This is a genomic window from Denitromonas iodatirespirans, from assembly GCF_018524365.1.
Taxonomy (GTDB): Bacteria; Pseudomonadota; Gammaproteobacteria; order Burkholderiales; family Rhodocyclaceae; genus Nitrogeniibacter; species Nitrogeniibacter iodatirespirans.
The window spans coordinates 1-43,862 of record NZ_JAEKFT010000035.1; the positions used below are offsets into that span (position 1 = coordinate 1).

Annotated in this window: 41 protein-coding genes, 2 pseudogenes and 1 riboswitch; of the genes and pseudogenes, 16 read left to right on the plus strand and 27 right to left on the minus strand. The window is 68.7% G+C overall.

What is annotated here, in order from left to right; all coding sequences use genetic code 11:
- From I8J34_RS20975 to I8J34_RS21000, 6 genes and pseudogenes are all read right to left on the minus strand, one after another.
- Positions 1–326, minus strand: a pseudogene (locus I8J34_RS20975) (DDE-type integrase/transposase/recombinase); the annotation flags it as partial.
- A 205-nt stretch (positions 327–531) separates the two neighbouring features.
- Entirely contained in the window at positions 532–1,740 is a 1,209-nt protein-coding gene (gene hemW, locus I8J34_RS20980; RefSeq protein ID WP_214363591.1) for a radical SAM family heme chaperone HemW, read from the minus strand.
- Entirely contained in the window at positions 1,737–2,339 is a 603-nt protein-coding gene (rdgB, locus tag I8J34_RS20985; RefSeq protein WP_214363592.1) for an RdgB/HAM1 family non-canonical purine NTP pyrophosphatase, read from the minus strand. The genes hemW and rdgB overlap by 4 nt, the downstream gene beginning before the upstream one ends.
- 4 nt (positions 2,340–2,343) lie before the next feature.
- Positions 2,344–3,063: a ribonuclease PH gene (gene rph, locus I8J34_RS20990; protein ID WP_214363593.1), complete on the minus strand. Its 720-nt coding sequence runs from the start codon at positions 3,061–3,063 to the stop codon at positions 2,344–2,346.
- 40 nt (positions 3,064–3,103) lie between these two features.
- On the minus strand, positions 3,104–4,024 hold the full coding sequence (locus I8J34_RS20995; RefSeq protein WP_214363594.1) for a PP2C family protein-serine/threonine phosphatase: 921 nt from the start codon (positions 4,022–4,024) through the stop codon (positions 3,104–3,106).
- Complete coding sequence (locus tag I8J34_RS21000) at positions 4,021–4,968, minus strand: serine/threonine protein kinase (RefSeq protein ID WP_214363595.1); 948 nt, start codon at positions 4,966–4,968, stop codon at positions 4,021–4,023. Before I8J34_RS21000 ends, I8J34_RS20995 begins: the two co-directional genes overlap by 4 nt.
- A 90-nt stretch (positions 4,969–5,058) precedes the next feature.
- Between I8J34_RS21000 and I8J34_RS21005 the strand changes: the two genes are divergently transcribed.
- Complete coding sequence (locus tag I8J34_RS21005; protein ID WP_214363596.1) at positions 5,059–5,928, plus strand: YicC/YloC family endoribonuclease; 870 nt, start codon at positions 5,059–5,061, stop codon at positions 5,926–5,928.
- Between the two features lie 142 nt (positions 5,929–6,070).
- On the opposite strand, the gene I8J34_RS21010 is transcribed toward I8J34_RS21005, so the two are convergent.
- Complete coding sequence (locus I8J34_RS21010; RefSeq protein ID WP_214363597.1) at positions 6,071–6,310, minus strand: helix-turn-helix domain-containing protein; 240 nt, start codon at positions 6,308–6,310, stop codon at positions 6,071–6,073.
- A 224-nt stretch (positions 6,311–6,534) separates the two neighbouring features.
- Positions 6,535–6,870 carry a DUF1840 domain-containing protein gene (locus I8J34_RS21015; RefSeq protein WP_214363598.1) on the minus strand — a complete coding sequence of 112 codons (336 nt, stop codon included), beginning with the start codon at positions 6,868–6,870 and terminating at the stop codon, positions 6,535–6,537.
- Positions 6,871–6,984: 114 nt separating this feature from the next.
- On the opposite strand from I8J34_RS21015, the gene I8J34_RS21020 reads away from it, so the two are divergent.
- Positions 6,985–8,637 (plus strand): thiamine pyrophosphate-binding protein, encoded by a 1,653-nt coding sequence (locus I8J34_RS21020; RefSeq protein ID WP_214363599.1) that lies wholly within the window; start codon positions 6,985–6,987, stop codon positions 8,635–8,637.
- Here the strand turns inward: I8J34_RS21020 and I8J34_RS21025 are convergent.
- Together I8J34_RS21025 and I8J34_RS21030 are read right to left on the minus strand one after the other, a co-directional pair.
- Positions 8,634–10,208, minus strand: coding sequence for a hypothetical protein (locus I8J34_RS21025; RefSeq protein WP_214363600.1), 1,575 nt, complete (start codon positions 10,206–10,208; stop codon positions 8,634–8,636). The genes I8J34_RS21020 and I8J34_RS21025 overlap by 4 nt on opposite strands.
- A 30-nt stretch (positions 10,209–10,238) precedes the next feature.
- Positions 10,239–10,637: a DUF4399 domain-containing protein gene (locus I8J34_RS21030; RefSeq protein ID WP_214363601.1), complete on the minus strand. Its 399-nt coding sequence runs from the start codon at positions 10,635–10,637 to the stop codon at positions 10,239–10,241.
- A gap of 133 nt (positions 10,638–10,770) precedes the next feature.
- Between I8J34_RS21030 and I8J34_RS21035 the strand changes: the two genes are divergently transcribed.
- Positions 10,771–11,646 carry an alpha/beta fold hydrolase gene (locus I8J34_RS21035; protein ID WP_214363602.1) on the plus strand — a complete coding sequence of 292 codons (876 nt, stop codon included), beginning with the start codon at positions 10,771–10,773 and terminating at the stop codon, positions 11,644–11,646.
- Here the strand turns inward: I8J34_RS21035 and I8J34_RS21040 are convergent.
- Complete coding sequence (locus tag I8J34_RS21040; RefSeq protein ID WP_214363603.1) at positions 11,602–12,555, minus strand: AEC family transporter; 954 nt, start codon at positions 12,553–12,555, stop codon at positions 11,602–11,604. The genes I8J34_RS21035 and I8J34_RS21040 overlap by 45 nt on opposite strands.
- A 227-nt stretch (positions 12,556–12,782) precedes the next feature.
- Here I8J34_RS21040 and I8J34_RS21045 point away from each other — a divergent pair, with 227 nt between their 5' ends.
- From I8J34_RS21045 to I8J34_RS21065, 5 genes are all read left to right on the plus strand, one after another.
- Positions 12,783–13,556, plus strand: a complete 774-nt coding sequence (locus I8J34_RS21045; RefSeq protein WP_214363604.1) for a substrate-binding periplasmic protein — start codon at positions 12,783–12,785, stop codon at positions 13,554–13,556.
- A complete protein-coding gene (locus tag I8J34_RS21050) occupies positions 13,553–14,929 on the plus strand; it encodes a GGDEF domain-containing protein (protein ID WP_214363605.1) in 1,377 nt (458 codons plus the stop codon). Before I8J34_RS21045 ends, I8J34_RS21050 begins: the two co-directional genes overlap by 4 nt.
- Positions 14,905–15,615 (plus strand): substrate-binding periplasmic protein, encoded by a 711-nt coding sequence (locus I8J34_RS21055; protein WP_214363606.1) that lies wholly within the window; start codon positions 14,905–14,907, stop codon positions 15,613–15,615. Before I8J34_RS21050 ends, I8J34_RS21055 begins: the two co-directional genes overlap by 25 nt.
- A gap of 79 nt (positions 15,616–15,694) precedes the next feature.
- Positions 15,695–16,048 carry an antibiotic biosynthesis monooxygenase family protein gene (locus tag I8J34_RS21060; protein ID WP_214363607.1) on the plus strand — a complete coding sequence of 118 codons (354 nt, stop codon included), beginning with the start codon at positions 15,695–15,697 and terminating at the stop codon, positions 16,046–16,048.
- Between the two features lie 60 nt (positions 16,049–16,108).
- On the plus strand, positions 16,109–16,480 hold the full coding sequence (locus tag I8J34_RS21065; protein ID WP_214363608.1) for a hypothetical protein: 372 nt from the start codon (positions 16,109–16,111) through the stop codon (positions 16,478–16,480).
- Here the strand turns inward: I8J34_RS21065 and I8J34_RS21070 are convergent.
- Entirely contained in the window at positions 16,477–17,880 is a 1,404-nt protein-coding gene (locus I8J34_RS21070) for an MBL fold metallo-hydrolase RNA specificity domain-containing protein (RefSeq protein ID WP_214363609.1), read from the minus strand. The two genes, I8J34_RS21065 and I8J34_RS21070, sit on opposite strands and share 4 nt — an antisense overlap.
- Before the next feature lie 105 nt (positions 17,881–17,985).
- Positions 17,986–18,062: riboswitch (S-adenosyl-L-homocysteine riboswitch) on the plus strand.
- Positions 18,063–18,138: 76 nt separating this feature from the next.
- On the opposite strand from I8J34_RS21070, the gene metH reads away from it, so the two are divergent.
- The 3 genes from metH (at position 18,139) to I8J34_RS21085 (ending at position 23,419) form a co-directional block, all read left to right on the plus strand.
- Positions 18,139–21,828 carry a methionine synthase gene (gene metH / locus I8J34_RS21075; protein WP_214363610.1) on the plus strand — a complete coding sequence of 1,230 codons (3,690 nt, stop codon included), beginning with the start codon at positions 18,139–18,141 and terminating at the stop codon, positions 21,826–21,828.
- 191 nt (positions 21,829–22,019) lie between these two features.
- Positions 22,020–22,994, plus strand: coding sequence for a hypothetical protein (locus I8J34_RS21080; protein WP_214363611.1), 975 nt, complete (start codon positions 22,020–22,022; stop codon positions 22,992–22,994).
- Positions 22,991–23,419, plus strand: coding sequence for a hypothetical protein (locus I8J34_RS21085; RefSeq protein WP_214363612.1), 429 nt, complete (start codon positions 22,991–22,993; stop codon positions 23,417–23,419). Before I8J34_RS21080 ends, I8J34_RS21085 begins: the two co-directional genes overlap by 4 nt.
- On the opposite strand, the gene I8J34_RS21090 is transcribed toward I8J34_RS21085, so the two are convergent.
- Together I8J34_RS21090 and I8J34_RS21095 are read right to left on the minus strand one after the other, a co-directional pair.
- The gene (locus I8J34_RS21090; RefSeq protein WP_214363613.1) at positions 23,403–23,894 is read right to left on the minus strand and encodes a hypothetical protein; all 492 of its coding nucleotides are present in this window, start codon (positions 23,892–23,894) and stop codon (positions 23,403–23,405) included. The two genes, I8J34_RS21085 and I8J34_RS21090, sit on opposite strands and share 17 nt — an antisense overlap.
- Positions 23,895–24,045: 151 nt before the next feature.
- Entirely contained in the window at positions 24,046–24,654 is a 609-nt protein-coding gene (locus I8J34_RS21095; protein ID WP_214363614.1) for a YitT family protein, read from the minus strand.
- A 73-nt stretch (positions 24,655–24,727) separates the two neighbouring features.
- On the opposite strand from I8J34_RS21095, the gene I8J34_RS21100 reads away from it, so the two are divergent.
- Both I8J34_RS21100 and I8J34_RS21105 read left to right on the plus strand, forming a co-directional pair.
- A complete protein-coding gene (locus I8J34_RS21100) occupies positions 24,728–25,729 on the plus strand; it encodes a toll/interleukin-1 receptor domain-containing protein (protein ID WP_214363615.1) in 1,002 nt (333 codons plus the stop codon).
- Positions 25,730–25,876: 147 nt separating this feature from the next.
- Positions 25,877–29,191: a PAS-domain containing protein gene (locus I8J34_RS21105; protein WP_230411945.1), complete on the plus strand. Its 3,315-nt coding sequence runs from the start codon at positions 25,877–25,879 to the stop codon at positions 29,189–29,191.
- Between the two features lie 35 nt (positions 29,192–29,226).
- Here the strand turns inward: I8J34_RS21105 and I8J34_RS21110 are convergent, their stop codons facing one another.
- From I8J34_RS21110 to I8J34_RS21145, 8 genes are all read right to left on the minus strand, one after another.
- Positions 29,227–30,357 carry a hypothetical protein gene (locus I8J34_RS21110; RefSeq protein ID WP_214363617.1) on the minus strand — a complete coding sequence of 377 codons (1,131 nt, stop codon included), beginning with the start codon at positions 30,355–30,357 and terminating at the stop codon, positions 29,227–29,229.
- 87 nt (positions 30,358–30,444) lie between these two features.
- The gene (locus I8J34_RS21115; protein ID WP_214363618.1) at positions 30,445–33,111 is read right to left on the minus strand and encodes a CHAT domain-containing protein; all 2,667 of its coding nucleotides are present in this window, start codon (positions 33,109–33,111) and stop codon (positions 30,445–30,447) included.
- Between the two features lie 108 nt (positions 33,112–33,219).
- Positions 33,220–34,503, minus strand: coding sequence for a glycerophosphodiester phosphodiesterase family protein (locus tag I8J34_RS21120; protein ID WP_214363619.1), 1,284 nt, complete (start codon positions 34,501–34,503; stop codon positions 33,220–33,222).
- A gap of 94 nt (positions 34,504–34,597) precedes the next feature.
- Positions 34,598–35,227 carry a glutaredoxin family protein gene (locus tag I8J34_RS21125; protein ID WP_214363620.1) on the minus strand — a complete coding sequence of 210 codons (630 nt, stop codon included), beginning with the start codon at positions 35,225–35,227 and terminating at the stop codon, positions 34,598–34,600.
- A 139-nt stretch (positions 35,228–35,366) separates the two neighbouring features.
- Entirely contained in the window at positions 35,367–35,573 is a 207-nt protein-coding gene (locus I8J34_RS21130) for a hypothetical protein (RefSeq protein WP_214363621.1), read from the minus strand.
- Between the two features lie 23 nt (positions 35,574–35,596).
- The gene (locus tag I8J34_RS21135; protein WP_214363622.1) at positions 35,597–35,902 is read right to left on the minus strand and encodes a BON domain-containing protein; all 306 of its coding nucleotides are present in this window, start codon (positions 35,900–35,902) and stop codon (positions 35,597–35,599) included.
- A gap of 23 nt (positions 35,903–35,925) precedes the next feature.
- Positions 35,926–36,534, minus strand: a complete 609-nt coding sequence (locus I8J34_RS21140; RefSeq protein ID WP_214363623.1) for an MlaC/ttg2D family ABC transporter substrate-binding protein — start codon at positions 36,532–36,534, stop codon at positions 35,926–35,928.
- A gap of 101 nt (positions 36,535–36,635) precedes the next feature.
- Positions 36,636–36,917: an EF-hand domain-containing protein gene (locus I8J34_RS21145; RefSeq protein WP_214363624.1), complete on the minus strand. Its 282-nt coding sequence runs from the start codon at positions 36,915–36,917 to the stop codon at positions 36,636–36,638.
- A 202-nt stretch (positions 36,918–37,119) separates the two neighbouring features.
- On the opposite strand from I8J34_RS21145, the gene I8J34_RS21150 reads away from it, so the two are divergent.
- A complete protein-coding gene (locus I8J34_RS21150) occupies positions 37,120–38,508 on the plus strand; it encodes a CHASE3 domain-containing protein (protein ID WP_214363625.1) in 1,389 nt (462 codons plus the stop codon).
- Between the two features lie 9 nt (positions 38,509–38,517).
- Here the strand turns inward: I8J34_RS21150 and I8J34_RS21155 are convergent, their stop codons facing one another.
- From I8J34_RS21155 to I8J34_RS21175, 5 genes are all read right to left on the minus strand, one after another.
- Positions 38,518–39,153 carry a response regulator gene (locus I8J34_RS21155; protein WP_214363626.1) on the minus strand — a complete coding sequence of 212 codons (636 nt, stop codon included), beginning with the start codon at positions 39,151–39,153 and terminating at the stop codon, positions 38,518–38,520.
- A gap of 113 nt (positions 39,154–39,266) precedes the next feature.
- Positions 39,267–39,707, minus strand: a complete 441-nt coding sequence (locus tag I8J34_RS21160) for a rhodanese-like domain-containing protein (protein ID WP_214363627.1) — start codon at positions 39,705–39,707, stop codon at positions 39,267–39,269.
- Positions 39,708–39,737: 30 nt separating this feature from the next.
- Complete coding sequence (locus tag I8J34_RS21165; protein ID WP_214363628.1) at positions 39,738–40,643, minus strand: DMT family transporter; 906 nt, start codon at positions 40,641–40,643, stop codon at positions 39,738–39,740.
- Between the two features lie 86 nt (positions 40,644–40,729).
- Positions 40,730–41,671, minus strand: coding sequence for a ribose-phosphate diphosphokinase (locus I8J34_RS21170; protein WP_214363629.1), 942 nt, complete (start codon positions 41,669–41,671; stop codon positions 40,730–40,732).
- Positions 41,672–41,784: 113 nt separating this feature from the next.
- Positions 41,785–42,429 carry a c-type cytochrome gene (locus I8J34_RS21175; RefSeq protein ID WP_214363630.1) on the minus strand — a complete coding sequence of 215 codons (645 nt, stop codon included), beginning with the start codon at positions 42,427–42,429 and terminating at the stop codon, positions 41,785–41,787.
- A 192-nt stretch (positions 42,430–42,621) separates the two neighbouring features.
- Between I8J34_RS21175 and I8J34_RS21180 the strand changes: the two genes are divergently transcribed.
- Together I8J34_RS21180 and I8J34_RS21185 are read left to right on the plus strand one after the other, a co-directional pair.
- On the plus strand, positions 42,622–43,458 hold the full coding sequence (locus tag I8J34_RS21180) for an HTD2 family dehydratase (protein WP_214363631.1): 837 nt from the start codon (positions 42,622–42,624) through the stop codon (positions 43,456–43,458).
- A gap of 280 nt (positions 43,459–43,738) precedes the next feature.
- A pseudogene (locus tag I8J34_RS21185) lies at positions 43,739–43,862 on the plus strand (IS5/IS1182 family transposase); the annotation flags it as partial.

Genomic DNA, 43,862 nt, shown 5'->3' on the forward strand with positions numbered 1-43,862 from the left:
TTGAGCGTGCTGCCGTTGTCGCCGTGCAGCACGGGCTTGTCAGTCATCGCGTGGATGCCTTCGGCCAGCGCGGTGCGCTTGAGCAGGCTCACCGCGTGGTCGGCGTCATCGCGCTCATGGATCTCCCCGCCGACGATCTTGCGGCTGTACAAATCCATGATCAGGTAGAGGTAGAACTACTGCCCCTGCACCTGCGTGGGCAGGTAGGTCATGTCCCAACACCACACCTGGCAAGGCGCGGTGGCCACGTGGGTGGTCGGTGCTCTCGAGGGCTGCGGCGCACGGGTGCGACCGCGATGGCGGGTTTGCCCGTGGGCGCGCAGCACCCCCCTCGGTCAGAATAGTTGTCGCCTCGATAGAACCCGACCCCGGGGTCTGGCGGGATGCGCTGATGCGTCGGATGCGCAAAGCGCAGGATTTGCACCTCAGGCGACTGCCGTGTCTGTGCAACCAAGCAGCCTGCCTCAAGACCTGAGGGTGGCGATCGAACACCGGCTAGGAGAGATCCAGACGGTTCCCCTCTATAGATCCTCAGTCGAGAAACATCTCAAGCAAATCGTTGAGAAAGCGCTGTCCCTTGAGCGTCGGGCGGAGGGTGTTGTCGCTTGTTTCGAGCAGGCCGCGGTCGCGGGCGGCGATGAGTTTGGCTTCGATCACGTCGAGTGCGATGCCGGTGCGCGATTCCATCAGGTCGGTGGGGATGCCGTCGATCAGGCGCAGGCCGTTCATCATGAATTCGAAGGGCAGGTCGGCGACGCCGATGCCTTGTTCGGTCTGCACGAAGTCGCCCTTGCCGTGTGCGGCGAGGTAGGCGCCGGGGTGTTTGTGGCGCATCTGGCGCACGATGCCGGTGTGGCTGGAGAGCTTGCTGTGGGCGCCGGCGCCGATGCCGAGGTAGTCGCCGAAGGTCCAGTAGTTGAGGTTGTGGCGGCAGCGCTTGCCCGGCTGGGCAAACGCCGAGGTTTCATAGTGCTGGTAGCCGGCCTCGGCGAGCGTGGTCTCCACCAGTTGCTGCATGTCGGCGGCGAGGTCACCGTCGGGCAGTTTGGACGGTGGGTTGTGGTGGAAGGGGGTATTGGGTTCGAGCGTGAGGTGGTAGCAGGACAGGTGCTGCGGGCCGAGGGCGACGGCGGTGCGCAGGTCGGCGGCGAGGTGGTCCATGCTCTGGCCGGGCAGGGCGTACATGAGGTCGAAGTTGACCGACTCGAAGTGGGTCAGCGCCAGTTCGGCGGCCTTGTGCGCTTCGGCGCCAGCATGGATGCGGCCGAGGGCGCGCAGGTAGCGGTCTTCGAAGCTCTGGATGCCGAGCGAGAGCCGGTTGACGCCGGCGGCGCGATAGCCGGCGAAGCGTGTGGCCTCGACGGTGCCGGGGTTGGCTTCGAGCGTGATCTCGGCCAGCGGGTCGAGCGGCAGCAGCATGCGCACGGCGGTGAGCAGGCGGTCGAGCCCTTCGGCGCTGATCAGGCTGGGGGTGCCGCCGCCGATGAAGATGCTCAGCACGCGGCGGCCCCAGACGTCGGGCAGTGCGGCTTCGAGGTCGGCAATGAGCGCGTCGATGTAGGCCGCCTCGGGGATGCCGCCCTGCTGCACCGCATGCGAATTGAAGTCGCAGTAGGGGCACTTCTTTACGCACCACGGGTAGTGGATGTAGAGCGACAGCGGCGGCGGGGCGCTCAGTTGTGGGCTGCTGGGCGGCGCCGCGCGTTGCGGGCGCAGCGGGATGATGCGGCGCTCGCTCACGGCTGGGCCTGGAGCGTTTCAATGCGTTCGAGCAGATGCCGGCAGGCGTTGCCGCGGTGGCTGAGCATGTTCTTGAGCGCCGGGTCGAGTTCGGCGGCGGTCTGTTGCAGGTCGTCGAGCCAGAACAGTGGGTCGTAGCCGAAACCCTGACTGCCGCGCGGGGCGTCGAGGATGCGGCCATGCCATTCGCCTTCGGCGATGATCGGCTGCGGGTCGTCGGCGCTGCGCACCAGGGCCAGCACGCAGACGAAGCGGCCACGGCGGTTGTTGTGCCCGGCTAGGTCGGCGATCAGGCGGTCGATGTTGCGCGCGTCGGACTTGGGCTCGCCGGCGTAGCGCGCGGAGTGGATGCCGGGGGCGCCGCCGAGGGCGTCCACGCACAGGCCGGAGTCGTCGGCCAGGGCCGGCAGGCCGGTGTGGCGGGCGGCATGGCGGGCCTTGGCCAGCGCGTTTTCGACGAAGGTGGCGTAGGGCTCGTCGGCTTCGGGGACGTCGAAATCGGACTGCGGGCGCACGGTGATGCCCAGCGGGGCGAGCAGCGCGGCGAACTCGCGCAGCTTGCCGGCATTGCCGCTGGCCAGGACGATGGTGTCGAACATGGCCTCAGCCCAGGCCCAGTGCGTCGCGCTGGATCGCGTTGAGCTCGGCGATGCCGCTGGTGGCCAGGTCGAGCAGGGCGTCGAGTTCGGCGCGGGTGAAGGCATGGCCTTCGGCCGTGCCCTGCACCTCGACGAAATGGCCGCTGGCGGTCATCACCACGTTCATGTCGGTGTCGCAGGCCGAGTCTTCGGGATAGTCGAGGTCGAGCACGGGGATGCCGTCGTAGATGCCGACCGACACCGCCGCGACCAGCTCGCGCATCGGGTTGGCGGCCAGCACGCCCCGGCGCACCAGGCCGTCGAGGGCTTCGTGAACGGCCACGCAGGCGCCGGTGATGGAGGCGGTGCGGGTGCCGCCGTCGGCCTGCAGCACGTCGCAGTCGATGATCACCTGGCGCTCGCCCAGCGCTTCGAGGTCGACCACGGCGCGCAGGCTGCGGCCGATCAGGCGCTGGATCTCCTGGGTGCGACCGCTCTGCTTGCCCTTGGCCGCTTCGCGCGCGCCGCGGGTGTGGGTGGCGCGCGGCAGCATGCCGTATTCGGCGGTCAGCCAGCCGGTCCCCTTGCCGCGCAGGAAACCGGGCACGGTGTCCTCGACGCTGGCGGTGCACAGCACCCGCGTGTCGCCGAATTCGATCAGCACCGAGCCTTCGGCATGTTTGGTGAAACCGCGGGTGATGTGGATGGGGCGGAGTTGATGGGCTTGGCGTTGGCTGGGGCGCATGCGGTGTTGAATCCTGTGTTGGGGGCGAGCGGCGAGCCGCTCAGTCCTGGGAGAATTTCTTGATGGCGACGTTGATTTCGGAGATGGCCTGTTCGATTTCGTCGTCGGTCAGATCCTGTGCGCCGCTGCCGGCGGTGCGCTCGAAGCTTTCCATCTGCGTGGTGAAACTGCTGATCGCCATGGTCTGGGTCGATACCGTGTCGGGCAGGGTGTCGGCGAAGTCTTCCAGCCACAGCAGGCCGATCATCGACAGGTTGTCGGCATGGGCGCCGGCGCGGGCCTCGGCCTCGTCCATCAGCTTGGGGATGGCCTTCATGAGGTTCTTGGCCTCGACCAGTCGGCCCTTCAGCTCGTCGTTGCCGAGCGGGCCCCAGACCCCGTCGGTGCACAGGGCGATGATATCGCCGGCGTAGAGCGGGGTCGGCCGCGAAAACTCCACCTGCGGCGCATGGTTGCCGCCCAGGCAGCTGTAGATGCGGTTGCGGCCGGGGTGCACGGCGGCGCCGTCGGCGTCGATCAGGCCCTGGTCGAGCATCAGCTGCACGCGCGAGTGGTCGCGCGTCTGCAGTTCGATCTCGCCCTTGCGCAGCAGGTAGAGGCGCGAATCGCCGGCGTGGGCCCAGTGGGCCAGCCCGTTCTGGATCAGACAGGCCACCACGGTAGTGCGCGGCGCCTCGGGCAGGTACTTGTCGAAGGCGTAATCGAGAATGGCGTGATGCGCGTTGGTCATCACCTGCGACAGGAACAGCACCGGGTCGCCGACCAGCGGCTGGGCGTCGCGCTGGAAGGCCTGGGTGATGTACTGCACGGCGATCTGCGCGGCCACCTCGCCATGCAGGTGGCCGCCCATGCCGTCGGCGATGACCATCAGCAGGGCGTCACGCGAGTAGCAATAGGCAATGCGGTCCTGGTTGGAGGGGCGCTTGCCGGGCCGGCTTTCTTGGTAGATGGTGAATTTCATGAGCGACCAATAAAGGTTTTGAGCCGACTGCCGACATCGGCGAACCACGAGGCCGGCATGGCCTCGTCGGGCCCGCGCTGCACCAGCGCTTTCTGTAAAGCGTAGACGCTCTGCGGGCGGGCAAGGGGATCAAGATCGAGACACCAGTCGATGGTCTCGAGCAACTGCGCACTATGACGTCCGGCAAAGGCCTTGGCCGCCGGGGTGTAGGTGTCCTTGGTGGCGCGTTCGTCCGAACGCGGCGGTGCGCTGCCGGCCAGGCAGGCATAGAGGCTGGCGCCGACGCTGTAGATGTCGCTCCACGGCCCCAGCGCCTCGCGCCCGGCGAACTGCTCGGGCGAGGCAAAACCGGGCGTGTACATCGGCTTGAGCATGGGCTGGCCGGTCATCAGCGTCTGGCGCGCGGCACCGAAATCGAGCAGCACCGGGGTGCCGTCCAGGCGCAGATAGATATTCGACGGCTTGATGTCCAGATGCAGCAGCTTGTGCGCATGCACCTCGCGCAGGCCGTTGAGCATGCGGGTGAACACCCCGCGCAGAAAGCGCTCGCGCAGCACCTCGCGGTGCTTGCTGACATACTCGTGCAGTGTGCGGCCGCGCTCGAACTGCATCACCATGTAGACGGTGCCGTTGGCGCGGAAGAAGTTGAGCACCCGCACCACGTTGGGATGCATCAGCTTGGCCAGCGCCCGGCCTTCCTCGAAAAAGCACTTCATGCCGTAACGGAAGGCCGGCTCGTTGGCGGTCGAGATCTTCGGCTCGATTTCCCCCTCGCCGCGCAAGGCCAGCGAATTGGGCAAGTATTCCTTGATCGCCACCGGCATGCCCTCGGCGTCATAGGCCAGGTAGACGATGGAAAAGCCCCCCAACGACAACTGCCGCTCGATGCGGTACTGGTCCAGCTGGAAACCGGAAGGCAGTGCCTGATTGACTTGAGAGGCCATGAAGGGGGGGCTAAGATTCCGTTTTCACCGCATTTTCTTGCGTGCCACGGGTGGTGTAAAGCGCATCGACACCGGGCACCGGAGCTCCAGATGATACTCAGTATGACCGGCTTTGCGGTGCAACACCGCGAACTGGGCGGCGTCAGCCTTCACCTCGAACTGCGCAGCGTCAATTCCCGCTTCCTCGATCTGTCCTTCCGCCTGGGCGACGACGTGCGGCTGGCCGAGCCCGCCCTGCGTGAAATGCTTACCGCACGCCTGAGCCGTGGCAAGGTCGAATGTCGCCTGTATCTGCAAAAAAACGATGCCGCCGGCACGGCCGATCTGTCGCTCAACGGCGCGCTGCTGCAACAACTGAAGGCCGCCCAGACCCAGGTGCAGGTGACCTTCCCGCAGGCCAAGGCGATGTCGGTGGGCGAGCTGCTGCGCTGGCCCGGCATGCTGGCCGACGACAGCCTCGCCTTCGACGAACTGATGCCGGTGATCCGCGAGATGGCCGAGGCCGGCATCGACGAGTTCATCGCCAGCCGGCAGCGCGAAGGCGACAAGCTGGCGGCGATCATCCGCGAGCGGGTCGAGGGCATGCGCGAGCTGGTGCAGCGCGCCGCGCCGCAGATGCCGATGCTGGTCGAGGCCTACCAGGCCAAACTCACCGAACGCCTGCGCGAAGCCGTCGCCACGCTGGACGAGGATCGCATCCGCCAGGAAGTGGCGTTGTTCGCCCAGCGCATCGATGTAGACGAAGAGCTCGACCGCCTGCGCACCCACCTGGACGAGGTCGCGCGCATCCTCAAGAAAGGCGGCATCTCGGGCAAGCGGCTCGACTTCTTGATGCAGGAACTCAACCGCGAAGCCAACACCCTCGCCTCCAAGAGCGCCGCCACCGACGTGACCGCGGTGGCCATGGAAATGAAGGTACTGATCGAGCAGATGCGCGAGCAGGTGCAAAACATCGAATGATTCCGCCTGTCGGGCGAGACCGAAAAAGCCGCACGCGATGCGGCTTTTTTGCGCCTCGACGCCGGGCGGCCCAGTCGCCTCCGGCGCCGGCACTCAAAAAGAAAACCCGCTCGAGGCGGGTCTTCCGGGCGGTTGTTGTCGCTTACAGGCCGGTGGCGCGCAGTTTGGCGAGCAGTTTTTCGGACCGCTTGGGTGGGCCGTAAACCAGGTCGAGCAGCAGAGCGATGGGGATCGGCAGCGGCCGGCCACTTTCGTAGCGACTGCCGGCCGACTGGGTAACGCCGATCGGCGCCCAGAACTCGGACTGACTCAGCTTGCGTTTCTTGCGCCAATCCAGCAGTTGCTCGGCGCTCGGGGATTGGGCTTTATGTCGCTGTGGCATGGCTAATCCAAAAGTATTAGTTTTTGAGGCGTAGCGGCACTTTAACCTTTTAGGTTGCAGGGATCAATTCCCAATTTCTTGGCAGCATGCCCTTGAAAAATCTCGTAACAAATATGACAGCGCGGCGGTAGGTGCGGCGTGTGGCTTTGCCCGCCATAGTTCCATCGAACTAGACCGGGCGCAGCCCCGGCCGGCGGCGCGGATGCGTTTGCGTGCCGGGCGTGTCACACGCCCCAGGTGACCGGTTTGCCTTCCTTTTGCGACAGTTCGAGCAACTCCAGCAAGGGCCAGGCGCGTTGGTAGAAGCTCACCGGGGCGGCCATGCCGCGCGGCTTGTCTTCCTCGGTCTCGTCCCCGTTCCCGTCGGTGTCGTCGTTGCGGGCCGCTTTGTCGGCGGCGATGGCTTGCTTGAGTCGGTCGATGGCGGCGGGCAGTTGCTCGACGGTGATGATGCCGGTGGCGCTGTCAGGGTCTTTGCCCAGGACCTCGAACATGGTCCGGGCGGTCTTGCCGAGCATGATCACGTCGGCGCCGGCAGCGGATTTGAAGGTGGTCAGCATGGCGTGCTCCTGTGCAGGGGGTTGGGTCGATTGTAGCCCCTTGCCATGGGCATTGCCCCGGCGGTGCCCCCACTCCACAATGGGGCGCACAGTCCCGACACGGAGGAGAGCGGCATGACGGAGCAACAATCCGAGGCGCGCCTGGGCGGCCACATCGTGGCCGAAGCGCTGCGCATCAATGGCGTGGATACGGTGTTCTGCGTGCCCGGCGAGAGTTACCTGCCGCTGCTCGACGGCCTCTACGAGCGCGGTGAGCAGATCCGCCTGATCACCTGCCGCCACGAGAGCGGGGCCGGGTTCATGGCCGATGCCTGGGGCAAGCTCACCGGGCGGCCGGGGGTGTGCCTGGTGACGCGCGGGCCGGGCGCGTGCAACGCCAGCATCGCCGTGCACAACGCGGCGCAGGATTCCTCGCCGATGATCCTGCTGGTCGGCCAGATCGGCGACGACTGCGTGGACCGCGAGGCCTTCCAGGAGGTCGACTACCGGCGCATGTTCGGCAGCATGGCCAAGTGGGTCACGCAGATCGACCGCATCGACCGGATCCCTGAATACCTGCATCGCGCCTTCCAGACGGCGGTGTCGGGCCGCCCCGGCCCGGTGGTGCTGGCCTTGCCCGAGAATCTGTTGTTCGGCCGCGGCGTGGCGCGCGACGTGGGGCCGGCCCGCCGCGTGCAGGCCAGCCCCTCGGCCGACGACATGGCCGAGCTCAAGGCCATGCTCGCCGCCGCCGACCGGCCGCTGGTGATCCTCGGCGGCGCGGGCTGGACCGACACCGCCTGCGCCGACATGCTCGGCTTCATCGAGGCCAACCGCCTGCCGGTGGCCTGCGCCTTCCGCTGGCAGGATCTGTTCGACCATCGCCATCCGAACTACATCGGCGATGCCGGCCTGGGCATCCGCCCCTCGCTGGCCGAGCGCATCGATCAGGCCGACCTGTTGATCGTGGTCGGCGCGCGCCTGGGCGAGGCGACCAGCAGCGGCTACACCCTGATCGACGTGCCGCAGCCGCGGCAGAAGCTGGTGCATGTGCACGCCGGCAACGACGAGCTGGGCAAGGTCTATCGTGCCGACCTGCCGATCAACGCGGGCATGGCCGAGTTCGCCGCGGCCGCGGCCGACATCCGTGTCGATGCGCTGGCCTGGGCCGACAGCGTGGCGGTCGACCGGGCCGAGTACCTGGCCCACAGCACGCCGCCCAGCGTGCCCGGCCCGCTGCAGATGGGCGAGATCATGACCTGGCTCAACGACACCCTGCCGGACGACGCCATCCTCACCAACGGCGCCGGCAACTACACCATCTGGCTGCATCGCTACTACCGCTACCGGCGCTTTCACACCCAGCTGGCGCCGACCAGCGGCAGCATGGGCTACGGCGTGCCGGCGGCGGTGGCGGCCCAGCTGGCGCATCCGGACCGGCTGGTGCTGGCCTGGGCGGGCGACGGCTGCTTCATGATGACCGGCCAGGAGCTGGCCACTGCGGTGCAGTACGAATTGCCGATCATCTTCCTGGTGGTGAACAACGGCATGTACGGCACCATCCGCATGCACCAGGAAAAGCACTACCCCGGCCGGGTCGCCGGCACCAACTTGCGTAACCCGGATTTCGTCGCGCTGGCCCAGGCCTACGGGGCGCATGGCGAGCGCGTCACCGAAACCGCCCAGTTCGCGCCGGCCTTCGAACGCGCGCGTGCTGCCGGCACGCCGGCACTGATCGAACTGGTCCTCGATCCGGCGGTGCTGACGCCGACGCTGCGGCTGGGTTAGCCGGGGGCCCCGGCGGCCTCGGACGTCGGCGACAGCAAGGCCGCCAGCACGGCGCGGCCGGTGCGCCGCCGCGGGCGCGACATGTCCACCCAGTGCACCCGGCCGGCGGCTTCGCCCAGGTCGGCCTCGGCGGTGGCGCGGTCGGTGTGTGCATTGAACAGGATCACCACCTGCTGCAGATGGTGCGCGCGCGCCAGTTCGCCCAGCTCGAAGCGGCAGCCGCCGTTCTCGGCGCGAAAGTCGCGCAAGTCCATCAATACCGCGTGGCTGCGAGCCACCAGCGCCTGCAGCGCCCCCTGCCAAGTGGCGTCGCCGCAATAGCATTCGTTGATGCGGTAGCGCCCGTCATGATCGGCGCCCAGGTCGAAGTCGGCCAGCCGGCGCGGGATGTCCTCGGGGCGCTGGATGAAGCGCTCGCCCAGGCGCCGGCTGAGGAAGACGAACAGATCGTCGGCGTCGAGCGTGTGGCCGAGCAGGTCGGTGCCGGCGATCAATACCGTGTTGCCGGTGGCGCGCCAGCGCTCGGTGACCGCGTCGAACAGCGCCTCGACCGCCGCGTCGCGTTGGAACACGCGCAACACCAGCAGGGTCGGCGGCGGGGCCGACGGCGCCAGCCACGGCCGCGCGAGGGCGAAGCCAAGCGGCACCCACAGCCACACCGCGAGGATGCCGAAGGCCGCCAGACCGGCCGAGTGAGTGCCCGGCAGGGCCATGGCGATCAGCACCACGGCCCAGAACAGGCCGACCAGGTAGGCCAGCTCGGAAAACCGTTTGCGGCGGTAGGCGCCGGCGATCAGCCGCAATATGCCGATCACCGGCCAGATGCCGATGGCCCAGGGCGCGACGATGAACAGCAGCAGCGTGGGGATGGCGCCGATGGCGTCGAGCAGCGCCAGCAGGGCCGGCGGCGGCGCATCCACCAGGGTGGCCGCCCAGCCCAGGCCGAGCAGCGAGGCGCCCACCAGCACCATCGCGGCTGGGAAGAGCAGCGGCGCGATGGCTCGGATACGCCCGGAGGCGGTCAGGCCGAGCAGGCTGAGGAGCGGCAGCACGGTGGTCGAGGCCAGCCAGCCGCTGACCATGGCCATGGTCTGTTCGGCATTCGAGCCGAGCAGGATGATCGGCAGCAGGCACAGCAGGTAGGCGAGCACCGCGGCCATGGTGCGCCACAGTGACCAGCGCCACAGCAAGCCGAGGGTCGGTATCACCGGCCAGCTGTAGACCGCACCCAGTATCAAGCAGCGTTGCAGTCCGAAGCCCGGATCGGTATGCACCACCAGCAGCTCGAAGGCGCCGGTGGACAGGCCGATCAGGGTGGAGATGACCACCAGCAGCAGTGCCAGGCGACGATTCTGGCGGCGGTTGAGGCCGAGGTCGAAATGGGCCGGCCCTGTCGCCGCGGAGGGCGGGGCCGGCCGGGGCGCCGGCGCGGCGTCGCGCTGTGGGGGCGGCGCCGTCATCAGCCGCAGCATGGCCCGGCGATAGCGCCCGGCCAGCCACCAGGCGGTCGCGGCCGCGATGAGCAGCGACAGCAACAGGCCGGACAGCAGTTGGCCGTCGAGATTGCCCATGATGACTGCCCGCGTGCGCCAAGCGGCCGCTTATTTGACGGTGACGGTGATGGTCTTGCTCAGGTCGGGACCGTAGGACTGATGCAGGCCGTCGGCGAACTGCAGCGTCAGGGTGTGCTTGCCCGGTGCCAGCTTGACCTTGGTCTCGGTCTGGCCCTTGCCGAAGTGCAAATGGGTGTCGTCGGCCGGCACCGCGGTGCCGGCGGGGATCGGCTTGCCGTCGATGATCAGGTGATGGTGGCCGGTGCCTTCCATCAGCTCGCCGGACGGCTGCACTTTCATGCCTTCGACGCCCATTTTGACGGTGAATTCCTGCGGCACGGTGGCGCCGTCCGCCGGTTCGGCGAAATGCACGCTGCCGGCGGCCAGCGCCAGTGAGGACAGGCCGGCGGCACACAGGCCGGCGATCAGGGTACGGATTTTTTTCATGGCGTTTCTCCAAGGGTTGGCGTCAACACGACGTCATATCAGTCTAGCTTCGGTGGGGCCAAATGCCAAAAAGGCTGTCGTCGCGCGATGGGGCGGGATTTATACTTGGCCGTTTCCGCTACGCCGCCCGCTCATGGACCATTTCACCGCCGACGACGGCGAACGCATCCACCTCAGAATCTCGGGCGAAGGGGCGCCGCTGATCCTGCTGCACGGCTGGACCGCCTCGCATCGCGACTGGCAGCCGTTCATGGAGGCCTTCGAGGCGCATCATCGGGTGGTCCGCTGGGACGCGCGCGGCCATGGCGGCCATGCGCTGCGCACCGAGACGCCGGTGACGGTCGAGCGCATGGCGCAGGATCTGGCGCAACTCATCGACCACTACGCGCTCGACGGCGCGGTGGTGGTCGGCCATTCGATGGGGGCGCTCACGCTGTGGCAATACCTGCGTGACTTCGGCCTGGCGCGCCTGTCGCGGCTGGTGTTCATCGACCAGTCGCCGCGCCTGCTCACCGGGCCGGGCTGGCGCTGCGGCATCTACGGCGATTTCGACGCGGCGCGCAACCTCGCCTTCATCCACGATCTGCGGCAGGACTTCGCCGAGGCCGTGCTGCGCCTGGTGGCGCACGGGCACAATGCCGCGGCGCGACTGCGCTACGCGGAAGACGGCGAGGCGATCCAGTCGGCCCGCCGGCGTCTGGCCAGCTTGGCCGCCGGCCCGCTGATCGACTGCTGGGCCAGCCTCACCGCCGCCGACTACCGCGACGTGCTGCGCAGCATCACGCTGCCGACGCTGCTGGTGTATGGCGGGGCCAGCAATTTCTATGGCTGCGAGGTGGCCCACTATGTGCGCGACAGTATCCCCAACGCCTTGCTGCACATCTACGAGGCGGTCGACCATGCGCCGCACCTGTGGCAGCGCGAGCGCTTCGTGGGCGACGTGCTGGCCTTCGTGGGCGGTGCTTCAGCTCAGCAAGGTGACGGCGGCCGAGAAGGTGAAGAAGGATAGCGCGGTCGATACCAGGATCACCCGCGCGATGCGCCCGTTGTTGGCGCCGAAGCGCTCGGCCAGCAGCGACACGTTGCTGGCGCTGGGTAGCGCGGCAGCGAGCACGAGGACGGACAGCGCGAAGCTGTCCAGCGGCAGGCCCAGATGGATGCCGATGCCGCCGACGATCAGCACCAGCAGCGGGTGTAGCAGCAGCTTCTTGAGCGCCACCGGCACATAGTCGATCAGCGGCGTCTTGTCGGCGGTGGTCATCTGCGAGCGCGCCAGCACCGCACCGATGGTGAACAGCGCCACTGGCGAGGCCGAGTCGGCGAGCAGGCCGATGGTCTTGTCCACCGGCCCGTAGAGCGTCAGCCCGGCCGCCGAACTGATGCCGCCGAGCACGATCGCCCAGGGCATCGGGTTGCCGGCCACGCCGCGCAGCGCCTTGCCCGCCGCCGCCCGGGCGTTGCCGGCGCTATGGCCGTCGAGCCGCGACAGGGCGATGCACAGCGAGGAGGTGACCAGCAGGTCGACCAGGATGGTGACGATCACCGGCCCGGCCGCGCGCGCGCCGAGCAGGGCCACCAGCAGCGGTACGCCCATGAAACCGGTGTTGGGAAAGGCCGCGGTGAGCGCGCCGAAGGCGGCGTTGTTCCAATCGATGCGCCCGCCCAGCGTCAGCGCCACGGTGGTGCCGACCATGATCAGCGCGCACAGCAGGTAGACCGCGATCACGCTCGGGTCGAGCAACTCGGCGATCGGCGTGCTGGCGCCGAAGCGGTAGAGTAGGCAGGGTAGGGCGAAGAACAGCACGAAGCCGTTCATGCCGGGAATCGCCGACAGCGGCAGGGCGCCGCGCTGTACGGCCAGGTAGCCGCACAGCACGAGGGCGAAGAACGGAAAGGTGACGGCGAGGACGGACAGCACGCACAGGCTCCGGGGCGGCGAAGGTCAAGGCGCTATCCTCGCATGGTTTGATCCTGCGCCGATGACGCCGGCCGGCCAGATGTGCCGTCGGTCCGTTCGCGGCTCAAGATCCGGTGATGTGTGCCGAAAGACAGTCGACGACACGGCGTCCGGCCGACTTCGGCAGGGCCCCGCCGCCAGGACACCAGCGCAAAGGGATGGCGCAGATGCGATACGGTGAAAGCAGGATGCGAACACTCGACCGGCCCGGCATGGCCGCCGGCTGGCGCCTGCTCGTCGCCTGCCTGGCGATGTTGATGATGTCCGCCGTTGCCGCCGCACCGCCGATCCGAGTGGTGACCGAGGAATATCCGCCCTACAACTATGCCAAGAACGGCGATGTGCAGGGTGTGAGCACCGCCGTGGTGCGTGCGGTAATGGCCGAGGCCGGGATCGAAGCGCCGATCCAGCTGATGCCCTGGGCGCGCGCCTACGATCTGGCGCTGCATTCGGAAAACGTGCTGATCTACTCCATCACCCGCACTCCGGCGCGCGAGGCGCTGTTCAAGTGGGTCGGCCAGGTGGCGCCGTCGGAATGGTTTCTCTACGCCCTGCGCGGGCGCGAGATCCCGCTGAAGACGCTGGAGGACGCCAAGGCCTACCGTATTGCCACGGTGAATCAGGACGTGGGCGAACAGTTCCTGCTCGAGCGCGGTTTCGATCTGAAGCGCAACCTGCAGTCGAGCAACCGTTACGCGCACAACTACGAAAAGCTCAAGCTCGGCCGGGTCGATCTGTGGATCGCCAACAGTGTGGTGGCGGCCTACCTGGTGCGCGAAGCCGGCGACGACCCGGCGCAACAGCTCAAGGCCGCGTTGCGGCTGCACGAACTGGGCGGCGACGGGCTGTACATGGCCTTCAGCCATAACACGTCGGATGCCGTGGTCGAGCGCTTTCGCCGGGCCTTCGAGGCGCTGCGGCGCGACGGGCGGCTGGCCCGTCTCGGCATGGGGGGCTCGTGAACACCGAGGTCATCGCACGCGCGGCCAAGGCGCAGTCGGGACGTAGCCGCATCGTCGTGCGCCTGCTGCTGGTGACGCTGGCGGCCGGGCTGGTGTTTTCCATCCTGAGCACCCTGGTGCGCGGCGGTTTCGCCTATGTCGAGGAGCGCGATGCGATCCAGGCCGAGCTGCTCCAGCTGCGGGACATCGTCCAGCCGGCACTGACCAAGGCCATCTGGGAGATGGATCGGGCCAGCGTCGCGGTCCATCTCGACAGCGCCGCGCGACTGCCGGCACTGGGGCGGATCGCGGTCACCCTGCGCATGGCCGACACCGCTCCCGAAGTCCACGTCCGCGACCGGACGGGATGGACGCGCGACGAGACGCTGCCCGTATTGCGCAGGCCGCTGACGTACTCGCCCTATGCCGGCGCCTCGGAAATCGTCGGCGAACTCGAGATCTTTGCCGACGGCCGCGAGCTGCAGGCCCGCCTGTATCGGGAAATCATCGTCATCTTCATCACGCAGCTGGTCCAGTCGCTGCTGCTGGCCGGCTTCGTGATGTGGATGTTCAACCGCACCGTGACCCGGCATGTGCGCGATGTCGCTGCCCACCTCGACGCGCTGTCCGCCAAGACGCTGTCGCGCAAGCTGGCCCTGCGCGACAAGCTGTACCACAACGACGAACTCGATCAGCTGGCCGGCGGCGTCAACGAACTGCAGGACCGCCTGGCCGCCCACCTCGGCCAACTGGCCCAGTACGAGGGCGAAATCTCCCGCCACCGCGACCATCTGGCCGAACTGGTGGGCGAGCGGACACGGGCGCTGGAGGCGGCCAACCGGAAGCTCGACGAGCTGTCGCGCCGCGACGCGCTGACCGCCCTGCCCAACCGGCGCCATTTCGACGAATGCAAGGACATCGAATTCCGCCGCGCCCTGCGCACCGGGCAACCGCTCTCGCTGCTGCTGTGCGACATCGACGACTTCAAGCGTTTCAACGACACCTATGGCCATGGCGCCGGCGACGACTGCCTGCGCCAGGTCGGCGAGGTCCTCGCCAGCTGCTTCATGCGCGCCGGCGATGTGGCCGCCCGGGTCGGCGGCGAGGAATTCGCCGTGCTGCTGCCGGGGCTGAACGCCGCCGAGGCGCGTGCGCATGCCGAGCACCTGCGGGCCCAGGTGTTCGCACTCGGCATCGCGCACGAGGCCTCGTCAGCGGCCGACCGCGTGACCGTCAGCGTCGGCGTTGCGGCGCTGGTGCCGGCGCAGATGCGGGATTTCGATGCGCTCTACCACTGTGCGGATGTGGCGCTCTATGGCGCCAAGCGCGCCGGGCGCAATCGGGTCGAATGCTGGAAAGGAGAAGATCGATGCGACGCTGGCTTGCCCTCGTGATGCTGCTGGTGGCCCCGGTGGCCCATGCCCAGACGGTGCAGGTGGTCACCGAGGACTCTGCCTACTCCTACCTCGAGCAGGGCCGGGTGGCCGGCCCGGCCACCGAGGTCGTGCGTGCCGCGCTGGACAGGGGCGGCTTCGACGACGCGCGCATCGACCTCTATCCCTGGGCGCGCGCCTACGAAAAGGCCTTGAGCCAGCCGAACGTGCTGATCTTCCTGATCGCCCGCACGCCCGAGCGCGAGCAGCGCTTCAAGTGGGTCAGCGAACTGATGAGGATGGAGTACCACCTGTACAAACTGGCCTCGCGCACCGACATCCAGGTCGACAGCCTCGACGCGGCGCGCCCCCACAGCATTGCCGTCATCCGCGATGATGTCCGCCAGCAGTACCTCAAGCGCAAGGGCTTCGAGCACCTGGTGCTATCGCCGGGCAACGATGAGAGTTTCCGCCAGCTGCTCGCCGGGCGTGTCGATCTGGTCCCCCTGGCGCACTCGGACGCACAGCTGTTGTGCGCCAAATACCGTATCGACTGCAACACCCTGACCCGCGTGCTGACCCTCGACGAGCTGACCGTCGGCCTGTACATGGCCTTCAGCCAAGCCACCGACGAGCCGATTGTCGAGCGGCTCAGACGCGCCTACCAGACGCTCAAGACCGAAGGCGCCCTGGCTCGCCTCGAGTAGTCGAGCGTCGCCGGGCACGACAGCGGGCCGCGGCATTGTCGGCTATGGTGGGGGTGTCGACACTGGGCGAGGGGCGGCAATGTACGTGGTGGTCTATTGGTGGCGGGTCAAACCGGGCAAGGAGGCGCAGTTCCGCGAGGCCTGGCGGCGCGGCACGCGCCAGATCGCCCGTATCTACGGCGGACTCGGCTCGCGCCTGCACCAGGAACGGGACGGGCGCTTCGTCGCCATCGCCGAGTGGCCGGACGAGGCCACCTGGCAGCGCGCTTTCGACGCCCGCATGGTGTACGACGACAAGGAGGCACGGGCGATGTTCGTCGACGCCATCGCCGAAACGCCACCCGACAACAAGCCGGTGTTCACCATGACCGTCACCGACGATCTGCTCTCGCGCAGCGGCGCCTTGCCCGCTGACGATGCCGCGTCGGCGTGAATGGCGCACGCGCGGTGCGCAGTCGCTAAAGCTTTGCTTCGCCGTGCCGTTGTCCGCTCCATGAAGAAGAAGCGACGCAAACTCCTGCCGCTGGGCATCAAGAAGCGCACCACGACCGAACTGCCAGCGCTGATCGCGCTCGAGGCCATCGGTCAGCCGTGGTTTTGCGAAGCCCACCTGACCGACTTGATGGCCTTGTCGATGGTCTGCCAGGTGGCGGCCGAGCCGGGCAGCGACGAGCATGTCGCGGCGCTCGAACTCTTCGACCTGCTCGGCAAGGAGCCGCTCGACGGCACGGCCATCAAGCCGCTGGTGGTGTTCACCAACGACTGGATGCAGCGCCAGCCCAACGGACGCATCCAGGACGCGATCGACCGCCTGTTGATCGTCAGCAAGACGCCCGAAGCGGCGCCTGCCGCCGACACGCCCTAAAACACCAGGCTCTGGCCGAGCGCCGGGATCTCGCAGGCGATCTTCTTTTCCTTCCAAAGCCGGTGCGACAGCGCGTCCAGCGCCCGAGGTTCGCCGTGCACCAGCGCGACACGCGGCGTGCCCTCGAAATGCCCCAGCCAGTCGACCAGTTGCGACTGGTCGGCATGCGCCGAGAAGCCGCCGAGCGTCTCGATGCGCGCCTTGACCACGTAGTCCTCGCCGAACATCGAAATGTGCCGGGCGCCATCGACCAACTGGCGGCCGAGCGTGTTGTGCGCCTGGAAGCCGATGAAGATCAGCGCGTTGCGGGCGTTCCAGATGCGGTGCTTGAAGTGGTGGCGGATGCGCCCCCCGGTGCACATGCCGCTGCCGGCGATGATGATGGCGCCGGCCTTGATGCGGTTGACGGCCATCGACTCGTCGGTGCTGACCGCGCAGGTGAGATTCGGCAGGTAGTCTTCGAGCGAGCCGTGATGACTGCGGTGGATGTGCTTCACGTCGTCACGGTCGAGCAGCGAGAACCACCGGTCGTACAGCCGCGTGGCCTTGATCGCCATCGGGCTGTCGAGAACGATCTGCCAGCGCGCCAGCTCGCCGCGCTGGTGCAGCCGGCCCAGGTGGAACAGGATCTCCTGCGTGCGCCCGACGGCAAAGGACGGGATCATCACATTGCCGCCGCGTTCCCAGGTGTCGGCCAGGATGTCGCGCAGCTCGACCAGCGTGTTGTCCATCGAGCGATGGTTGCGGTCGCCGTAGGTGCCTTCCATCATCACCAGGTCGGCCTGCGTGAGCGTGGCCGGGTCGTTCATCAGCACCGCGTCGCTCTTGCCCAGATCGCCCGAGAACACCAGCGTCTTGCGCCGGTCCTTTTCGGTCAGCCTCAGTTCGACGATGGCCGAACCGAGGATGTGGCCGGCGTCATGAAAGCACACCGTGGCCGCCGGGCCCAGCGACCAGGTCTCGCCGTAGGCATGCGGCTGGCACAGCGCGAGCGCCTTGTGCACATCGGCGCGGCTGTAGTCGGCCTTGCGCAGCGGTTTGCCGCGGCGGCGGTTGCGCAGGTTGTCGCGCTCCAGGTCGCGCAGGTAGAGGCCGGCGGCGTCCTCCAGCATCAGTTCGAGCAGGTCGACGGTGGCCTCGGTGCAGTGGATGGGCCCGTCGAAACCGTGATTGACCAGCAGCGGCAGTCGGCCGGAGTGATCCAGATGGGCATGTGACAGCACCACAGCGTCGATGGTGCGTGGGTCGAAGGGCAGGCTGTCCTGGTGCTGGCGGTCGACGGCATCGCCGCCCTGGTGCAGCCCGCAGTCGAGCAGCACCCGGCCCAGCGCCGGGGATTCGAGCAGGTGGCAGGAGCCGGTGACTTCCTGCGCCGCGCCGTGGAAGGTGAGAGTGGCCATGCTGTCCTCCGGATCGACGAGCGCCGCCTGTCGGCGTGTGCGTTCAGGCTACCACGGTGCGCGTCGTGCCTCGACACACTCGGCCAAAGGACGTAAAATCCGCCTCTTGCTGAGGAGCGCTGCGACCCGTGGGTAGAGTTTCCGGGGCCAGGCTCAGCAACGAACAACGGCGCTCGCAAACCTTCAGCCGGTTTGCCGCGCCGTTTTCATTTGGGTGGCCCCGGCTATGATTGAGACAGCATCCCCGAGGACCGACCCATGCAAGCCGATCGCACCGCCGAACTCCAAACCCTGCTGGCCCAGCGCATCCTGATTCTGGATGGGGCGATGGGCACCATGATCCAGCAGCACAAGCTGGTCGAGGGGGATTACCGCGGCGAGCGCTTTGGCGAGCACCCGCGCGACCTCAAGGGCAACAACGATCTGCTGGTGCTGACCCGGCCGGCGGTCATCGCCGGCATCCACCGCGAGTATCTCGACGCCGGCGCCGACATCATCGAGACCTGCACCTTCAACGCCACCGAGGTGTCGCAGGCCGAATACGGGCTGGCCGAGCTGGCCTACGAGATCAACGTGGCCGGCGCGCGCCTGGTGCGCGAACTGTGCGACGAATACACCGCCAAGAACCCGGCCAAGCCGCGCTTCTGCGCTGGCGTGCTGGGCCCGACCTCGCGCACCCTGTCGATCTCGCCGGATGTGAACGATCCGGGCTTTCGCAACATCAGCTTCGACGCGCTGGTGGCCGACTACAGCAAGGCCGCGCGCGGCCTGATCGAGGGCGGCGCCGACCTGCTGCTGATCGAGACCATCTTCGACACGCTCAACGCCAAGGCGGCCGTCTTCGCCATCGAGCAGGTGTTTGCCGAGCTCGGCCAGCGTCTGCCGATCATGATCTCCGGCACCATCACCGACGCCTCGGGCCGCACGCTCTCGGGCCAGACCGCCGAGGCCTTCTGGAACTCGCTGTCGCATGCCCGGCCGCTCAGCTTCGGCCTCAACTGTGCGCTCGGCGCGGCCGAGCTGCGCCAGTATGTGGACGAGCTGTCCGGCGTGTGCGACTGCTTCGTCTCGGCCCACCCGAACGCCGGCCTGCCCAATCCGCTCTCGCCCACCGGCTATGACGAAACCCCCGAGGCGCTGGCCGGCGCGGTGGCCGAATGGGCGCGCTCCGGCCTGGTGAACATCATCGGCGGTTGCTGCGGCACCACGCCGGCGCATATCGCGGCGATCGCCCAGGCCGTCGCGGCCACCGCGCCGCGCGTAGCGCCCACGCTGGAGAAGAAACTGCGCCTGTCGGGCCTGGAGCCCTTCAACGTGGGCAAGGACTCGCTGTTCGTGAACGTCGGCGAGCGCACCAACGTGACCGGCTCGAAAGCCTTCGCCCGCATGATCCTCGAAGGCCGCTTCGATGATGCGCTGGCGGTGGCGCGCCAGCAGGTGGAGAACGGCGCCCAGGTGATCGACATCAACATGGACGAGGCGATGCTCGATTCACTCGCCGCGATGGAGAAATTCCTCAAGCTGATCGCCTCCGAGCCGGACATCTCGCGCGTGCCGATCATGCTCGATTCCTCCAAGTGGAGCGTGATCGAGGCCGGCCTCAAGTGCATCCAGGGCAAGGGGGTGGTCAACTCGATCTCGATGAAGGAGGGCGAGGCCGAGTTCCTGCGCCAGGCGCGGCTGTGCCGGCAGTACGGCGCGGCGGTGATCGTCATGGCCTTCGACGAGACCGGCCAGGCCGACACCTATGCGCGCAAGACCGAGATCTGCAAGCGCGCCTATGACTTGCTGGTCGGCATGGGCTTTCCGCCCGAAGACATCATCTTCGACCCCAACATCTTCGCCATCGCCACCGGCATTGCCGAGCATGACAACTACGCGGTCGACTTCATCGAGGCGGTGCACTGGATCCATGCCAACCTGCCGCATGCGAAAACCTCGGGCGGCGTGTCCAACGTGAGCTTCAGCTTCCGCGGCAACGACGCGGTGCGCGAGGCGATCCACACCGTGTTCCTGTTCCACGCCATCAAGGCGGGCATGAGCATGGGCATCGTCAACGCCGGCATGCTCGGGGTGTATGACGACCTCGACCCGGTGCTGCGCGACAAGGTCGAGGACGTGGTGCTCAACCGTCATCCGGGCGCCGGCGAGGCGCTGGTCGACTTCGCGCTGACGGTCAAGGAAGGCAAGGCCAAGAACGCCGGGCCGGATCTGTCCTGGCGCCAGGGTTCGGTCGAAGAGCGGCTCAAGCATGCGCTGGTCAAGGGCATCACCGACTTCGTGGTCGAGGACACCGAAGAGGTGCGCGCCACCATGGCGGCCGCCGGCAAGCCGCCGCTGGCCGTCATCGAAGGGCCGCTGATGGCTGGCATGGACGTGGTCGGCGACCTCTTCGGCGCGGGCAAGATGTTCCTGCCGCAGGTGGTCAAGTCGGCGCGCGTGATGAAGCAGGCGGTGGCCCATCTGCTGCCCTTCATCGAGGCCGAGAAGCTGCGCACCGGCGCGGCCAGCAAGGGCAAGATCATCATGGCCACGGTGAAAGGCGATGTGCACGACATCGGCAAGAACATCGTCGGTGTGGTGCTCGGCTGCAACGGCTACGAGGTGGTCGACCTCGGCGTGATGGTGCCGGCCGAGAAGATCCTGCATGCGGCGCGCGAGCATGGCGCGCAGGCCATCGGTCTGTCCGGCCTGATCACCCCCTCGCTGGAGGAGATGAGCCATGTGGCCGGCGAGATGCAGCGCCAGGGCTTCGATGTGCCGCTCCTGATCGGCGGCGCCACCACCAGCCGCGCCCACACCGCGATCAAGATCGCCCCGCATTACCAGCAACCCGTGGTGTATGTGCCCGACGCCTCGCGCGCGGTCGGCGTGGTGACTGCGCTGCTCTCCGAAGGCGGCGCCGAGGACTTCAAGACCCAGCTGGCTGTCGACTACGAGAAGATCCGCGCCCAGCATGCCAACAAGAAAGGCGCCACGCTGGTCAGCCTGGAGGCGGCGCGTGCCAACGCCTACGACCCGCTCAGCCTGCCCGGCTATACGCCCTTCGAGCCCAACACCACCGGCGTGATGGCCATGGATGTCGATCTGGACGATCTGCGCGACTACATCGACTGGGGCCCCTTCTTCCAGACCTGGGACCTGGCCGGCAAATTCCCGCAGATCCTCGACGACGAGGTGGTCGGCGAAACCGCGCGCAACGTGTTCGCCGATGCCAAGGAAATGCTCGAGCTGATCATTGCCCAGGAGTGGCTGCAGGCCAAGGCGGTGTTCGGGATCTTCCCCGCCAACCGGGTGGGTGACGACATCGAGCTCTACACCGATGAGACGCGCGCCACGCCGCTGATGACTTGGTACGGCCTGCGCCAACAGCACGAGCGCCCCAGCGGCAAGCCGCACTGGTGTTTGGCCGACTTCATCGCGGCCAAGGATTCGGGCGTCAAGGACTGGTGCGGCGCCTTCGCCGTCACTGCCGGGTTGGGCATCGAACTCAAGCTGGCCGAGTACGAAGCGGCGCATGACGACTACCACGCGATCATGCTCAAGTCCCTGGCCGACCGCCTCGCCGAGGCCACCGCCGAGTGGCTGCATGCACGGGTGCGCAAGGAGTTCTGGGGCTACGCCGCCGACGAGACGCTGGACAACGAGGCGCTGATTCGCGAACAGTATCGCGGCATCCGCCCGGCGCCCGGCTACCCCGCCTGCCCGGACCACACCGTCAAGGCCGCGCTGTTCGAGCTGCTCGACGCGCCGGTCAATGCCGGCATGGGCATCACCGAATCGATGGCCATGACGCCGGCCGCCTCGGTCAGCGGCTTCTACTTCTCGCACCCCGAGAGCCACTACTTCGCCGTCACCAAGATCGGCGACGACCAGCTGGCCGACTGGGCGCGCCGCACCGGTCTCAGCGTGGACGCCGCCCGCCGCTGGCTCGCACCGCTGCTGTGAGGATGCCTGCCGGAGGCGTGCTGCCACGCATGCCCCCGGCGCCTTGACCGCCCTCGGGCGTGATGCGCTGGCTGCGCGATGCGGGTTGAGGCGAGCCAGGTCTTGACCTCGACGATCAGGCGGCCATACTGAACGGCGTACGACGCCGGTGTATGGCGTCCGCATTTTCGTCACTGATCGAGGTCCATCCCATGTCTTTTGCTTGCCGCGCCACCTTGCCGCTGGCGCTCGTCGCGCTGTGCCTGACCTCCACCGCCCAGGCGGCCGGCACGGGGGTGCGGGGGCCGTCCACGGCGGCGGCCGATGCCTCCGAGATCCAGACGCTCGCCACCGGCCTCATCGATCTCAACCCGTCGCGCACGCCGGTCAGCACCGTCCATGGCTACGACTCGATCACCAGCATCAGCGTCGATGCCGATAACGGCATCATCAAGGGCTATGCCGAGTTCGATCTGCCCAGTGACAGTTCCCTGCCCTTGTCCGCGACGATCGGCTCGGCCGTGCAAGGCTCGCTGCACTCGCCGCTCACCTTCATCGGCGGCACCGGTCCGCAGACGGTCACTGCCGAACTGCGCTTCGATGGCAGTTTCGCGGCACTGCGCGGGCTGCCCACCTTCAGCCTGACCGGCAACATCACCGCCACCAGCTTCACCACGGCACCCTTCACCCAATCGCTGTATCAATCCCAACTGAGCTTCCTGATGAGTGCCGTGACGCCGAACTACGCGCCGGAGGTACTCATGCTCGGCCACGAAAGCCAGACCGCCGGCGGGGTGACCACCGACACGCCGTTCTATGCCGGCGCCACCCAGGTGGCCGTCAGCAGCAGCGCCGCCGCGCTCGACGCCATCGTTCGGCTCAGCTTCGACGTCATGCCCGGCCTGGCCTACAACATCAACAGCTTCGTCAACGGCCTCGTCACCGCCGAACCGGGCAGCCAGCAGACGAGCACCCATGGCGACCTGCTGTCCTCGGCCGGGGTGCTCGATTTCTCTCACACCGCGCGGCTCGCGCTGTATGTGCCGCAAGGTGTGACGGTGGTGGGTGACTCCTTGGTCAATCAGATCGTCGTCACCGCCGTGCCCGAGCCGCAGGCGGCCGGCATGCTGCTGGCCGGGCTGCTCACGCTCGGCGCCATCGTACGTCGTCGGACGGTGCGCCGGTGAGCGCGGCCGGCCGCGACTTTCCGCCCGAGGCGCGCGCGGCCCTCGACGCCGGGCGCCTGATCGAAGCGATCAAGATCGTGCGCGAGACGCACGGCCTCGGGTTGGCCGAGGCCAAGGCCTGGGTCGAGGCCGAGCGCGAGGCGCCGGGCACCGCGGCGCCCGCCGCGGGCCGCTCCGACGACGAACTACCCGCGGCCGCCCGCGCGGCGTTGGCCGGCGGGCGGGTCATCGACGCCATCAAGATCGTGCGCACCGAGCGCGGCCTCGGCCTGAAAGCGGCCAAGGAACTGGTGGATCGTCATGTCGCCCGCAGCGGCACGCCGATCGGCCATGCCGCGCCGGGCGAGCGGCAATCGGCGCTGGTGTGGTTGCTGCTGCTGGCGGTGCTGGTCGCCGGTGGCGCGTGGGTCATTTTCGGCGGCTGAGGCCATGCTCCGGGCGGCGCCCGGCCTGGACGCCGGCCGGCTCGTCCGGGCCATCGACCAGGACCACCGCCTGTGTCCCATACGGGACCAGTTGCCCGCCGTTGGCCGCCTGCCAGGCACGGGCCTCGGCATGGCTTGAAAACCAGCGGTTCGGGTAGGGCAGATCGGCGGCGCGCAGCCCCCAATGCACTGCCGCCTCGGGCAGCGCCGTGTTGCGGCTGGTGAGCACGGCCGGCCAGTCGTCGAAGCCGCTTTCACGGGCGACCGTGGTCAGGCAGTGCTTGAGTCGGACCTGTGCGCGCTGCCGATGGAGCGTGCTCAGGCTCAAATCGCCGAACAGTTTTGCCGCATGCAGGCGGCGCAGGGCGGGCAAGGCGTCGGTCAGGGTGTCCGAGCGGGCGGCCTTGCACAGGCGTTTGGCCTCGCGGCGGGCGCGGTGGGCCAGGGGCAGGTCGTGAGTGGGGGATGCGGGCATACCGGTCTCCATGAGCGCAGCTTCTCGCAAGGCGGGCGCGGGGACGGTATCAGGGATCGGTGGTGACGACGGCGGATGCGTGAGCTTTCGCGAGACGGGGCGCTCCGCCAGCGCAACCCGGGCGCAGACTAGCACGGCCGGCCGTGCCGGCTCAACAGCCCAGGTAGCGTCCGCGGCGGTGGTTGACGCCGATCACCATGTTCAGCGCCGCCGAGGCGAGCACCGACAGCGCCGCCGCCTGCAGGCCGATGATCACCGTCGCGGCGCCGAGAATCACCAGATCCATCAGCATCTGCACCGTGCCGGCGCGCCAGCCGCGGGTCTCCTGCAGATACACCGCCAGCACGCCGAGCCCGCCCAGGCTGGCGCGGTGGCGGATCAGCACCAGCAAGCCGTTGCCCACCAGCAGCCCACCGACCACGGCGGCGAAGATGCCGTTCATGCGGTCGATGTGGATCAGCTGCGGCAGCCATTCGCTGAGCACCGACAAGGTGGCCACCGAGGCGAAGGTCTTGAGCGTGAAGGCCCGCCCCATGCCGCGCCAGGCCAGCACATAGAAGGGCAGGTTGAAGGCGAAGAACAGGGTGCCGAAGTTCAGCCCCGAGGCGTAGTGGGCCAGGTAGGCGACGCCGACGGTGCCGCCCATGGGGATGTCGGCGGTGCGGAACAAGAGCACGCCGACCGCCACCAGGGTGCTGCCGATGAGCACCGCGAGGACGTCTTCGTAGGGGTGGTGCGGGGCGGTCGGCGGTGGGGTCATGGCAGGGGCGGGGCGGCAAAGAGCGACATGATACCGGCTCGGGCCCGGCTCGCCTGCGGGATGAAATCCGGCTATGGTGAAACGACAGCCGAATCACCATGAATGGACCGGGGGTGCGCGCATGCAGGGGATCTTCGTCAGCTATCGACGCCAGGACAGCCAGAGCGCGGCCGGTCGCCTGAGCGACCACTTGCGGGACCACCTGACCGGCGTGCCGATCTTCCGCGACGTGGAGACCATCGAGCCGGGCGTCGATTTCGTCGAGGCCATCGAGCGGGCGCTGAGCAATTGCGGGGTGCTGGTGGCCGTCATCGGGCCACGCTGGCTCGACGCCGTCGATGCCGAGGGCCGGCGCCGGCTGGCGCATCCGGACGACTACACGCGCATCGAGATCGCCACCGCCCTGAAGCGCGACGGGGTGCGCGTCATCCCGGTGCTGGTCGAGGGCGCGCAGATGCCCGCCTCGGACGCGCTGCCCGACGATCTGGCGTCGCTGGCGCGGCGCAATGCGATCGAGCTGACCGATCGGCGCTGGGAATACGATGTGTCCCAACTGGTCGATACCCTGCGCAAAGTGCTCGACTTGGCGCCGCCCGAGCCCACACCTGAACCGGAACCGCCCCCGGCACCGGCGGCCCGGGGCGGCTGGGTCAAATGGGCAGTCATCGGGGTGCTGGGGCTGGGCGTGATCGGCTGGCTGGCCGAAGCGCCGGGCGATTATGTGATCCGCTCGGAACCGGGCCAGTCGACGGATCTGGTGATACGCCCCGCCGCCGAGGTCGCAGACCCCGTGGCGCTGGTCGATCTGTCCGGCCACTGGCGCGACGAGGAGGGGGGCCAGTTCGAGCTGGTCCAGCGCGGCACCCGCTTCGATGTGCGCGGCATGACGCCGGACGGCCCGGTCGAGGGCCGTGGCGAGGTGCAGGGCCAGCGCGGGCAGACGGTGTACTGGCTCAACGGTGCCGAAATGCATGCCAGCTTCACGATTCTGGACAACGGCAACCGGCTCGAAGCGTCCGTGGTCGATCCGCACAGCGGCACGCGCGAGCGCGCGGTGCTGTACCGCCTGCGCTGAACATCCGCCCGCAAGTTTTCGCCGACCCCGCCGTTAACCGTCGAACGCATTCGGGCGAAGTACCGGCGAGGTGCCGGCCGCTCGTTGTCGATGCGGACGGCTGTGTGTTTGGGGGGCGGTGTGTCGGCGCTGGTGCTTTCTTCGGTGATGTTGTCGCTGGGTGTGGTGGCGCTGCTGTGGGCCATCAGCCGGGGGCATGCGCTGCACGCCGCGCGGGCACGGTGCGCCCGCCTCGAAACCATCCTGAATCACCTGCCGGCCGGCGTCACGCTGGTCGATGAGCGGCTCGACCTCGTCGAGCATAACCCGGCCTTCGGGCGCCTGCTCGATCTGCCGGACGCGCTGCTGGCCGATGGGCAGCTCACGCTCGAAAAGGTGCTCCGTTTCAATGCCGAGCGCGGCGAGTATGGCGTGGGGCCGGTCGACCAGGAGGTCGAGCGACGGTTGCGCGACCGGACCGGGCGCAAGCCGTTCCGCTACCAGCGGGTGCGCCATGATGGAATGGTGCTGGAGATCCAGGGCACGCCCCTGCCCGACGGCGGCTTGGTCACCATCTTCTCCGACGTCACCGATCGGCATCAGGCCGAAGCGGCGCTGGCACGCGAAAGCTTCGACCTGCAGACCATTCTCGACCATCTGCCGCAGGGCCTCTCGGTGTTCGACGACCAGCTGCGTCTGCGCCGCTGGAACCGGGTGTTTCTGGACGTGCTGGAGTTGCCCGAGTCGGCCGTCTATGAAGGTGTGCCCTTCGAAGAGCTGATCATGTATCCGGCCCGGCGCGGCGAATACGGCCCGGGCGACCCCGCTGAGCTGGTGCGTCAGCGCAAGGCGCTGGCGCTCGAATTCCAGCCGCACCGGATCGAGCGCACCCGGCCCAACGGCCGCACCCACCTGATCGAAGGCATGCCGATGCAGCGCGACGGGCGCACGGTGGGCTTCGTCGCGAGCTATACCGACATCACCGAGCGCAAGCGGGACGAAGAGGTGTTGCGCGCCAAGCATGATGTGTTGCAGACCCTCGTCGACAACATCCCCTGCGGCGTGACGGTGATCGATGCCGATCTGCGCCTGGCGCTGTTCAACGATCTGGTGCTCGATCTGGTCGGCTTCCCGCGCGCACTGGCCGAGCAGCGGCCGCACTTTTCCGAGGTCATCCGCTTCAACGCCGAGCGGGGCGAATACGGCGAGGTGGACGTGGACGCCAAGGTCGCCAAGATGGTCGCGCTGGCGCAGCATCCGGTCCCCCATTCGCTCGAACGCACCCGCGCCAACGGCCAGGTGCTCGAAGTGCGCGGTGTGCCCTTGCCCGGCGGCGGCTTCGTCAGCGTGTATACCGACATCACCGAGCGGCGGCGCATGGAGACCGCGCTGCAGCGGCGCAGTGCTTACCTGCAGGCGATTCTCGACCAGCTGCCGCAAGGCATTTCGGTCTTCGACGAAAACCTGCGGCTCAAGCACTGGAACGACAAGTTCATCGACGTGCTCGAGTTGCCCGACGCGGCGGTCCGCCCGGACGCCTCCTTCGAAGAGCTGATCCGCATTCCGGCCATCCGGGGCGAATACGGCCCGGGCGACCCCGAGGCGCAGGTGCGCGAGCGTCGGGACAAGGCGCTGCGCTTCGAGCACCACCGCTTCACCCGCAGCCGGCCGAACGGGCGCACCCATCTGGTCGAAGGCCAGCCGATGACGGTCGACGGCGTGGCCGTCGGCTTCATCACCACCTACACCGACATCACCGACCACATGCAGGTGGAGCAGGAGCTGCGCACCCGCAACGCGGTGTTCCGCACGCTGGTCGACAACATCCCCGGCGGCGTGTCCCTGTTCGACGGCGAGTTGAATCTGGTGGCCGCCAACGACGCCTTCCGGCGCCTGCTCGAATTCCCCGAGGCGGTGCTGGCGCGCACGCCGGTCACGCTCGAATCGCTGTACCGCTTCAACGCCGAGCGGGGCGAATACGGCCCGTGCGATGTCGAGGCCAAGGTCAAGGAGCTGCTCGAGCGCGCCGCCCGCTTCGAGCCGCATCAGTTCGAGCGCACGCGGCCCAACGGCACGGTGCTCGAGGTGCGCGGCCTGCCGCTGCCCGGCGGCGGCTTCGTCACCATCTACACCGATGTGACCGAGCACAAGCGGGCCATGGAGGCGATCGAGCGCCTGGCCCACCAGGATGCCCTGACCGGGCTGGACAACCGCTACACCCTCGAATCCAGGCTCGACCAGTCGATTGCCGATGCGCGGCGCAACGGCCGCAAGCTGGCGCTGATGTTCATCGACATGGACAACTTCAAGGCCATCAACGACTCGCTCGGCCATGCGGTGGGCGACGAATTCCTCAAGGCCATCGCCCAGCGCCTGCGCGCCAGCGCCCGCGAAAGCGATATCGTGGCCCGCCCCGGTGGCGACGAATTCGTGCTCGCGCTGACCAACATCGCGGCCGTGTCGTCGGCAGTGCGGGTGGTGACCGAGCTGTTCGAAGCGCTGGCCGAACCGGTGACGGTCGGCGGCCAGCAGATCACGCCCTCGGCCTCGGTCGGTATCGCGGTTTTTCCGGACGACGGCGAAGACCGCGTGGCGCTGATGAAGCATGCCGACATCGCCATGTATTCGGCCAAGAGCGCCGGGCGCGACGGCTACCGCTTCTTCGACGCCGCCATGACCGAGGCCGCCGACGAGCGCCTGCGCCTCGAGGCCGACCTGCGCCAGGCCCTCAAGCGCGGCGAATTCGTGCTGCACTTCCAGCCCAAGATCGCCTCGCCCAGCAAACGCGTGGTCGGCTTCGAGGCGCTGATCCGCTGGCTCAGGCCCGACGGCACCCTGATCGCACCGGGCCGGTTCATTCCGCTGGCCGAAGAGACCGGCCTGATCGGCGCGATCGGCGAATGGGCCATGCACACCGCCTGCCAGACGCTCCGGCGTTGGCGCGAGGCGGGGCTGTGCAATCTGAGCATGTCGGTCAACCTGTCGGCGCGTCAGCTGCGAAACCCGGCCCTGATCGTCCAGGTCAAGCGGGCCTTGGCCGAAAGCGGCATTCCGCCCGGCCTGCTGGAGTTCGAGATCACCGAATCGGTGGCCATGGAAGACCCGTCGCGCACCATCGGCAGCCTGCGCGCGCTCAAGGCGCTGGGGCTGGTGCTGTCGATCGACGATTTCGGCACCGGCTACTCCTCGCTGGCCTATCTCAAGCTGCTGCCGATCGACCGCCTCAAGCTCGATCGCACCTTCGTCACCGATATCGAAACCGACCCCAACGACGCGGCCATCTGCGCCGCCACCATCCGGCTGGCCCACACCCTGGGCCTGAGCGTGGTGGCCGAGGGGGTGGAGACCCAGGCCCAGGCCGCCTATCTGGCCGGGCTCGAATGCGACGAGATGCAGGGCTACTACTACGCCCGGCCGCTGCCCGAGGCCGAGGCGCGGCATTTCATCGTCCACGGACTGAACTGCGGCGAGCCGATGATCTGATCGCCGGGCCGCCGGCAGGTGCCGGCGCGCCCCGGCTAGATCGCCGACTCGGCCGTCGGCCCCAGGCCCAGCCGACCGCTCAGCCGGGCGATCAGGGCCTGCATGCCCGACGGCGTGAGCTCGGGCGCACCGACCAGGACATCGGCGGCACGCCGCGCGGGGCCGGCCAGACCGAGGGCGGCGCAGGCGGTATACACGGCGAACACATTGCGTTGCGGCAGGCCCAGGTGCCCGGCCAGTTCGAGCAGCGGCTGCGGGTGGTCGAGCCACAGCGCGGCGATGCGCAGCGCATGCGGCAGCGGCGCCAGGGCGTTGAGATCGGGCCAGTGCTTCAGATACACCGGCTGGTCGAGCGGGGTGCCGTGCGGCACCCGGCCGCGGGCGGTCCACAGCGCCACTTTCCACAGCAGCGCGTCGCGCCGCGTGCCGTCCGCGGCGGCGTCGACGTCGGCCGGGCGCAGGCGCACCTCGCTGTCGCTCAGACCGACCACACACAGCGAGCGCAGGGCGCGGTCGGCCATGTCGACACGGACCACGCCATTGCCGGGCGGCACGATCCAGGTGCCCCAGACGCCGCTCAAGGCGACGGCCCGGCCGTCGGCATCGGCCTGCGCGGCCGCCCGCTGCAGATGGCCTTGCAGGAAATCGTCGGGGGCATACCAGGCGCGTGCCCAGGCGCCGGGGTCGTCGGGCGGGACATCCTGGGCCAAGCCGACCAGCTGGCTGGTGCTTTTATCCTCGAGCGCGGCGACGCTGGCGGCGACGGGCGCGGCGGGCGGTGCGGTGCACACCGACTCGGCCACCGGATCGTCGCTCAGGCGCAGCCGCCGGCGCACGCTGAGCAGGGCCCGGGCCATGCCGCGGGCGCGCAGCGGCTTGCGCACGAACAGCGCTTCGTTGGTGTGATTGACGCTCAATTCGATGATCGGCACATTCGGCCAGCGCAGGCGGGCGTCATGCAGCCGGCGGGTGGCATCGCCACGGTCCAGGTCGATCAGGATGGCTTGGGCGCGCGGCGCCTCGACCAGCACGCAGCGCGATTTGAGGCCGACGCGGAAGAACTCGCGCAGCATGTCGTGGGAGCGCTCGTCCATCCACGGGGCGGCAATCTTGACCGGGTCGGGCATCGGTGCGCGGTCGGCGGGTGTGTCGTCAAAGGCATCCATGGGGCGCAGTCCAGGCTGGGAGAAAGAGTCCATTGTCATTAAAACGACTTGATGACAATGGACTTTAGCCCGGGATGCGCCCTGGCGCTACCGTCGCGCCGGCGGGAGCACCAGCACCTGCCCCGGATGAATGCGGTCCGGGTCGTCGATGCGCTGCGCGTTGTGGCGCTGGATGTGGCGCCACAGCTGCGGGTCGCCATAAATGCGCGCGGCGATGCGCCACAGCGAATCGCCTGGCTGCACATGGTAGTCCAGCGCATTGGCGCCGGTGCTCTGGCTCAGCGGCACCCACAGCACCTGGCCGACGCGCAGTCGGTCCGGGTTGCGGATCGGCTCGCCGCGGGCCACGCCCAGTTCGATGGCGCCGTTGTGGGTGCGCACCAGCCGCGGCCAGTTGCCGCCGTCGCCAGTGAGGCGGCGGGCGATGCCCCACAGCGTGTCGCCGCGGCGCACGGTGTAGCCCATGCGCGGCTCGGACGGGCCGGCCGCGGCGGTGACCATGTCCTCCCCGCCGAGAATGAGGCCCCGGAGCGCCGGATTGCGTTCGATGGCCGCGGCGAGCGCGGCGCGCCCGTCCGGCAGCTTGTCCCGGATGGCCGCCCGAACGGCCGGGTCCGGCGCGAGGGTGGCAATCGCCCCGGCGAGTTCGGACACCCGTGCCTCGTCGCCGGCGATCATCGCGGTTTCCGAGCGCTTCATCAGCGCTTCGAGCAGTTGCCGGCGGGCGTCTTCCGCAGCCACGCTGGTTGCCGTGAATTCGTCCGGCGTCGGCATCGACTGCAGGCGCGTCAATGCCGCCTCGACCTCGTTGTTGTCCAGTTGCCGGGCGATCTCGGCATAGGCCGCGCGGCGCGCCTCGGGAGAGTCCGCGGTGGGCGCCGCCGACGGGGTTTCCGGTTCGCTGTCGGGGGCGGTGTCCTTGCCCACCGGCGCCGGCGCGGGCTGGACCGGCGGTGCCGAGCCGGCCAGCTCGCCGCTCATGTCGCCGACCTGCTCGCGCACGGCGGTGCCGAACAGCCACCAGCCGCCGGCCCCCAGCAGCACCAGGCCGATTGCCCCGGCGATCAGCGCGCCGCGGCCGCGCCGTGCCACCGGCGGGGTGGCCTGCGGCGCTGGCGCCGTAGGCGCTGAAGGCGGAGGCGGCGGGGGGGCTTCGGCGGGCGGCGCGGCGGCCGGGGCGCTCAGATCGAACAGGCGCCCGTCCGGCGTGCGCATGTGCAGCGCCGGGGCGCCCCAGGCCACCGCTTCGCCGCGGGCATAGAGAAAGGCGCGCGCCGAGTTGAGCGCGGCGTCGACCGGCTGGCCGGCCGCCAGATAGCGGTAGAAATGGCGCGCCAACGCCACCGCGACCGCGTCGGGCACCGGGAACTGCATGGCGATGACGGCCGGCAGGCCGCGCCGGATCAGGCCCTGCGCCATGCCGCCGAAGGGGTCGCGCGCCGATACCGTGGCGCCCATGCAGCTGTTGAGGAACACCAGGCGCAGCGTGCCCAGGTGGTTGCGCAGCAAGACCCCGAGCTGACGGCCGCTGACCGGCGCGCTGCGGCCGGGCTCGGTGTCGGATTCGAGCATCAGCACGCCGTCGTCGCCGACGAAATCGCCATGGCCGATCAGGTGCAGCACATGCGGCCGGGTGGCGAGCAGGGCGTCGTCGAGGCGCTCCAGGCTGGCGTGGTCCACATGATGGGTTTCGATCACGCCGGTCGTGCACAGCTCGGCCAGGGCGCGGTCGAGCTGGGCCAGCTCGGCGCCGACCGCCAGTTCGGGCCGGTCGGTCGGCGTGGCCACGGCCACCAGCAGGCGCAGCGGCGGGGTGACGGTGAGCGTCGGCGCGGCCGCGTCCACATCCAGCCAGCGCACTACCGGCTTCATGCGGTCGGAGCACAGGAAGTCGTCATGGCGCGGGCTGTAGAGGAATTCCCAGGGCAGGCGCGCCAGCTCGGGGGCGTCGGTGGTGTTGATGACGATGCGCACGCCGTCGCCGCGCTGCGGGTCGATGCCGCGCAGGCTGGCGTCGAGGCAGGCGCCCAGCGGCGAGTCGAACAGCGCGGCATACAGCGCCTGGCCGATCTGGCGCGCGTTGGCGTCGGCCGGCAGCAGCGCGTCGAGGGCAGTGTCGCTCTGGGCGCGGCGGGCGGAGCCTTCGATGGCGCCGGCGCCCTGCCACAGCGTGTGTTCGAGCGCGGCCGGGTCGAGCGCCATGGCCGCGGCGGCATGCGCGCCGGCGGGTGATTCGGGCACGGCCAGCGAATAGGCGCCGGCCGGGTCGCGGCCGAAGCGCAGTTGCACCGAGCGGTAGCGCACCCGCCCGGCGTCTACCGTCGGGGCGGCTTCGGGTTCGGGCTCGACGGCCGTCTGCTGGCGTACGCGGTCCTGCACTTCGAGCACCACTTCGGCGCTGAGGTTGCCTTCGGGCTGCATCAGCGTCAGCGCGCGCAGGTAGGCGGGGATGGTGTCGAGCGGGGTGGGCGCGACCATCACCGGCAGTACATGCCAGCCCGGCGTCGGCCACTTTCGGCTGGCGATCTTCAGTTCGGTACGGGTGTAGTGGCCGTCGGCCACGGCGGCCGGCGAGACCAGGAAGATGAACAGCTCGCAGTCGGCGATGGCCTGGCGGATGCGGTCATCGTAGCTGGCGCCGGCGGGCAGGTCTTCGCGGTCGAAGAACACTTCGTGCCCCGCCGCCTGCAGCCGGCAGCACAGGTCGTCGGCGATGCTGCGGTAGTCCGAAGCGTAGGACAGGAAGAGGTTCAACGGCGGTCTCGGGCAGCGGGGCTTCCTTGAGTATAGTCAGCCGATGACACCGTGCTGCCGCGAAAAAAGCCACGCGCAGAAGCGCGTGGCCCAAGGGGATGTCGACGCTCAGCGGGACATGCAATTGGCGTAGTAGGTGACCGTGGCCGGCCAGTCGGAGAACACGCCGATCACGCCCACCTTGCGCGCCAGTACGTCGAGCAGGCGGTAGGTGTCGCCCGGCCCGTCGATGGCACCGGTGATGCTCTGGTAGTACCAGCCGCCACCGTCGGTGAGGGTGCCGGAGCGCTCCAGCGTCCAGGTGATGATGTCCAGCCCGGCGGCCCGGGCGGCGCGCGCATAGGCCGAGGGCACGATTCGGTCATTGCCGTCGAGCGTGACCAGGGCCCACAGCGGCGGGGCGACGATGTTCACCCCCTGGCGGGCCAGCGTGGGCAATTTGTCGATGGCGGCAGGCATGTCGGCGGCGCTGTCGACGCTCTCCAGGAACACCGCCTGGCGGCCGAAGCGCGGCGTGTGGCGCACCCAATACAGCACGTCGTCGAGCTTGAAGGACTGCGGCCACACCTGGCGCGGCGAGACGCCCATTTCGACATACTCGTCGATCATCTGCTGCGCGTAGTCGGCCTGCGTGTAGTCGCCCTGGAAGGGCATCGGCACGCTGGCTTCCTTCAGCTCGGGCGTCATGCCGACGCCGAGCTGGCGGAACAGGGCGATGCTTTCTTTGTGGGCCATCAGCGTGCCGGTGGCGGCGTACAACTCGGTGCGCCAGGACGGCGTGCCTTTCATGTAGTCCTCCACCGTCGTCGCCATCGGGTTGGCGCCGTCCATCTTGCCCTTGAGCTGGCGGAACTCGGCCAGCGTGATGTCGCTGGTGCAGCAGCGTGCCTGGGCCGGCGTGCCGGTGGCCGGGTCGGCCGGGGTGAAAGGCACCGAGCACTTGGCGGCCAGTTCGGGGATCGCGAGGATGTTGGTGGTGGTGTGCAGGTCGCACTGCGAGTGGCGGCACACCAGCTCGCGGTCCTGGGTGAAGGTCACGTCGCATTCGACGATGCCGGCGCCCTGGCGCGCGGCGGCGATGTAGGACTCGCGCGTGTGCTCGGGGAACTGCAGCGCCGCGCCGCGATGGCCGATGGAAAAGGCGGTCGGGCGCTGGGGACGGTTTTCGCAAGACGCCAGCTTGCGCTTGAGCGGGCCGTTGTCGAGCTGGTCGATCAGGTAGGCGGGGCGGGGGCCGACCTCGACGGCGACGCGGGCGGGGTGGTCGCGGTGGTCGTGGTGCCGGTCGTCGCGATCATGGTCATGATCGCGGCCGGCAAGGGCGGTGGTGGACATCAGCACCGCCGCCAGCAAGAGGGCGATGCCGGGCAGGCGGGGTCGGGTGGGCTTCATGCGGAGTCTCCTGTCGGGGTAGCGCGGGCGGCGCCTCCGGCATGGAAGCAGAGGTGAATGACAAGGGCGTGATGGCGACGATAGGCTGCGTGGTCTATGGGGCGGCCGGCGACAGCGAGTTGCGTCCGCGCTCGGGGTTGGGCTCGACGACGCGGTGCAGGCGTTCGGAGAGCTGGTCGGCGCCGCCGATGTAGCTGCCGTCGAGCCAGATCTGCGGCACCGTCACCGGGGTCTTGGGGCCGATGATCGGCTTGACCCGTGCCAGCATCTCGTACAGCGCGCGCGGGTCGCGCACCACGTCATGGTAGGTGTAGGCGATGCCGGCCTCGTCCAGGTAGTGCTTGGCACGCTTGCAATGCGGGCAGGTGGCTTTGCCGAAGATGTGGTTGCCGGTCACCGCGGTGCGCGCGGCGGCGGCGTCGATCACCGCCTGGGTCAGCACGCCGCGGTTGAGTGCCTGGCCCTGGCTCACCACGCGGCCCGCGACCATCACGATCGGCGCATGCCAGCCGCCGCGGGCGAGCGGCCGCCACCATTCGGACAGCCAGTCGCGCACGTCCAGCGTGACGGCCACGCCGTCGAGTTCATGCGCCAGGGTGTCGGCGATCACGTCGCGCGTGAGCGCACATTCGCCGCAGGGGATCTTGACCGCGAAGGGCCCCCAGGCGCCGGCCCAGCGGTAGACCACCACCGCTACCGCGTCGTTGTCGGTCGTCGTCGCCATGCGCTGCCTCCGTGGATGCGTCGTCTCGAAAGAACGGACCGCCGGCACCCGGCAAGGCTTACACCATGGCCCGAAACGCCCCCGGCCGGCGCGCCTGCACGAGGCGATCCGGCCGGGGTGGTTGGGGCGCTTGAGGCCCTCAGTACGCCGGTTTGCTGCCCTCCTGAGGCGTGCCCGAGGCGGGCGGGGGCGCCGAGGTGTCCGCCGGCGGAGCGCTGTCAGCCGGCGGCGGGGCGCTGTCGGCCGGGCGCGCGGTGTTGGCCGGCGGTTCGGGGGCTTGCGGTTCGCAGGCCTGCAGCAAGGGCAGGGCCAGCATGGCGAGCAGGGCGACAGATGTGCGTTTCATGGTCGGATCTCCTGGGGTCATGGCTATTTGAGACGGATGTCGTTCTTGACGCTACGCACGCCGGGCACATCGCGGGCCAGCTCGCCGGCCCGCTGGATTTCCTGGCGCGTATCGGCGAAACCCGACAGCTGCACCTCACCTTTGAAGGTGTCGACGCCGATGTTCAAGGCACTGACGGTCTTGTCCTTGACGAAGGCGCTCTTGACCTTGGTGGTGATGGCGCTGTCGTCGATGTATTGGCCGGTGCTCTCGCGTGTCGGCGAACCGGCACAGGCGGCCAGCGCCGTGACGAGGGCAAGGACGAGCGTGAGTCGTGGAAGGGTACGCATGATGTTCTCCTGGTGGTTGAGGCTCAGCCGCTGTCGGCGGCCTGCCGGTTCTTGTCGCGCAGGGCACGGATCAGGCCATCGGCGCCGCCTTGCGCCAGTTCGGTGGCGAAACTGCTGCGGTAGTTGGTGACCAAGCTGACGTTGTTGACCACCACGTCGAAGACTTTCCAGTCGCCGTCGGTCCGGGCCAGCCGGTAGTCCACCGTGATCGGCGGCGCGCCGGCCTGCCGGATCTCGCTGCGCACCGTGGCTTCGTCCTGGGCATCGGCGGCGCGAGAAGGCTTGAAGTGGACCTTCTGGCCGGAATAGCCGCCCAGGGCATTGGCATAGGTGCGGACCAGCAAGGTACGGAACGCGTCGGTCAGCGCGTCGCGCTGGCCCTCGTCGGCCTGGCGCCAGCCTTGGCCGACCGCCAAGGCGGTCATGCGCGTGAAGTCGAAGTGCGGTGCGATCTTGTTTTCGATCAGGCGCATCGCCGTCTGCCGGCGGTCGGCCTGCGACTCGGGGGCTTCCGAGAGAATGCCCAGCACCTCGTCGGTCACGTTGCGGACCAGGGTGTCGGGGGTATCGGTCTGTGCCGTCGCGGCCAGCGCGACGAGCAACAGCAGGCTGGCGAAGAGGGATCGGAGCATGGGCATGTGCAGTTCCTCCTTTCAGGCGCGAACCCGCCCGACGGGCGGGCCGACCCGTGCGCGGGTCGTCACGGCCGGCGGCTGTGCCGGCCCTGTGGCGCTTACTGTTTGGTGGCACCTTGCTTGTCATGGGCCTTCCATTCCGCCACCGACAGTTTGCCGTTCTTGTCGGTGTCGATGCTGGTGAAGGACGCGCTGGCGTCGGCGGAACGCTTGGCCTCCTCCTTGTTGATCTGACCGTCCTTGTCGCGGTCGAGCTCCTGGAACATCGGCGGGACGGCGTCGGCGCCGCTGCCGCCGGCCGGGGTGGGGTTGGCGGCCAGCGCCGCGAGCGGCAGCGAACCGGCGATCAGCAATGCGGCTAGACTGAGTTTGGAATTCATGACGGATCTCCTGACGAAAATGTGGGATTAGGTTCGTTGCCAAGGCGTGCCGGTGCGCTGTCTGCCCGCGCCTTCGCCTTGTGTAGCGAACGATTGAAAGCGTAGGCGTTGGCCCCGGTCGGTCGCTATCGGAGGTGTCGGAATCGCATGTAGGACGATTCCTGCACGGTGGCGACCGGCCCGGGCCGCCACGGAGGAAGCCATGCCGGAACAACCACCCGCCACCGAGCCCCGCCGATCGCTGGGGCGCCACTGGCGCGGCCTGCTGCTGGGACTGGGCGCCGCGCTGGTCTCCGCCTTGCTGGTCTCGAGTCACTGGCAGGCCACCGCCAGTCTCGGCGCGCTGCGCCAGTTGCAGCTGCAGGCCGAGCGCACCGGCCGGCTCGACAGTCTGCTGATCCAGCTGGTGGATGCCGAAAGCGGCGTGCGCGGCTATCTGCTCAGCGGTGAGCGCGCCTACCTGGAGCCCTATCTCAACAGCCTGGCGACCCTCGACTACACGCTCGAAGATATTCGCCAGGATCTCGCGCCGACGCCCGAAGACCAGAACGCGCTGGCACAGATCCGCGGCTTGGTGGTGCTCAAGAAGCGCCTCTTGGCCGATGCCGTGAACCGGGGCCAGCTCGGGCCCGAAGGCTCGGCCGACCGTGCGGCCGAGGGGCGGCGCTACATGAACGATCTGCGCAAGGCGGTGACCGAGTACAAGGGCCGTATCCTGGCGCGCGGGCAGCGCTCGTTCGATGCCTCGATCGCCCATGTCGAAGCGACCCGCTGGGTGGTGGCGATCCTCGCCGGTGGCGCCCTGGTGCTGCTGGTGCTGCTGTTCACCATGGGGCAGCGGCAGCTGCGGTTGCGCGAGCGGATCGCCGATCTGCTGCGGCGCGAGAATCGGTGGCTGGACGAGCTCGTGCAGGAGCGCACCGCCGAGCTGTCCGAGCTGGCCAGCTACCTCACCCGCACGCGGGAAACCGAGCAGGCGCGGCTGGCACGCGAGCTGCATGACGAACTCGGCGCCCTGCTCACCGCGGCGCGGATGGACACCGCCTGGCTGGTGCGCAAGCTCGACCCGGACGCGCTGGCGCCGCACCGCGAACGCTTCGACCGCCTGCTGGAGACGCTCGACCAGGGCATCTCGCTGAAGCGACGGATCATCGACGATCTGCAGCCGCCGCTGCTGCGCGAGCTGGGGCTGGTGGTCGCGCTGCGCAGTCTGGCCGAGGATTTCGCCGAGCGCAGCGGCGCCGAGCTGCATCTGGACCTGCCGGAAGGCGATCTGCCGCTGTCGGCGGAAGGCGCCCTGGCCCTCTACCGCATCGCCCAGGAGGCGCTCACCAACATCCGCCGCCATGCCGGTGCGCGCACGGTGACGGTGGCGTTGTCATGCAAGGACGAGGCGGTGCAGTTGAGGATCGAAGACGACGGCACGGGCTTCGTTCCGGCCCGGGTCGGCCGCCGCCACTACGGCCTGGCGGGCATGCGTCACCGCATGCAGATGTTCTCGGGGGTGTGCGAGATCGACAGCCGCCCCGGGGCCGGCACACGCATCCGCGCCCGTCTGCCGCTGGTGGTCGAGTCGGCGTCGGTCAGCTGAGCGCGTCGCTCACTCGACCATCACCCCGTGGCGGATGGCGTAGGCGGCCAGTTCGGCGTTGCTCTCCACGCCCAGCTTGTCGAGCAGGCGGGTACGGTAGGTGCTCACGGTTTTTACGCTCAGCGTCAGTGCCGTGGCGATCTCGGACACCGACTCGCCCCGCGCCAGCCGCTGGAAGACCTGCAGTTCGCGCGGCGACAACTGCTCGTGCGGTGCGGCCGTGCCGTCGCCGGCCAGCTCGTCGGCCAGCAGGCCGGCCGCCCGCGCCGAGACGTAGCGTCGCCCCTGCGCCACGGTGCGGATGGCACGGATCAGCTCTTCGGGCTCGCAGTCCTTGCACAGGTAGCCGTCGGCACCCTGGCGGATCAGCGCCACCGCGTAGCGCTCTTCGGGGAAGCCGGTCAGCACCACTACGCGCAAGTCCTCATAGCGCTGGCGCACCGCATGCAGCACGTCGACACCGCTCTGGCCGGGCAGGGCCAGGTCGAGCAGCATCACGTCGCAGGGCGTCTCGCGCAGCTCGGCCAGCGCCGCCTCGCCCGACGCCGCCTCGAAGGCGATCTGCAGATCCGACACCTCCGCGAGCATTTCGCGGAAACCGGCGCGCACGATGTTGTGGTCGTCGACGATGGCGATACGTAGCATGGCCGTGCTCTGGCGAGATGGAGGCTATCCATGATAGTGCGAGTCGCCCAACGCTGCCCTGCCGCTCGGCAGGACCCGTCGGGTCGCCCCGGGTGGCCCGGCCCGCCGACGGTTCAGCAGGTGCTGGCGCGCGCGCAAGTGGACGCCGCCTGGGCGGGCTGGACCACCGGATGCGCGTCCTTGAGCCAGTCACGAATGCCGCCGCCGACGTTGTACACCCGGGCGTAGCCGGCGTTTTCGGTGAGAAAGCGGCTGACTTTTGCGCTGCGGTTGCCGCTGCGACAGATCAGCACCACCGGCTGGCCGGCCTTGGCGATCGCCTGCAGCCGTGCCAGCCAGGCCTCGGGCTCGGCCTCGCCGCTGGCGTCGAAAAAGGTCAGCAGATGGCTGCCGGGCACGATGCCGGTCTGCTGCCACTCGGGCGCGGTGCGGATGTCCACCACCGGCACGCCCTCGGCGCGCAGGCGCTCGAGGGTGGCCGCGTCGATGTCCACCGTGTCCGCCAGTGCGGAAAAACTCAGGCCCGCGAGGGCCGCCATCAGCCAGGCACGCATGGGAGCACTCCGTGTATCAGGAAATGCTGATTATACGCCCGCGCGGCGTTCGCGGCGCCCGCGCTGCCAGCCGCGCAGGCTCTCCCACTGGTAGATCGCCAGCCCGGTGAGGATCAGCGCCGTGCCCGCCCACAGGCGCGGGCCGGTCTCCTCGCCGTTGAGCGTCTGGCCCAGCAGCAAGGCCAGCACCGGCGTCATCAGAGTGATCAGCGCCACGCGCGAGGCTTCCATGTGGCGGATGCAGTAGTAGTACAGCGCAAAGCCGATGACCGAGCCGAATACGCCGAGATAGACGATGGCCGCCCCGGCGCGCAGCGGCAGGGTGTCGGGCAGGGTGCCGTCGGTGAGCCACCACAGCAGCGCGAAGCCGGGCAGCGAGACGCTGAGCGTGCCCACCGTGGTGGCCAGCGGCGGGCTGTCGTCGCCGATGCGTTTGAGCCACACCATGGCGGCGGTGTAGCACACCACGGCGATCAAGAGCGCGCCCAGGCCGGCCAGCGCCTGCGGGCCGCCGCGGGTGCCGCCATGCAGGAAGATGACGGCCAGCCCGCTCACGCCGAGCGCGGCGCCGATCAGCCGCGGGCGGGTCAGCGAGCGCTCGCCCAGCCATGCCGCGGCCATGACGCCGGCGACCAGCGGCGAGAGGCCGAACATCACCGAGATCAGCCCCGAATACACATGGCGGGCCGCCCAGTAGGTGAAGCCCATGCCGGCGAGCAGGCCGAGGCCGCCCACCAGGTAGGACAGGCGCGCCTTGCGGTGCAGCGGGAAGGGGATGCGCCCGGCGAGCAGCAAGGCGGTGCCGACGATCACGCCGATCAGCATGCGCGAGAACACCGCGAAGGCGAAGCCGGTGCCCTGCGTGCTCCACTGGATGGCCAGCGGTGTGGTGGACCAGATGAGGATGACGCCCAGGTAGGCGAGGGAAACCGGCATGGCATGCTCGATGAATGGCGCCCGGGGCGGGCGCACAGGCGATCGAGTCTAGCCGGCGGACGTGCCGCCGCCAAGCGGCCGGCGGCTTACTCGAACAGCGCGCCGACGCTCTCGCCGCTGTGGATGCGCTCGATGGCGGCGGCGAACAGCGGCGCCACGGTGAGCACCGTGAGCTTGTCGAAGGCTTTGTGCGCGGGGATGTCGACGGTATTGGTGACCACGATCGATTCGATCGGCGCCTCGCGCAGCCGATCGATGGCCGGGCCGCACAGCACCCCGTGCACCGCGCCGGCATGGATGCTGCGGGCGCCGGCGTCCTTGAGTGTGTGGATGCTCGACACCAGCGTGCCGCCGGTGGAGATTTCGTCTTCGAAGATCACCACGTCGCGCCCGGCCACCTCGCCCACCACCTGGCCCTGCTTGACCTGGGTGTCGCTGACCCGACGCTTGTCGATGATCGCCATCGGGATGCCGAGCCGCTCCGAGAAGCGCCCGACACGCTTGGCGCCGCCCGCATCGGTGGCCACCGCCACCATGTTGGAGATGTCGTAGCGCTGGCGGAAATGCTCGGCGATGGTGGGGATCGCGGTGAGGTGGTCGACCGGCATGCTGAAGAAGCCATGCACCTGGTCGGCATGCAGGTCCATGGTCAGCACCCGGTCGGCACCGGCGGTGCGCAGCATGTCGGCCACCAGCCGCCCGGTGATCGAGATGCGCGGCGCGTCCTTCTTGTCGGAGCGCGCGTAGGAGTAGTAGGGAATCACCGCCGTGACCCGCCGCGCCGAGGCACTGCGCAGCGCGTCGAGGGTGATCATCAATTCCATGATGTGATCGCTCACCGGTTCGGTGAAGGACTGCACCACGAACACGTCGCGCTCGCGCACATTGGCCATCACCTGCACATGCAGGTTGTCGTTGGAGAAGCGGGCGATTTCCAGCGGGCTGAGCGGAATGCCGATGGTGCGGCAGATTTCCTGGGCCAGGGGGTCGTTCGAGTGGCCGGCGAAGATGCGCAGGGCGTCGTTCATGAGGGGCTCGTGTCGGGGGCGGCGGCGGAGCCCGTATTGTAAGCCTATGTATCCACGATGCCGAGGCATGCGCCACACCGAGACACCGGCTGACACCCCCGATGTGTCGACGGCTACTTGAGGCTCCCCAGGTAAACGGTGACCGCGTCGATATTCTTCTCGCCGAGCTGCGTCACCGCCGCCGTCATCGGCGGATAGAAACGCTCGCCCGACATCGTCAGATAGCGACGCAGACTCTGGCGCAGATACTCCGTTTGCTGCCCGGCCAAGCGGGGCGTCGTCGTGCTGCCATGCGCCGCGCCGCCATGGCAGCGGGCGCAGATCTTGTCAAAGGCCTCCTTGGCAGCCGCCACCTCGCTCTCGGCGACCGTGCGGGGCGTCGGCGCCGAGAGCGAGGCATAGAACAGCACCAAGGCGGCCTTGTCAGCGGGCGCCAGGGCGCGCATCAGGCCCTCCATGAACTCGTTCTTGCGCTTGCCGCTGGTAAAAGCGTTGATCTGGGTGAGCAGGTAGTCCGGATTCTGCGCCGCCAGATTCGGCACCTCGGGAATCGTGCTCACGCCGTCCGCTCCATGGCAATTGGCACAAAAGGTGGCAATGCCGCGACCGTTGTCGATGGCCTTGGCGCGTGCCTGCGCATCCTCGCCGATGCGGGCCAGCATGTCGGCCGCCTCATCCGCCAGCGCCGGCACAGGCGCAGCGCCCACCCCCAGGCACAACGCGACCGCCGCCACCCGGCGACGCCAAATCTTGTCCATGGCACTCTCTCTCGCGGTTCTTCGACAAGGCCAATAATTAATCCATGTCAAGAATCCGGTCTTTGATCCAGCGCAGACCTCTGCGTGTGTGGCCGGAAATGTCGACGGGAGCGTGACTTTGATCACCCCGGGCCGCCCCATCTACACTGAATCCACGGCACCTCGCCGCCCTGCAGCCTCCGGAGCCCGCGCATGCGCCAGCCCCTGACCGACTGGATCGGCCGCCAGGAAACGGCCCACGACCGCCTCACCGCCGCCCCGCTCACCGGCTGGCGCGCCACGCTCGACAAGCCCGACGGCCCCGCGCGGGACGGCGACCCGCTGCCGCCGCTCGCCCACTGGCTGTACTTCCTGCCGCATGCGCGCGCCGCCGACATCGGCCCCGACGGCCATCCGCGCCGCGGCGGCTTCCTGCCCCCGGTGGACCTGCCGCGGCGCATGTGGGCCGGCGGCAGGGTGCGCTTCCACCAGCGCTTGCGCATCGGCGAGCCGGTACAGCGCGTGTCGACGATCAAGGATGTGCGCGAAAAGCACGGGCGCAGCGGCGCGCTGGTGTTCGTGGTGGTCGAGCACCGCATCGACGGCCCGGGCGGGCTGGCCATCGTCGAAGAACACGACATCGTCTATCGCGACAAGCCCACCGCCGACGCCCCGCCGCCGCCGCGCGTGGCCGACAAGGCCGCCGTCTGGCACGAGCCGATGCGCGCCGACCCGGTGCTGCTGTTCCGTTACTCGGCGCTCACCTTCAACGGCCATCGCATCCACTACGACCGGCCCTATGCGGTCGAGGAGGAGGGCTACCCCGGCCTCGTCGTGCACGGCCCGCTCATCGCCTCTCTGCTCGCTGACCTCGCCGCGCGGCATGCCGGCGGTCGGCCGCTCACGCGCTTCGACTACCGGGTCGAGCGGCCGATCTTCGATGTCGATCCGTTCTCGCTCAACGGGGCGCCGGTGGGGAAGGGGGCGGCTGAGGTGTGGTCGCTGGATCACCGCGGGGCGGTGTCGATGAGTGCCGAGGCCGAGTGGTAGGGCCGATTTCAACCGGCCGTCGGTGATTCCGGCGGAGCAGTGGCCGGCGCTTGCCTGGCCGGGTAAGGCCTAGTGGCTCAACCCTGCGTGGCCTGAAGCGCTTACGGCCAGGGTGGCATCGGTCGCTGTGCCGGCTTCCGTGAATGCCATGCGCCACTTGGCGGTGTGCTCAAGCGTGGCAAACCCTAAGGAAACGCTGATTATTTCGTTTGCATATCGCCCCACGGGCGGCTCTGTTTGAGACAATACGCATAGTTCCTTCACGACGGTGACGATCCCGATGCAATCGAGCTTCTCCGACCTTGAGTACGCGGCCAAGAAGAAGATGACGCGCCGCGACCGGTTCCTTGCCCAGATCGAAGCGGTGACACCGTGGGCGGCGCTCGAAGCGCTGATCGAGCCGC

Coding starts and splice junctions, on each gene's coding strand:
- rdgB (WP_214363592.1), bottom strand. CDS start 2,339: ATGTTCGACACCATCGTCCTGGCCAGCGGCAATGCCGGCAAGCTGCGC.
- rph (WP_214363593.1), bottom strand. CDS start 3,063: ATGCGCCCCAGCCAACGCCAAGCCCATCAACTCCGCCCCATCCACATC.
- I8J34_RS20995 (WP_214363594.1), bottom strand. CDS start 4,024: ATGAAATTCACCATCTACCAAGAAAGCCGGCCCGGCAAGCGCCCCTCC.
- I8J34_RS21000 (WP_214363595.1), bottom strand. CDS start 4,968: ATGGCCTCTCAAGTCAATCAGGCACTGCCTTCCGGTTTCCAGCTGGAC.
- I8J34_RS21005 (WP_214363596.1), top strand. CDS start 5,059: ATGATACTCAGTATGACCGGCTTTGCGGTGCAACACCGCGAACTGGGC.
- I8J34_RS21010 (WP_214363597.1), bottom strand. CDS start 6,310: ATGCCACAGCGACATAAAGCCCAATCCCCGAGCGCCGAGCAACTGCTG.
- I8J34_RS21015 (WP_214363598.1), bottom strand. CDS start 6,870: ATGCTGACCACCTTCAAATCCGCTGCCGGCGCCGACGTGATCATGCTC.
- I8J34_RS21020 (WP_214363599.1), top strand. CDS start 6,985: ATGACGGAGCAACAATCCGAGGCGCGCCTGGGCGGCCACATCGTGGCC.
- I8J34_RS21025 (WP_214363600.1), bottom strand. CDS start 10,208: ATGGGCAATCTCGACGGCCAACTGCTGTCCGGCCTGTTGCTGTCGCTG.
- I8J34_RS21030 (WP_214363601.1), bottom strand. CDS start 10,637: ATGAAAAAAATCCGTACCCTGATCGCCGGCCTGTGTGCCGCCGGCCTG.
- I8J34_RS21035 (WP_214363602.1), top strand. CDS start 10,771: ATGGACCATTTCACCGCCGACGACGGCGAACGCATCCACCTCAGAATC.
- I8J34_RS21045 (WP_214363604.1), top strand. CDS start 12,783: ATGCGAACACTCGACCGGCCCGGCATGGCCGCCGGCTGGCGCCTGCTC.
- I8J34_RS21055 (WP_214363606.1), top strand. CDS start 14,905: ATGCGACGCTGGCTTGCCCTCGTGATGCTGCTGGTGGCCCCGGTGGCC.
- I8J34_RS21060 (WP_214363607.1), top strand. CDS start 15,695: ATGTACGTGGTGGTCTATTGGTGGCGGGTCAAACCGGGCAAGGAGGCG.
- I8J34_RS21065 (WP_214363608.1), top strand. CDS start 16,109: ATGAAGAAGAAGCGACGCAAACTCCTGCCGCTGGGCATCAAGAAGCGC.
- I8J34_RS21070 (WP_214363609.1), bottom strand. CDS start 17,880: ATGGCCACTCTCACCTTCCACGGCGCGGCGCAGGAAGTCACCGGCTCC.
- metH (WP_214363610.1), top strand. CDS start 18,139: ATGCAAGCCGATCGCACCGCCGAACTCCAAACCCTGCTGGCCCAGCGC.
- I8J34_RS21080 (WP_214363611.1), top strand. CDS start 22,020: ATGTCTTTTGCTTGCCGCGCCACCTTGCCGCTGGCGCTCGTCGCGCTG.
- I8J34_RS21090 (WP_214363613.1), bottom strand. CDS start 23,894: ATGCCCGCATCCCCCACTCACGACCTGCCCCTGGCCCACCGCGCCCGC.
- I8J34_RS21095 (WP_214363614.1), bottom strand. CDS start 24,654: ATGACCCCACCGCCGACCGCCCCGCACCACCCCTACGAAGACGTCCTC.
- I8J34_RS21100 (WP_214363615.1), top strand. CDS start 24,728: ATGGTGAAACGACAGCCGAATCACCATGAATGGACCGGGGGTGCGCGC.
- I8J34_RS21105 (WP_230411945.1), top strand. CDS start 25,877: ATGTTGTCGCTGGGTGTGGTGGCGCTGCTGTGGGCCATCAGCCGGGGG.
- I8J34_RS21110 (WP_214363617.1), bottom strand. CDS start 30,357: ATGGATGCCTTTGACGACACACCCGCCGACCGCGCACCGATGCCCGAC.
- I8J34_RS21120 (WP_214363619.1), bottom strand. CDS start 34,503: ATGAAGCCCACCCGACCCCGCCTGCCCGGCATCGCCCTCTTGCTGGCG.
- I8J34_RS21125 (WP_214363620.1), bottom strand. CDS start 35,227: ATGGCGACGACGACCGACAACGACGCGGTAGCGGTGGTGGTCTACCGC.
- I8J34_RS21130 (WP_214363621.1), bottom strand. CDS start 35,573: ATGAAACGCACATCTGTCGCCCTGCTCGCCATGCTGGCCCTGCCCTTG.
- I8J34_RS21135 (WP_214363622.1), bottom strand. CDS start 35,902: ATGCGTACCCTTCCACGACTCACGCTCGTCCTTGCCCTCGTCACGGCG.
- I8J34_RS21140 (WP_214363623.1), bottom strand. CDS start 36,534: ATGCTCCGATCCCTCTTCGCCAGCCTGCTGTTGCTCGTCGCGCTGGCC.
- I8J34_RS21145 (WP_214363624.1), bottom strand. CDS start 36,917: ATGAATTCCAAACTCAGTCTAGCCGCATTGCTGATCGCCGGTTCGCTG.
- I8J34_RS21150 (WP_214363625.1), top strand. CDS start 37,120: ATGCCGGAACAACCACCCGCCACCGAGCCCCGCCGATCGCTGGGGCGC.
- I8J34_RS21155 (WP_214363626.1), bottom strand. CDS start 39,153: ATGCTACGTATCGCCATCGTCGACGACCACAACATCGTGCGCGCCGGT.
- I8J34_RS21160 (WP_214363627.1), bottom strand. CDS start 39,707: ATGCGTGCCTGGCTGATGGCGGCCCTCGCGGGCCTGAGTTTTTCCGCA.
- I8J34_RS21165 (WP_214363628.1), bottom strand. CDS start 40,643: ATGCCGGTTTCCCTCGCCTACCTGGGCGTCATCCTCATCTGGTCCACC.
- I8J34_RS21170 (WP_214363629.1), bottom strand. CDS start 41,671: ATGAACGACGCCCTGCGCATCTTCGCCGGCCACTCGAACGACCCCCTG.
- I8J34_RS21175 (WP_214363630.1), bottom strand. CDS start 42,429: ATGGACAAGATTTGGCGTCGCCGGGTGGCGGCGGTCGCGTTGTGCCTG.
- I8J34_RS21180 (WP_214363631.1), top strand. CDS start 42,622: ATGCGCCAGCCCCTGACCGACTGGATCGGCCGCCAGGAAACGGCCCAC.